The following is a 46,606-nucleotide window of genomic DNA, read 5'->3' as shown; positions in this document are numbered from 1 at the left end:
GGTCTACTGACCGCGGCCGCCGCGCCCCGCCATGATCGAGCGGACGAGGCTCGGATCGACGTTTCCGCCGCTGAGCAGCACACCGACGTCCGAGACGGGGCCCGACGCGTACTCCAGGGCGGCGGCGAGCGCGGTGGCGGCGGCGGGCTCGATGAGCAGCCGGGCGTCGAGAAGAGCGGTCCGCAGTGCGTGGCCGATGGCTGACTCCGACACCGTGATGACCGTGTCGACGGCCCGATGAGCCAGCGCGAAGGGAAGGCCGCCGATGCGATCGGGGCGGAGGCCGTCGGCGATCGTGTGGTGCGCGGGCACCGTCACCGGCTCCCGGGCACGAAGCGCGGCCGTGAACGCGGGCACGGCCTCCGGCTCGGCTCCGACCACGGCCAGTCCGTGACCGTCCGCGGCCAGGCTGGCGCCCGCGATCGCGCTGCCGCCGCCGATGGGTACGACCACGGCGTCCAGCCGGCCTCCGTCGGCGGCCACTTGGCTGATCAGCTCGGCCGTGGCAGTTCCCTGTCCGGCGACCACGTGGGGGTTCTGGTACGGATCGACCACGTCGTAACCGTACAGTTGGCGCAGTTCCTCCACCTTGGCCACCCGATCGGCGAGAAGCGTGCCGGCGAGCACCACTTCGGCGCCGGCGTCCCGGACGCGCCGGATCTTGCCCGGGGCGGCGTCGGACGGCAGCACCGCCACGGAAGGCAGCTTGTACTCACGGGCGGCCAGGGCGACGGCGATGGCGTGGTTGCCGGTGCTCTGCGCGATCACTCCATGACTGCCCGAGGCGGTCAGCTGCTCGACGGCCAGCAGCGCGCCGCGGACCTTGAAGGACCCGCTCCGCTGCAGGTTCTCCGCCTTCAGCCACAGTCTCGCGCCCACCAGCGCGTCCAGTTGGTCGCTGCGGATCACGGGCGTTCGCCAGAGCCGCCCGGTCAGCCGCCGCTCGGCGCGGTGCACGTCGGCGCTGGTGAGCCGGGGCGTCCCGGTGGCGTCGGCGGCGGATTGGTCCACGGCGGGAGGCGGTGTCGATGCGTTCTCCATGGGGGCTCCCCTTTGGGGCAAGGACGCGAGGGTCTGCTGGGCGTGCGCGGAAGACGAGGGCGCTGGAGGGGCCGGAGGTCCGGACGAGGCTCGACGGCGTTCTGGCCGCGTCATCCTCGCACGGTGACTTCTCCTGGTGGAACGTTTGTTGAGCCCCACCGTGCACACGCCGGAAACGCGGAAGCCGACAACGCGGACGTCGTCGGCTTCCAGGGGGCCGTGCTTCGGAGGGGCCGCGGAGCGCGGCCGTCGCCCGCCGGCGGTCACTCGCTGCGCAGCACCTCCGCGATCGTGAGCCGCCCCGCCGACCTCGCCGGGATCAGAGCGCCCAGCATGGCGATCACCACGCCGGTCAGGGCCAGCAGCACCAGTCCTGGTGCGTGCCAGACGTCGAGCAGGGCATCGGGGATGTCGACCCGTGCCGCATCGGTCACCATCGGAAGAATCTGGCTGTGCGCGATCACTCCCAGGGGGAGACCGATCAGCCCGCCGATCACGCCGAGAGCGGCCATGGACGTCAGCATCATGACGGTGACCTGACGTGGTGTCATGCCGATCGACTTCAGCATGCCCAGGTCGCGACGGCGCTCGCGGGTGTTGAGGACGACGGTGTTGAAGACTCCGAGTGCCGCGACCGTCGCGAGCATCAGGGCCAGCACGGTGGAGAAGCTGACCATGGTCACCTGGAACGAGCCGCCGTCGGTGGACGGATCCCTCGGGTAGAGCCCTGGATCGGCTGCCTTGACCGCGGAGCTGTAGGCGGCGGCATCGGTGCCGGGCGCGAGCTGGATCTGGTACTCGATCTCGTGCGGGTCGTATGTCGCCCCCAGCTGGTTCAGCGTCTGCCAGTTCGCGTAGAACACCGAGTCGTTGGCGGCCATGGTCGTGCCGACGATTTCGGCGCGGGCCTTGCCGCCGCTCGTCTCCAGGGTGATGCTGTCACCCACCTCCAGCTTCCGCTTGTTCAGGAACTCCGAGGTGGTGACGATCTCGCCGGCCTTCTCCAGCCAGCGTCCCTCCACGAGGGTGTTCTGATAACCGAGCGTCACGTGGTCGCCGCGGAAGAAATAGCCGTTGACGCCCTGTGTGTATCCGGTGAGGGAGACCGGCAGGACCAGCTGGGCGGTCACGTGTGCCGCGCCGGGAAGCGACCGCAGCTTCGCCTCCGTCTGGGCGGTGTTCAGCTTCGACTCCGTCATGCCGAACTTCGCGGTGCCCGGCTGCACCGTCACCTGGACGGCTCCGGCCCTGGAGGTGGCATCGGCGTACTTCGTCACCGTGGTCGACAGACCCGTCGCGAAGGTGGTGGTGGTCACTCCGAGGAGGACGGCCGCCACCGTCAGCCCTGTTCGCCCGGGGCGAGCGAAGGGCAGCCCCAGGCCCAGGCTGGCGGAGCGCGGCAACCGGCTGACGCTGAGCCGACGCTGGATGCGCAGGCCACGGCCGGTGTGCGGAGCGCTGCCCGCGAGGAGTGCCTCGGACGGGGAAAGACGGTGCGCGCGCAATGCGGGTACGAGCGCGGCGAGAGCGACGACGGCGGGCATGCCCAGCAGAGCGGTGATGACCACCCACGGGCTGATGCCGATGTCACCGAGACCCATTCCCCGGAACGCCGTGCTGAGCAGCGGCTGTGCGGCGAGGTAGCCGATGACGGTGCCCGACACGGTGGCGACGACCGCCGGGGTGAGGACCATCACGAGATAGACCGCGACCACTTGGTGCGGGGTGAAACCGAGGGATTTGAGTACCCCGATGTGCCGGACGCCGGAGATGACCGCTCCGCTCACCACATTGGCGACGATCAGCACCGCCACGAGCAGCCCGAGGCCGCCGAAGGCGACCAGGAACGGTGTGTACACGCCCGGACCCGCGGCGATGTCGTCCTTGATGACGAGGTACGACTGGGCGGCGACGAGTGAGTCCTTCGACAGGCCCTTCGTCACAGAGGCCATGGCGGCCCTCAGGTCGGCCTCCGTCGCGGAGTCGGCGAAGCGGTACATCATCTGCGTGGACGTCGGGTGGAGGGCGTCGATCTGTTCGGGGGTGACCCACGCGCCGGCCGTATTGCTCAGACTGTGCGCGAAACCCACCACCGTGAGCGTCGGCAGCCCGGGGATCTCGATCTTCCCGCCGAGAGGCGCGGACAGCTTTCCGCCGGAACCGAAGGGGAGCAGACTCTGGCTGGGCGCGGACAGGTTCAGCACGATCTCGCCGGGAGCGGTGGCCCAACGGCCCTTCCACAGGTCCACCCGGTCCAGGGGTCCGCCCGGCTCCGCCCGGCCCACCACGGACTGAGGGCCATCCGTGCCGGGAGCGATGCCCTCGGGGATGTCCAGGACCGCCTGGCCGAAGGGGCCGGCGACCTCTTCGACCCCCGGTTGGCGAGCCGCATCCGTGAGCTGTTCGTCGGAGACCTTGGCCGCGTTGTACGTGGCCACGGCGTGAGGGCCGCGCTGTTCGGCGAACGCCTTGTCGAAGGGGGCGGAGGCGGAGTCCAGCAGCGCCAGAGCTACGACGATCGACGTGGTGGACATGAGGACGACGACACCGACGACGACGGTCTGGAGCCGCCGCCGTGCCACGGCCGCGCGTGCGGCCCGCCATACGGCTGTCATACGTGCCGCTCCAGGGTGCGCTCACTGTCCATCCTGCCGTCCGCGAACTCGATCACCCGGCTGGCACAGCGCATCGCCAGGCGTTCGTCGTGCGTCACCATGAGCAAGGTCTGACCGATGGTGTTGAGATCGATCAGCAGATCCATCACCTGGTCGCCGGAGCGGCTGTCCAGGGCTCCCGTCGGCTCGTCGGCGAGCAGCAACGCGGGACGGTTCATCAGGGCTCGGGCGACGGCGACCCGCTGGCGCTCGCCGCCGCTGAGCGCCGCCGGATAGATGTCCTTGCGGTCGGCGATACCGAGCTCACCCAGGAGCTCCAGCGCACGCTTGCGTGCCGCCTTGGCCGGTGTGCCTGTCAGCTGCGCGGCGAGTGCGACGTTGTCCAGCGCGGGGAGGTCGTCGAGGAGGTTGAAGAACTGGAAGATCATGCCGATGCGGCGGCGCCGGAAGAGCGCCAGCTCCTTCTCTCCGAGGCCCTCGAGATCCTCGCCGTGGACCACCACCCTTCCGGACGTCGGGCGGTCCAGTCCGGCAACCATGTTGAGCAGTGTGGATTTGCCGCTGCCCGACGGTCCCATCACCGCGACCGCCTCACCCGCGCGGATCTCCAGCGACACCCCGTCGAGTGCGATCGATTCCCCGAATTCCTTGCGGACGCCGTCGAGCCGCACGACAACCTGATCGGCGTTGTCTGTAGTGGTCATGGACAGAATCTAAAGGCGCGGGGAGAGGGGCGGCATCAGACCGGGGAGGTAACCTGCGGGCCAGGTCATCCTGGCGATGTAGGGCCGTGACGATCAAGGATGACGCCGTTCGAGTGCGATGGTTCGAAAGTGGGTTCGGATGTCATCGCGCACCCTGATCACCTACCATCCGGCAAGCTGTTCGGGCAAAGGGCCCGAGGTTGTTAGGGGTTGGCATGATTTCTGGGCGTGTGGTTCGTTTCGACGGTACCCGGGGGTATGGCTTCATCGCTCCTGAATCGGGCGGCGAGGATGTGTTCTTGCATGTGAACGACCTGCTGATACCGGAGACCGAGGTGCGTCCCGGTCTCAGGGTGGAGTTCGAGGTCGAGGACGGCGGCCGGGGTCTGAAGGCGTCCTCCGTCCGGCACTCGACGCAAACGGGACACGAGGCGGCGGTCCCTGCCGCGCCGACGCCGGCGTCGGTGGTTCCGGCTCCCGTGGTACCGGCGGACGGGGCGCCGGTCTCGTCGGGTGCGGAACGGGTGGACCCCGGCAAGACTGCGGGCGGGGAGGAACCGATGTGTGACGTGCTCACCTCGGAGGAGTTCACCTCCGAGGTGACCGAGGTTCTGCTGAAGGCGGGCCCGTGGCTGACAGCGGCGCAGCTCCTCGAGATCCGCCACGAGTTGCTGAAGTTCGGTGAGAAGCACGGCTGGAGCGAGGCCTGACAGAACCCCTATTTCCCCCGGTGGCGATGAAATGGGGGAATGGCGTGTGGCGGCCTCGGCGCCGTTCAACTGCGGTGATGCGGCAGTTGAACGGCGCCGTTGTCGTACGGGGAAGATGCGGCACTCGCCGGGTTGTCAAGATCGCTCATGGCCGCTGTTCAAGGTCGGCAAGTCTTGTTCTACGAGGCCGCGGCGCGTCATAGTGCTGGTGAAGAGCGCAACCTGTACTGCGGCGCGTGTATGTCCATCGGCGCCTTGAGCATCATGTCTTGCATGTTTATCCGGGGAGGTAGGACGTCGATGTCCGAAGTGCCGATGTTTCTGCGGTCGAGGGCAATAGTCGAACCGTTGGTGGACCGGTTCTACGCCTGGTTCCACACCGTCGCACCGGTGCAGGCGGCGATGAATTTGACGTTCCTGCAGGTGCCCATGCTGGAGTCGTATCTGCAGTCGCCGCAGGTGCATATCGAAGCCAGTAACAATCCGGAGTTGCGTGGCGGATTCTTCGTCAACATACCCGCTGAGCAGAGCGACCGAGTGCGGGAACTGCTCGACCAGATCAAGCAGGAGCGGGCCGATATGCTGCGGTTCGCCGAAGCGATCGCACAGGGCCAGGAGATCCTGCGGAGCAACGCGACCGGCTTCGATCTCACCCCGCTGTATCCCAAGCTGCCCGCCGAGCTGGGCGGTGTGGTGGAGCTGGCCTACGACACCGACAACCAGGCAGCCGTACGGTTCATCGAGCCGCTCGTCTACCAGAGCCCTGCGTACACCGAGGACAGGCAGTCGGTGCAGCTGTCGTTGGAGCCCGGCACAGAGCGTCCGTTCATCCTGAGCACCCCGCGGCTGTCGTCGCCAGACGTACTGGAACTGCCCATACCCTTCCGCCACCCGGGCCTGGAGGCGCTCTTCAAGAGCCGGGTACGGCCGACGACCCTGAACCGGCTGCGGGAAGAGCTGGAGCTGAACGACGCCCAGGCCGTGCAGTTGAGCGGGTTGCTGAGCGAGACCCCCAGCCTGGCCGAGGACCGGCACATCGAGAACGGCGGGAGAATCCGCTACTTCGGGCACGCGTGCCTTGTGCTCCAGACGCCCCAAGGCGCCGTGGTCACGGATCCGTTCATCAGCGCGGACAACTCGATGGGGGACCGGTACACGCTCGACGACCTCCCCGACTTCATCGACCTGGTGCTGATCACTCATGGTCACCAGGACCACATCGTGCTGGAGACGTTGCTGCAGCTGCGCGGCCGCATCGGGACGATCGTGGTCCCCCGCTCGTCCCGGGGCAACCTGGAGGACCCATCGATCGGCCTCTATCTGAGGAAACTCGGATTCCCGGTCATCGAAGCCGACGACTACGACGAGATCCCCTTCCCCGGCGGCAAGGTGGTGGCCACTCCCTTCCTGGGCGAGCACTGCGACCTCGACATCCGCAGCAAGTCCACGTACTGGGTGGAACTGGCCGGCCGTTCGGCCTTCGTCGGGGCGGACTCCTCGGGTATCGATCCGATGCTCTACCGCTACATCCGCCAGCACCTGGGCACGGCCGACATCGCCTTCCTCGGCATGGAGTGTGATGGCGCACCGCTGACCTGGCTCTACCAGGCGCTTCTGACCAAGCCGGTCACGAAGAAGATGAGCAGGTCGCGAAAGCTCTCGGGCTCGAACGCCGAGCAGGCGGCCGCGATCATGACCGAACTCGGAGCCGGCGAGGCTTATGTGTACGCCATGGGCGAGGAGCCCTGGCTGGGCCACGTCATGGCCACCACGTACAACGAGGACACGTACCAGATCAAGCAGATCCAAGAGTTCATGACCTGGTGTGCGGATCGCGGCATCAAAGCGGGTCATCTGTACGGCCAGCAGGAATGGCGCTGGTAACCGAACCGTAGGGACTGTCCGCCGTACAGAAGGGGAATTCCATGGCTGTGCGAGACGTTGCGTATGTCGAGCTGTACACGAACGACAAGAGGACCGCAGCAGACTACTTCGTCTCCTCGATGGGCTTTACGCGCACTGCGGAATCCGTGGGGGTCGACAGAAGTTCCGTGATGCTCCAGCAGGGCGACGTACGCCTGCTCATCACCATGGGAACGGCGACCTGGAAATTCCTGGAATGCCACGGGGAAGGTATTGCGAACATCGCCATGACGTGTGAGGACGTCGGTGAAACGTTCGCCGCGGCCGTGGCGGCTGGTGCCCGGACGGTCAGTGTCCAGCAGGGAATCCCCACGGTTTCCGGATTCGGCGGCGTCTCGCACACCCTTCTCCCTCTGGCGGACGACTCGGCGAACGGCCTGCCCCCGGGGCACAACTGGGTCGAGGTCCCGGAGGAGACCGGCCGGCGGGCCGGCCCCGTCCGGCTGCTGGACCACGTGGCGATCTGCCTCGAAGGGGGCACCCTCCAGCAGTACGCCGACTTCTACCACGACGCCTTCGGCCTGGCCCGGTACTCCTCCGAGTACGTGGACGTCGGCGAGCACGCGATGGACTCGATCGTCGTGCGCAGTCCTTCCGGCGGAGTCACCTTCACTCTGGTCGCGCCGGACCTGTCGAAGGGGCCCGGCCAGCTCAACGGCTTCCTCGAGCGCAACGGCGCTCCAGGGGTTCAGCACCTCGCGTTCCTCGTCGACGCCATCCTCCCGGCGGTCCATGAATTCCGGGAGAGGGGAGTGCAGTTCCTCAGCACTCCTGACGCCTACTACGACAAGCTGCAACAGCGCATGTCGGGCCTGCGTGAGGAGATCGCGGAGCTCCGTTCCGCACAAGTGCTGGCCGACCGCGACGAATGGGGTTACCTCCTGCAGCTCTTCAGCCGCTCCCCGCACGAGCGCAACACGCTCTTCTACGAGCTGATACAGCGGCAGGGGTCCCGGGGATTCGGCAGCGCCAACATCCGGGCCCTCTACGACGCGGTGGAACGAGAGCGGCTGGCCATCGAATGAGACACGAAGGCCCCGCGGCCGACCCGCTCACGCTGGCCGACTACGCCCGCTTGGCGCAGACGGCCATGGATCCCGCGGTCTGGGACTTCCTGGAGGGAGGGGCCGGGGAGGAACGAGCCCTGGCCCGGAACCTGGAAGCGTTTGATCAGGCCCGGCTGCGCCCGCGGGTCCTCGCGGGTGTCGCCCAGCCGGACACCCGGACCCGTGTCCTCGGCCGCGGCTGGGCGGCGCCGGTCGCGGTCGCGCCCATGGGCTACCACACCCTGGCCCACCCGGAGGGCGAGGTCGCCACGGCCTCGGCCGCCGGGGCGGCCGGGGTCCCGCTCGTGGTGAGCACCTTCGCGGGGCGGACCTTCGAAGACATCGCCGCCGTGACCACCGCGCCGCTCTGGCTCCAGGTCTACTGCTTCCGCGACCGTGCCACCACCCGGGAACTGATCGGCCGCGCACAGCGGGCCGGTTTCGAGGCGCTGGTCGTCACCGTGGACGCCCCCCGCCTCGGTCGTCGGCTGCGCGACGTGCGCAACGGCTTCCGACTGCCGACGGGGATCGCGCCGGCCAATCTCTCCGGTGCCGACTTCTCCTCGCCCAGCGGCCACGCTCGCGCGGAGTTCGATGCAGCACTTGACTGGTCCGTGGTCGAATGGCTGCGTTCCGTCAGCCCCCTGCCGATCCTCCTCAAGGGCATCCTCTCGGCGGCCGACGCACGCAGGGCGATCGAGGCGGGGGTGGACGGCGTCATCGTCTCCAATCACGGAGGGCGGCAACTGGATCAGGCCCCAGCCACCCTGGAGGCCCTGCCCGAAGTCGCCTCCGAAGTGGCCGGAGCCTGCCCCGTCATCCTCGACGGAGGCATTCGCCGCGGCAGCGACGTCCTGACCTCGCTCGCTCTGGGGGCCGACGCGGTGTTCCTGGGGCGTCCCGTCCTCCATGGTCTGGCCGTGGCGCAGCGGGACGGAGTGGCCGGGGTCCTGGACATCGTCATCGACGAACTGGCCGACGTGATGGCGCTCACGGGAACGCGGTTCGTCGCCGACGCCGGACCCGAGCTGGCCTACGGAAGCGAACGGCGTACCCCGCTCGCGGCACCCCGGGCGGTGAACTCCTCCGGACTGCTGAAGGAGGAGTTGCACGCCAGCGTCTCGGATCCGGTCCTGGACACCATGAACTTCCTCAACGAAATCACCCAGCGCTATCCGGACGCCATCTCCTTCGCGCCGGGCCGCCCCTACGCCGGATTCTTCGACATCGAGCAGATGTTCGAGCACATCCGTCGCTACTTGAAGCACTTGGAGGAGAACGGGAAGTCGCCCGCCCAGGTCCGCGAAACGCTGTTCCAGTACGGACCGACCAGTGGGCAGATCCGCGAGCTGATCGCCGACTCCCTGCGTCAGGACGAGCACATCGACGTGCCACCCGAGTCCATCGTGGTCACGGTGGGCTGTCAGGAGGCGATGCTCCTGGTGGTGCGTGCCCTCATGTCCGGCCCCGATGACGTGCTGATGGCCGCCAGTCCGTGCTACGTGGGCATCACCGGCGTAGCCCGGCTGCTCGACGTCGAGATGACCGCGGTCGCAGAGGCGGAGGACGGCTTCCGCTGTGCCGATCTCGAAGCGGCGATCCGGGACGAGCGGGCGCAGGGACGCCGGCCCCGTGCCTTCTACGTCGTTCCCGACCACTCGAACCCTTCAGGCACGACCATGCCCCTGGAAGAACGTCGTGCACTCCTCGAACTCGCGGCCCGCGAGGACATCCTCCTCCTGGAGGACAGCCCTTACCGGATGGTCAGCCCCGGACGACAGTTGCCGAGCCTCAAGTCCCTCGACCGAGGACGGCACGTCGTCCAGTTGGGCTCCTTCTCCAAGTCCCTCTTCCCCGGGGCACGCGTCGGTTACGCCGTCGCGGACCAGGCCGTCGTCGACCGTGCGGGAAACACCGGTCTGCTGGCCGACGAGCTCACCCGCATCAAAAGCATGGTCACCGTGAACACCTCTCCACTGAGCCAGGCCGCGGTGGGAGGGATGCTGCTCGCTGCCGGCGGCAGGACCTCAGAACTCAACGTTGAGACGGCCGCCTACTACGGGGAGGCGATGCAGGCCACGCTCCGGCAGCTCGACGCGTGTTTCCCGAGCGATGACCGGGCCGCGCTGGGCATCAGCTGGAACAGACCCGACGGAGGCTTCTTCCTGGCCGTCGACGTCCCGTTCCGCGCGGACGATGCCGCGCTGACCCGCTCGGCTGAGGAATTCGGCGTCATCTGGACACCGATGTCCTACTTCTATCCCGGAGGCGGCGGGGAACACACGCTCCGGCTGTCCGTCAGCTACCTCTCACAGGCCGACATCCACGAGGGAATCGCCCGGTTGGCACGCTACGTCAAGGCCGAGGCCCGGCGCTGACGGCGAGCCGGGGAAGCCGTCGGCGCCCGGTAGTACTGTTGGGCACGGCATGTCAGACACCGTTCCTCCCGCCTCGGCCTCCCAGGTCGCGGATGACCCTTCAGACCACGAGGGTCGTCCGCTGTACTGGCTGAAGACCGACGATCCGGAAGCATCCGTGGCCGACGTCGCCGCGGGCACCGATGTACGCGTCCTGCTGCCGGACGACAGGCGTTTCACGTCGCTGCGTGAGCGACTGACGCAGGAGGGCGCGGAGGTTCGCGCGGTCAAGTACTGGATGGAACAGGAACTGGTCCGCAGTGCCGCGGCTGACGCGGGTGCGGGCGGGCTGACCGTGCGGACCGGGGTGGCCTACTCGGGGCGGACCGGTCCGACGCACCGGGAGGGGCCTGATGCCGCGGTGGCTCAGGACGCCTTCGATGTGATGTGGCGGGCACACGCCCCGCAGACCGAGGCGGCAGCGCAGGTGACGAAGACCCAGGAGGCGGTGCCTGCCTCCTGGGTCCCCTTTCTGCCGCACGACACGCTCAATCCGGCTCAAGCCCAGGCCGCACCCGAAGTGTTGGAAAGCAAGGAGCATCTCCTGGTCGTGGCGCCGACCGGCGCGGGCAAGACCACCATCGGGATGTTCGGAGCGCTGCGGGCCGTCGTCGACGAAGGACGCAAGGCCGTGTGGCTGGTGCCGCAGAGGTCGCTCACGGACGAGTTGGAGCGAGAGCTGGCGGCCTGGCGCAGGCGGGGGCTCCGGATCGAACGCCTCTCGGGTGAGTTCAGCATCGACGTGGACCAGGTACGCCGGGCGGACCTGTGGGTCACCACGACCGAGAAGTTCGAAGTCCTGTGCCGTACCTCCTCGCTGCGTGACGCGCTGGCCGAGGTGGGGTGCCTCATCGTGGACGAGGTGCACCTGCTCGGCGACCCCGAGCGTGGCCCCGTGCTGGAGGCCGTACTGGCCAGGGTCCGCGACGAGGACTCACAGGTACGCGTGATCGGCCTGTCCGCCACGGTGTCCAATGCCGAGCAGGTCGCCGGCTGGCTCAACGCCCGTCTGATCCACATCGCTTGGCGCCCGAACCGCCTGACCTGGCAGCTGCCGGCCATACCGGCGTCCTCGGACTGGAGCTTCGGGCAGGCGGCACGCACCCGCATGACCAACAGCATCGTGGCCACGGTCACTTCGGACGGTGGGAGCGTGCTGGTGTTCTGCGGAAGCAAGTACAGCGTCCGCAGTACGGCGCTGGCGATCGCGGCGAGCAGGGGAGTGTCCACCGCAGGTGTCCGTCCCGACGATCTGGAGGGCGTGCGCAGAGTCTGCGAAGCGGCGCGTGTAGGACTGCACTACAAGGACTGGGAGTACAAGAGGGAAGCCGAGTCGTCCTTCCGGGAGCGTCGCACGGATGTGCTCGTCGCCACCTCGACGGTGGCTGCCGGGGTGAATCTTCCTGCCCGGGCCGTGGTCGTGCGGGACACGAGAATCGGCATGCGGGACGTCGACATCGCGACCGTCCAGCAGATGTTCGGCAGGGCGGGCCGTCTCGGGGAGGGGGAGAACGCGGGGTGGGCGTTCATGATCGTCGACGAGGCGGAGAAGCGCCACTGGCAGAAGCAGTTGGCCGGCGGATACACGGTGGACTCGCAGATCGACTCGAGCCTCGCGGACCATGTACTGGCCGAGATGGTCCGGGGACGCGTCCGTACGGTGGGCGACGCCACGGACTGGTGGTCGGGTACCTTCGCCCAGCATCAGGGAAACCACACCACCGAGCCGTTGGCGCGGGCACTGAAATTCCTGGTCGGAGCGGACTACTGCCGTCACACCGACGAGGACGGCGCTCGTGACGGCATTGCTCCGACAGAACTCGGCGTGCTGACCACCCGCGTGATGGTGCCCACCGCCATCGGACACCAGCTGCGGTCCACGCTCGCCCGGACCGCGGTTCCCCGTGATGCGGACACCGCCGAGGAAACCCTGATCGCCATGCTGTCGACGCTCGTGCCGAAGCTGGCCAGGGCGCCGATCGGGGAGAATCTCAAGCCCGCGGTGGCTCTCCTGCTCCACAACAGGGGGAAGTCGTCCGGCGGGGCTCGAACCTCGGCTGTCGCAGCCGAGGAGTTCCAGCTGCCCTACGCTCCTGGGGACCTCGCACGCGCCGCGTTGCTGACGGCGGCGAACAGTCCGCATGCGTTCGTCACCCCCGGGTCTGATGTGTCCGGTGTTCCGCATTCCGTCCTGCGCCCGGTTCTTGAGGACGCTCCTCGCTATCTGCACTGGTTGGGTTCCCAGGGATATCCGGGAACAGTTCACCCCTGGGTGGCCATAGTGGCTGCTGATCTGAGTCGCCGGGTTCGTTGGCGACGTTGTGGCCCCCCTCGCGGCAGCGGACGGCTGTTGTGGATGTGCGAGAACATGGCTACCCCCGTGCACGCGAACGCAGAGGTGCCCTCGATGTGGGCTGCCGCCCGTGACCGGGGCCTGAGGCACCCGGATTGGGACACCAGGACACCGCCGAGCGGAAATCGGTTGGACCCGTCGTCGTACGCGGCGCTGTTGCGCGAGCGTGTCGGTAGGAACGAATGGGAGGTGCGCGCAGGCCGGGCGGTCGTGCGTGCCCCGATCCGCCGAACCTTCACGACGTGGGTCGGCCACGAGTACCAGGTGCATGTGGTGCGACGCGGTGAGACGACGTACTCGACCACGGACAGTGGGGAAGGCCGGGTCGGGAGGCATCCGGCGGACGGGGCGGCGCTGTTCTCGTGGCGCGGCGACTACCGGGCGACCGGATGGCTGGCCGACTACACCAGCGCATGACGTTGCGCCCGCCGTTCCTGACGAATCCGGCTCAGGGTGCCGATCCCTTCCTCGCGCCCTCGCTTCCGCTCGCCCACAGGCCCGCGGGCACGCCCGTCTACGCGAAGACCGTCAGGCCCGCACCGCCTTGGAAGAGGCACAGGCACTGGGCGCCCCGAGTCGGGCCTGCGTCCGGGTGTGCAGGAACCGGGACGGGGTGACATCAGGGCGGCATAGTACTGGGGCGGCTCGGCGCAGGCCGACGAAGGCGTCGCTGGCCTGGCCCAGGGAGGGATCGGGGGTCTGCGCCCGTGCCCCCTGAGAGGCCTGGATTCGATCGATGAGGCCGTCGGCAGTGCTTGACGGGCCGAGCCGCGGATGCATCGGGCCGGCCGGCTTCCCCCGGCTGTGTGAGTTTTTGTGAGACGTGAGAGGGTGCGGGGCGTGAGTGAGACACCGCCGAACACCCTGCAATACCGCTTTGACGGGCCGGAAGACGCTCCGGTCCTGATCCTGGGTCCCTCACTGGGTACCACCTGGCACATGTGGGACCGCCAGGTGCCCGAGCTGTCGCAGCACTGGCGGGTCTTCCGGTTCGACCTGCCGGGGCACGGGGGCGCCCCCGCCCGCCCGGCGGGGTCCGTCACCGAGCTGACCCAGCGGCTGCTCGCCACCCTCGACGGACTCGGCGTGCAGCGCTTCGGCTACGCCGGCTGCGCGTTCGGCGGTGCGGTCGGCATGGAGCTGGCCCTGCGCCATCCCGAGCGCCTCGCCTCCCTCGCGCTGATCGCCGCCTCGCCCCGTTTCGGCACCGCCGACGAGTTCCGTCAGCGCGGCGTGATCGTCCGTACCAACGGGCTCGACCCCATCGCCCGCAGCTCGCCGGAGCGCTGGTTCACCGGCGGGTACGCCGCCGCCCAGCCCGCGATCACCGAGTGGGCCGTTCAGATGGTGCGGACCACCGACCCCGGCTGCTACATCGCCGCGTGCGAGGCGCTCGCCGCCTTCGACGTGCGCGGCGAGCTGGGCCGGGTCGGCGTCCCCACCCTGGTCCTCGTCGGCTCCGACGACCAGGTCACCGGCCCCGCCGAGGCCCGCACCCTGGTCGCCGGCATCCCCGACGCCCGCCTCGCCGTCGTGCCCGGCGCCTCCCACCTGGTCCCGGTCGAGCAGCCCGCGGCCGTCACGGACCTGCTGGTACGGCACTTCACCACCGCCTGGCAGACCCCGCACGACACCGCCTCCACCGGCCAGATCCCCGTCCCGGCCCCCGTCGCCCCGGTGGCCTCACCGGCACCCGCGCAGCCGGCCCTGGCGCCGCCGGCGCAGACCGCGCCCGTCGCCGAGATCGCCCCGGCCGCCGTACCGCGCCAGGGGCAGGGGCGGCCCGACCCGTACGACGCGGGGCTCAAGGTCCGCCGCGAAGTGCTCGGCGACGCGCACGTCGACCAGGCCCTCGCGCAGGCCGACGCGTTCTCGGGGGACTTCCAGGAATTCCTCACCCGGTACGCGTGGGGCGAGATCTGGGACCGGCCGGGCCTGGACCGGCGCTCCCGCAGCTGCGTCACGCTCACCGCCCTCGTCGCCGGCGGGCACACGGACGAACTCGCCCCCCACCTCAGGGCCGCCCTGCGCAACGGCCTCACCCCGGCCGAGATCAAGGAAGTACTGCTCCAGGCGGCCGTCTACTGCGGTGTACCGGCCGCGAGCAGCGCCTTCCGGGTCGCGCAGCAGGTCATCCGCGAGGAGACGACACCCCCGGAGTGAGGGCGCAGGATGGAGTCATGAAGCTCACCAAGAAGTCGCACGCCTGCGTCCGCCTCGAAAAGGACGGGCGGACGCTCGTCCTGGACCCCGGCGGATTCAGCGAGGAGGACGCCGCCCTCGGCGCGGACGCCGTTCTCGTCACCCACGAGCACCCCGACCACTTCGACGAGCGGCGGCTGCGGGCCGCGATGGAGGACAACCCGGCCGCCGAGATCTGGACGCTGAAGTCCGTCGCGGAGAAGATCTCGGCGGCGTTCCCGGGCCGCGTGCACACCGTCGGCCACGGCGACACGTTCACCGCCGCCGGATTCGACGTCCAGGTCCACGGCGAGCTGCACGCCGTGATCCACCCGGACATCCCGCGCATCACCAACGTCGGCTTCCTCCTGGACGGCGGCAGGGTCTTCCACCCCGGCGACGCGCTCACCGTCCCCGACCAGGCGGTCGAGACGCTGATGCTCCCCGTCATGGCCCCCTGGAACAAGATCGCCGAGGTCATCGACTACGTCCGTGAGGTGAAGCCGCAGCGCGCCTACGACATCCACGACGCGCTCCTCACCGACCTCGCCCGCCCGATCTACGACCGGCAGATCGGCGAGCTGGGCGGCGCCGAGCACCTGCGGCTGGCCCCGGGCGGCTCCGCGCGGCTCTGACGGCCCCCACGGCCCCGCCCCCACGGCCCGGGGCCGGGTTGTCAGTGCCGCCCGGTAGGTTGTGGGACATGCGCATCGCGACCTGGAACGTGAACTCGATCACCGCCCGCCTGCCGAGGCTCCTCGCCTGGCTGGAGAGCAGCGGCACCGACGTGCTGTGCCTCCAGGAGGCCAAGGTCGCCGAGGCGCAGTTCCCCTTCGACGAGCTGCGTGAGGCGGGCTACGAGGCCGCCGTACACGCCACCGGCCGGTGGAACGGGGTGGCGGTGCTCTCCCGCGTCGGCCTCACCGACGTGGTCAAGGGCCTGCCCGGCGACCCGGGCTACGAGGGCGTCCAGGAGCCCCGCGCGATCTCCGCCACCTGCGGCCCGGTCCGCGTCTGGTCGGTCTACGTGCCCAACGGCCGCGAGGTGGACCACCCGCACTACGCCTACAAGCTCCAGTGGTTCGAGGCGCTGCGCGCGGCCGTCGAGGGCGACGCCGCCGGCGACCGGCCGTTCGCGGTGATGGGCGACTACAACGTCGCGCCGTCCGACGACGACGTCTACGACCGCGCCGCCTTCGAGGGCGCCACCCACGTCACCCCCGCCGAGCGCGCCGCCCTCGCCTCCCTGCGCGGGGCCGGCCTGTCCGACGTGGTCCCGCGCCCGCTGAAGTACGACGTCCCGTTCACGTACTGGGACTACCGCCAGCTCTGCTTCCCCAAGAACCGCGGCATGCGCATCGACCTGGTCTACGGGAACGAGCCCTTCGCCAAGGCCGTCACCGACTCCTACGTCGACCGCGAGGAGCGCAAGGGCAAGGGCGCCTCGGACCACGCGCCGGTCGTGGTCGACCTCGGCGTGTGAGCGCGCCGGGCTGCGCGCCCTGTGGTGCGCGGGGCGGTACGAATGACAGTGTGGAGGTATGAACTTCCCCTTCCTGGGCAAGCGGCGCGAAGATCCCCGGGCGCATGACGCCGAGGGAATCGGCGAGCTGCTCGCCGACTGTGATCTGCTGCGCTCGCAGGCCTTGCGGGAGGGGGTCCGACTCGACGACTCCGCAGTCTCGTTGGAGCAGTTGGACCAGATCCTGCCCCGCTGGCGCAGCGACGAGGAGATCCAGACCTGGCTGGGCAACGACGCCGGTCTGTACCTCGGCACGGTGATCGTGCGGACCGTCCCGGGAGCCCTCTGGGCCATCCGGTCCGACGGCCAGCCCGTCGTCCGGCTCGCCTCGGGCCGGGAGTTCGACGTGGTGGCGTCCGGGCACGCGTGGGCGGCGGACGGGGTGCCCGAACTCTCGCAGCTGTACGGCGAGGTCGCCGAGGCGTGAACCCTCAGCCCGATAATCGCCTTAAAAGGGGCTAATGCCCGAATAGTGCGTGTCGTTGGCATGCATGCCGTTTGTCTCGGTACGTTGCTGTGGTCAGGGCACACGAACGGCCAGGGGGAATCGCAGAGTGCAGCCGGAGATCACTGCTCGCGCTCCACGGCGGACACCACGCAAGGGTGTCCGCGGGCGAGGAGAAGGTCAGCTGCACCCACCCCTTACGCCCGGTGGGAGTTGCGGGACGTCGGTGCCGGTGTCGGCAGGGGGCTGGTCGCCGCCCGGGTGACGTCCCCCACGAGTTCGACGACGTCCGGTCCGTACGCCTGGGAGTTGACCACCTTCAGCAGCAGCACGAAGGAGCTGGTGCCGTGTTTGCGGGCCAGCTTCTCGTGGTGCCGGGCGAGGTAGCGGGTGGCGGCCTGGTTGGTGATCGCCCGCTGTCCGCAGAACAGGAAGGCGGGCCGGGCCTCGCGCCTGTCCCCGGCGGTGAGGCGGGCCAGCAGGACGTACTCCGTGATGCCCGCGTCCAGTCGGTAGCGCTCGCTGCCGATCTGGAAGGCGCCGCGGTCCGGACCGGGCTCGGGGTCGACGTTGACCCGCACCCCGGGCAGCATGGCCGCCATGTGGGCGACCATGCGCCGGTTCGAGCCGGGGCCGCCCACGCAGAACTCCGTGCGCTCGCCGAAGCCCTGCCCGACCATGTCCTGCGTGACCACCTGCATGTGCGCGCCGCAGTCCTTGATCAGTGCCGCCAGCTCCAGCAGCGCGAAGACGTCGAAGCGGTGGACCGCCGGTTCGGTGGCGGCCGGGTCCCGGTTGACGACCAGCAGCGACTCGGAGCTGTCCGGCAGCCCGAAGAACGCCTGCTTGCGGCGGAGTCTGCGCTTGGACAGGTACGTGCGGGTGAACCAGCCCAGCGCGGCGCTGATGCCGGCCGCGACCACGCCCAGGACGATGTTGCGTACGTCGTCAGTCATGGGCGCGCATGCTAGCGGGCGTCGGCGTACCCATGTTCGACGGGCCACCGGGCCACCCGCTCGGGTGGCGGCGCCGCCGACGACGGCCTCTGTGCTCCTGACGCGACCATGACGATCAACTAAGCTGCCCGAACGGCCTTTCCCTGGAGGTGCGGATGCGTCGCCCTGTCGCACGGAATCTGACGGTCCTGGCGGTCTCGGCCGCCGTGGTGTCGGTGGGGGCCGCGGCGCCGCCCACGCCCCAGGCCGGCCCCGGCTCCCCGAAGACCCCGGTCGCCGTCGGGTACGGGGGCGCGGTCGCCAGTGTCGACCCGGACGCCTCCGCCGCCGGCATCGAGGTGCTGCGCAAGGGCGGCAACGCCGTCGACGCCGCCGTGGCCACCGCGGCCGCGCTCGGAGTCACCGAGCCTTACTCCGCCGGGGTCGGCGGCGGCGGGTACTTCGTCTACTACGACGCCAAGTCCCGCACGGTGCGCACCATCGACGGCCGCGAGACCGCGCCGCTGACCGCCGACGAGAAGCTCTTCACGGAGAACGGCAAGCCGATCGCCTTCGCCGACGCCGTCAGCAGCGGCCTCGCCGTCGGCACCCCCGGCACGCCCGCCACCTGGCAGGCGGCGCTCGACCGGTGGGGCAGCCGGGGGCTCGGCTCCGTGCTCAGGCCCGCCGAGCGCCTGGCCCGGCAGGGCTTCACCGTCGACGACACCTTCCGCTCCCAGACCGCCGCCAACGAGCAGCGGTTCCGCTACTTCCCGGACACCGCGGAGCTGTTCCTGCCCGGCGGACAACTCCCCGTCGTCGGCTCCACGTTCAAGAACCCGGACCTGGCCCGCACCTACCGGGAGCTGGGCCGTGAGGGCGTCGACGCGCTCTACCGCGGCGACCTGGCCGACGACATCGTCGACACCGTCAACGAGCCGCCCGTCGACCCGGACTCCGGCTGGAACGCCCGCCCCGGCGACCTGTCCGCCAAGGACCTCGCCGCCTACGAGGCCAAGTTCCAGGCGCCCACCAGGACCTCGTACCGCGGTCTGAACGTGTACTCCATCGCGCCCTCCTCCTCCGGCGGCACCACGGTCGGCGAGGCGCTGAACATCCTGGAGCGCACCGACCTCTCCGAGGCGAGCAAGGCGCAGTACCTGCACCGCTTCATCGAGGCCAGCCGCATCTCCTTCGCCGACCGGGGCCGCTGGGTCGGCGACCCCGCCTTCGAGGACGTACCGACGAGGGAACTGCTCTCGCAGCGGTACGCCGACTCGCGCGCATGCCTGATCAAGGACGACGCGGCGCTCACCAGCCCCCTCGCGCCCGGCGACCCCCGGCACCCCGCCGCCTGCGCGGCCGGCGGCAGGGCGGCGCCGACGACGTACGAGGGCGAGAACACCACGCACCTGACCGTGGCCGACAAGTGGGGGAACGTCGTCGCCTACACGCTCACCATCGAGCAGACCGGCGGCAGCGGCATCACCGTGCCCGGCCGCGGCTTCCTGCTCAACAACGAGCTGACGGACTTCTCCTTCGCCCCGGCGAACCCGGCCGTCCACGACCCGAACCTGCCCGGGCCCGGCAAGCGCCCGCGGTCCTCGATCGCCCCGACCATCGTCCTGGACCGGCACCACGAGCCGGTCGTGGCGGTCGGGTCACCCGGCGGGGCCACCATCATCACCACCGTGCTCCAGACGCTCACCGGCGTCATCGACCGTGGGCTGCCCCTGGTGGACGCGATCGCCGCCCCGCGCGCCAGCCAGCGCAACGCGGCCCAGACCGAACTCGAACCCCGCCTCTACGACAGCGGGTTGCGGGGGCGTCTCGAGGCGCTCGGGCACTCCTTCAAGGAGAACCCGGAGATCGGCGCCGCGACCGGCGTGCAGCGGCTGCCGGGCGGCAAGTGGCTGGCCGCCGCCGAGAAGGAGCGGCGCGGCGGCGGCTCGGCGATGGTGGTGTGGCCCACGCGGCAGCGGTAGCGCGGATCACAGGTCGGGGACGGGCCGCTGCGGCGTCCGGAACGCCAGCCGCCCGTCCTCGACGTCGACCGTCACCCGGCCGCCCTCCGCGACCCGGCCGTCGAGCAGCAGCCGGGACAGCTCGTTGTCGACCTCGCGCTGGATGGTGCGGCGCAGCGGACGGGCGCCGTACTCCGGCTGGTAGCCGCGCTCGGCGAGCCAGTCCACCGCCGCGTCGGTGAAGTCGACGGTGATGCCCTGCGCGCGGACCATGCGGCGGGTCTGTTCCAGGAGCAGGCTGGTGATCTGCCGCAGCTGCTCGCCGTTGAGCTGCCGGAACACCACGATCTCGTCGACGCGGTTCAGGAACTCGGGCCGGAAGTGCTCACGCAGCGGGCGCATGACCTGCTCGCGCCGCGCCTCCTCGTCCGCCTCCGCGCCGGCGGCGCCGAAGCCGATACCGGCGCCGCGCCGGGTGATCACGTCGGAGCCCAGGTTGCTGGTCATCACGACGACCGCGTTGGTGAAGTCCACGGTCCTGCCCTGCGAGTCGGTCAGCCGGCCGTCGTCCAGGACCTGGAGCAGGATGTTGAAGACGTCGGGGTGCGCCTTCTCCACCTCGTCCAGCAGGAGCAGCGAGTACGGGTGCCGGCGCACCACCTCGGTGAGCTGACCGGCCTCCTCGTGCCCCACGTAGCCGGGCGGGGCGCCCACCAGGCGGCTGACCGTGTGGCGCTCCTGGTACTCGCTCATGTCGAGGCGGACCATCCGGTCCTCGCTGCCGAACAGCGCCTCGGCCAGCGCCCGGGCCAGCTCCGTCTTGCCGACACCGGTCGGGCCGAGGAAGAGGAAGCTGCCGATCGGCCGGTCGGGGCTGGAGAGCCCGGCGCGCGAGCGCAGCACGGCGTCGGAGACCACCCGCACCGCCTCCTCCTGGCCGACCACGCGCTCGTGCAGGTGGGACTCCAGGCCCAGCAGGCGGTCCTTCTCCTCCTGGGTGAGACTGCTGACCGGGATGCCGGTCTGCCGGGACACCACCTCGGCGATGGACTCGGTGCCGACGACCAGGTTCAGCCCCTCGTCGGCCTCACCGGCGCCGTCGGCCTCGGTGATCCGCTGCTTCAGCTCGCCGATCCGGTCGCGCAGCTGGGTGGCCTGCTCGTACTGCTCGTCCGCGACCGCCTGGTCCTTGTCCCGGAGCAGCTGGTCGACCTCGCGCTCCATGGCCCGCACGTCCGTGCCCTTGGTGCGCGCCCGGAGCCGGACGCGGGCGCCCGCCTGGTCGATCAGGTCGATCGCCTTGTCCGGCAGCCGCCGGTCGGTGAGGTAGCGGTCGGACATCTGCACGGCCGCCACCAGCGCCTCGTCGGTGTAGCGGACCTGGTGGTGGGCCTCGTAGCGGTCCCGCAGACCGCGCAGGATCTCGATGGCGTCCGCGGGGGTGGGCTCGGGCACCAGGATCGGCTGGAAGCGGCGGGCCAGCGCCGCGTCCTTCTCGATCCTGCGGTACTCCTCCAGCGTGGTGGCGCCCACGACGTGCAGCTCGCCCCGGGCCAGCGCCGGCTTGAGGATGTTCCCGGCGTCCATCGAACCGCCCTCGCCGCCCCCGCCGGCGCCGACCACGGTGTGCAGCTCGTCGATGAAGACGATCAGCTCGTCGGAGTGGGCGCGGATCTCGCCGACGATGTTGTTCATCCGCTCCTCGAAGTCGCCCCGGTAGCGGGTGCCCGCGACCACGCCGGTCAGGTCCAGGGCGACCACGCGGCGGCCGAGCAGTACGTCGGGGACGTCGGCGTCGGTGATGCGCTGCGCCAGCCCCTCCACGACGGCGGTCTTGCCGACGCCCGCGTCACCGATCAGCACCGGGTTGTTCTTGCCGCGGCGGGAGAGCACCTCGACGGTCTGCTCGATCTCGTCCTCGCGCCCGATCACCGGGTCGATCCGGCCCTGCTGGGCAAGGTCGGTGAGGTCGCGGCCGTACTTGTCCAGCGTCGGCGTGTTCGTGGCCCGTGCGCCCTCGGGGCGGGCCTTGCCGGCGTCCGGCGACTCCGTGGGCAGGCCGGAGGGCGCGAACCGGGCCGCGTTCAGGATGTGCCCGGCGGCCGAGTCCGGGTTGGCGGCCAGGGCGCTGAGCACGTGCTCCGGGCCGATGTACCCGGTGCCGGTCGTCCGCGCCAGTTCGTGCGCGTCCAGCAGCGCCCGCTTGACGGCCGGGGTCAGCGAGAGCGACGTCGGCGGCGGGGCCTCGCCCGGCGCGTGCTGCGCCGGGCCGGTCCGCTCGTCGATCTGCGACGCCAGCGAGTCGGGGTCGGCGCCGGCGCGGCTCAGCAGGCCCCGGGTCGGTTCGGTGGCGAGCGCGGCCCGCAGCAGGTGCTCCGTGTCCAGGTCCCGGCTGCCGTGCTCGGCCGCGTACTGGGCGGCGCCGCGCACCAGCTCCCGGGCCGGCTGGCTGAGCAGCCTGCCGATGTCGATCTGCCTGGGCTTCGGCCCGCCGAAGAAGCGTGCCAGGAATTCCGCGAACGGGTCGCCCTCCGGGCCCATGAAGCCGCTGGTCATCGTTTCCGGTCCTCCGCTGCTTCGCTGATCGGCGTACCGGGGCCGGGTAACCCGGTCGGCGTGCGCTCATGCCCCAACATGACACGTTCTGTGCCGGTGGGCATGTCCGCGGAGGCGGGCGGACCCGGGGCCGGGGCTACCGGACCTGAAGGGCGTCCCGTGCGGTCAGGACGCGCGGGCCGCTGTCCGTGATCGCCACGGTGTGCTCCACGTGCGCCGCGCGTGAGCCGTCGTTGGTGCGCAGGGTCCAGCCGTCGGGGGCCGCGTGGTAGTCGTCCCGGCCGCCGGCGATCAGCATCGGCTCGATGGCGAGGACCATGCCGTGGCGCAGCGGGAGTCCGCGTCCCGGCCGGCCCTCGTTGGGTACCCCCGGGTCCTCGTGCATCTGCCGGCCGATGCCGTGGCCGCCGAAGTCGTCCATGATGCCGTAGCCGCCCGCCCGGCAGACCGTGCCGATCGCGTGCGAGATGTCGCCGATGCGATGGCCCACGACGGCCGCCGCGATGCCCGCAGCGAGGGCCCGTTCCGCGGTCTCGACCAGGGCCACGTCCGCCGGGCGCGGGGTGCCGACGACGAAGCTGATGGCCGAGTCGCCGGCCCAGCCGCCGAGCGTGGCCCCGCAGTCGAGTGAGACGAGGTCGCCGTCGCGCAGCCGGTAGCCGTCCGGGATGCCGTGCACGATCGCGTCGTTGACCGACGCGCAGAGGACGGCCGGGAAGGGGGTCGGCGCGAAGGAGGGCCGGTAGCCGAGGAACGGCGAGCCCGCCCCCGCCTCCTTCAGTACGCCGTGCGCCACCGCGTCCAGTTCCAGCAGGGAGACGCCCACGGCGGCCGCGTTCCGGGCGGCGGTCAGGGCGCGGGCGACGACCTGGCCGGCCGTGTGCATCGCGTCGATCGATGTGTCTGTCTTGAGCTCCACCATGCCAATTACTATACCGGTATTTGAATTGGGTCCGGTACGGGAAGCCGGTATTACAATGACGGTATGGTGCGCACCCCTCTGACCCCCGAAGAGCACGAGCGCGGCGAGCGGCTCGGCCGGCTGCTGCGTGAGGCCCGCGGCGAGCGGAGCATGACGGAGGTCGCCGCCGAGGCCGGCATCTCCGCCGAGACGCTGCGCAAGATCGAGACCGGCCGCGCGCCGACCCCGGCGTTCTTCACGGTGGCCGCGCTGGCCCGCGCGCTCGGGCTGTCCATGGACGAGCTGGCCGGGCTGTGCGTCCTCGCCGGGGTGTGAGGGTGCGGTGACGCCCCTTCCCGAAAACTCCCTGTAGCGGCGCCGTAACACGGCTGGTGTTCCCTACGTGACCGGACGGACCGGAGTCCTCCGGTCGGGCGGGAGTCGAACCATGGCCGTGGAACAACTGCCGGGTCGGGTCGGGAACTTCACCCGGTACCTGACCGGACTGCTGACACGTCTGGACCAGGGCGCCGGCTGGTGCGGGGTGTTCTGGCAGCGCGACCCCGAGGGCATGCGGGCCTGTCTCGACGGACGTGAGATCCCACCCTGGGACGTGGTGGAGGCCCTGCTCCAGGACCTCGCCGGCCGGTACGGTGCCGCCACCGCGGAAGCTGAGACGGAACCGGCCCGCGCCCTGCACGCCGCCGCGCTCACTGCGTACGACTCCCTGCCGGGCGCCCGCGACGCCCTGCGGGACCGGCTCGACGTCATGCTCCGCGAGCAGCGGTACGCCGCGGAACGCGAGACCCGGCTGACCCGGACGCTGTCCCACCCCGACACGACCCCGGAGACGGCCGCCTCCCTCCGGCTCGACCTCGCCTGGGCCCACGACGACCACACCCGGGCAACGGCCCGCTGCACCGAACTCCGATCCCGGCTGACGGCACTGGACGCCGTCCGGCGGGGGAGCGGGGGCATCCGGGTGGACGGCGACACGCCCACCCCGGCGACCGGCCCCACGCGGCCCGGCCCACCGGGAGCCGACGTCTCCGCCCCCACAGCAGGGCCCGAGGCCCCGGCCCCCGCCGTGGACGCGTCCGGGAGGGCGGCGGGCGTCGGCCCCGCGCACCGCGTCGCGCCCGCCGCGGAGCCCGAGGACTCCGCCTCCGCCTTCGGCACGTCCGTGCCCGGGGGTGTGTCCGGGAGGCCGGGGGAAGGCGCTCCCGGGCACCGCCCTGCGGCGATCGACGACTCGGCTCACGGCGCGCCCGCGCCCGGGGGTGTGCCCAGAAGGCCGGGGGGCGTCGGCCCCGCTCCCGCCGCGCCGCCGTCGGTCCCGGCCTCCCTCTTCGGCGGGCCCGCGCCCGGGGGAGTGTCCCGGATGCCGGTGGACGGTGATCCCCTGTACCGCTCCCCGGGGGCCGAGGACTCCGCCTCCGCCTTCGGCGCCCCCGCGCAGCGCTCCGCGCCCACCGAGCCGCGCGAGGGTCCCGCCCTCGCCTCCGACGCGTCCGCGCCCGATCGCGTGCCCCGGGTGCCCGGGGGCGCGGCTCGGACGGCGACGGACGGCGCTCCCGCGTATGGCTCCGCCCTACCGGAGGACTTCGGACGCCATCCCGCCGAGCCCGCGCCCACCACGCCGCCACCGGAGGACTTCGGACGCCGTCCCGCCGCGCCCGCGCCCACCACGCCGCCACCGGAGGACTTCGGACGCCGTCCCGCCGCGCCCGCACCCAGCACCCCGCCCCCGAACCCGGCCCCCACCCCCGCCGCATCCCCGCCCCCCACCCCCAAACAGCGCAAACGCCGCCGCGGAGGTGCCCGTTTCGCCGGGGGCGTCGAAGCGGACGTGAGCCCCGTGGTCCCCGTCGTGCCCGAGCAGGTGCCGGTTCCGGCCGCGCCGGGCGGGCGTACGCCACGCGGAGCGCGGTTCGCGGGGGCCGATGAAACGGTGGAGCAGCCGGTGCCGAGGGCCCCCGAGGTGCCGGGGGAGGGAGACCGGGTCGCCGTCGACGCGGTCGTCGAGGGGGTGGCGCGGCTGCGGGCCGCAGGGATGAGCGGGGAGGCGCACGCGCTGCTGGCCGAGGCGGCCCTCGGGCCCGCCACCCGTTTCCCTCTGCTTGCCGCCCGGCTCGAACGGGCCGGGCTCGGCGCCGACTGGACCACCCTGCTGTGGGAGACCGCCTCGCTGCCCGCCGGCCCCCTGGTCGCCGCGGCCGACGCGCTGGCCCTCGCCGGGCGCGCGGCCGACGCCGAGCAGGTGCTGCGGCAGGGCGTCGTACGGCCCGCCCCCGAGATCGGCGCGGCGGTCGTCGGCCTGGTCGCCGAAGGCCGGCACCGGGAGGCCCGCGCGCTCCTCGACGCCTGCGTCCGCTCCCGCACCCCCGAGGACGCCGCCCGCAGCGCCGCACCGGACCCGGAGAGACTCGTGCCGCTGCTGCTGGAGGCGGCGCACGACGTATCCCAGGAACGCCACTGGGACCTCGTGCACGCCCTGCGCGTCGCCGGGTTCACCGCGTGAAATCCGCCCCCGTGACCCCACCGTCCCCACCACTCACCCACAGGAGTGCGAAAAGCGATCGACACCGCGCCGTGGCGACGATGGTCTTGGCAAGCCCGTCCGGCCAGGCTTACGTTCGTCCCTCTACGGCCCGCTCTACGGGCGTAGAGGCTCTGACGTCGCGTCGAAGGAGCAGCTCATGGCCAACGTCGTACGTGCCGCTCTCGTCCAGGCCACCTGGACCGGCGACACCGAGTCCATGGTGGCGAAACACGAGGAGCACGCCCGCGAGGCGGCCCGGCAGGGAGCCAAGGTCATCGGCTTCCAGGAAGTCTTCAACGCCCCCTACTTCTGCCAGGTCCAGGACCCCGAGCACTACCGCTGGGCCGAGCCGGTGCCCGACGGCCCGACCACCCGCCGCATGCAGGAGCTCGCCCGCGAGACCGGCATGGTGATCGTCGTCCCCGTCTTCGAGGTCGAGCAGTCCGGCTTCTACTACAACACCGCCGCCGTGATCGACGCCGACGGCACCGTCCTCGGGACGTACCGCAAGCACCACATCCCGCAGGTCAAGGGATTCTGGGAGAAGTTCTACTTCCGCCCCGGCAACCTCGGCTGGCCGGTCTTCGACACCGCCGTCGGCAGGATCGGCGTCTACATCTGCTACGACCGGCACTTCCCGGAGGGCTGGCGCCAACTCGGCCTCGGCGGCGCCCAGCTCGTCTACAACCCCTCCGCCACCCACCGCGGACTCTCCGCCCACCTGTGGCAGCTCGAACAGCCCGCGGCGGCCGTCGCCAACGAGTACTTCGTCGCCGCGATCAACCGGGTCGGACAGGAGGAGTACGGCGACAACGACTTCTACGGGACGTCGTACTTCGTCGACCCGCGCGGGCAGTTCGTCGGCGAGCGGGCCAGCGACACCAAGGAGGAACTCGTCGTCCGCGACCTGGACTTCGGCCTCATCGACGAGGTGCGGCAGCAGTGGGCCTTCTACCGCGACCGCCGCCCCGACGCCTACGAAGGGCTGGTGCGGCCGTGACCAAGGACCTGTTCGGCCGCCACCGCGCCGTCCTGCCCGACTGGCTCGCCCTGTACTACGGGGACCCGCTGGAGATCACGCACGGCGAGGGCCGGCACGTCTGGGACGCCGCCGGCAACAAGTACCTCGACTTCTTCGGCGGCATCCTCACCACGATGACCGCGCACGCCCTGCCCGAGGTGACCAAGGCGGTGAGCGAGCAGGCCGGACGGATCATCCATTCCTCGACCCTCTACCTCAACCGGCCCATGGTCGAACTCGCCGAGCGGATCGCCCACGTGTCCGGCATCCCCGACGCCCGCGTCTTCTTCACCACCTCCGGCACCGAGGCCAACGACACCGCCCTGCTGCTCGCCACCACCTACCGGCGCAGCAACACCATCCTGGCCATGCGCAACAGCTACCACGGCCGCTCCTTCAGCTCCGTCGGCATCACCGGCAACCGCAGCTGGTCCCCGACCTCGCTCTCCCCGCTCCAGACGCTCTACGTCCACGGCGGCGTCCGCACCCGCGGCCCCTACGCGCACCTGGACGACCGCGACTTCATCGCCGCCTGCGTCGACGACCTCACGGACCTTCTCGGACACACCCGCGCCCCCGCCGCGCTGATCGCCGAGCCGATCCAGGGCGTCGGCGGCTTCACCTCCCCGCCGGACGGCCTGTACGCGGCCTTCCGCGAGGTGCTGCACGAGCGGGACGTCCTCTGGATCGCCGACGAGGTGCAGACCGGCTGGGGCCGCACCGGCGACCACTTCTGGGGCTGGCAGGCGCATGCGCGGAGCGGCCCGCCGGACATCGTCACCTTCGCCAAGGGCATCGGCAACGGCATGTCCGTCGGCGGTGTCGTCGCCCGCGCCGAGATCATGAACTGCCTGGACGCCAACAGCATCTCCACCTTCGGCGGCACCCAGGTCACCATGGCGGCCGGCCTCGCCAACCTCACGTACCTGCTGGAGCACGACCTCCAGGGCAACGCCCGGCGCGTCGGCGGACTCCTCCTCGAACGGCTGCGGGCGGTCGCCGCCCAGGTGCCGCACGTCCGGGAGGTCCGCGGGCGCGGGCTGATGCTGGGCATCGAGCTGACCCGGCCCGGCACCGACGAGGCGGCGCCCGAGGCAGCGGCCACCGTGCTGGAGGAGGCCCGCGCGGGCGGGCTGCTCATCGGCAAGGGCGGCGGCCACAGCACCAGCGCCCTGCGGGTCGCGCCGCCGATGACCCTCACCGTCGCGGAGGCCGAGGAGGGCGCGGCGATCCTCGAACGCGCCCTGCGGAGCATCTGACAGCAGCGTCCCGAGCAGAGGAACCGCCGCCATGACCTCCACCCCGGACACCCCCGTCACCCTGCGGCAGCAGCCCTGGGAACCCGCCCTGTCGGTCCGTCAGGTCCTCGGCCTGGAGCGGGTGCTGGCCGGACAGCCCGAGGTGGTGGCCGGTGCGCACCGGCTCGACCGGCCGGTGCGCTGGGTGCACGTGGCCGAGGCCGCCGACGTCGGCGTGATGCTCAGCGGGGGCGAGATGGTCCTCACCACCGGTGTGCTGCTCGCCGGTGACGAGGGCAAGCAGGGCGAGTACATCCGCTCCCTGGACCGGGCGGAGGCGGCGGCCGTCGTGCTCGGCCTCGGCCGCGCCTTCCCCGCCCCGCCGGACGTGATGCGCCGGGCGGCCGAGCGGTGCGGGCTGCCCATGGTCGTTCTGCACCGGCCGTTCCCCTTCGCCGAGCTGACCGAGGAGGTGCAGTCCCGGCTGCTGCGGCGCAAGTTCGCCGCCGTCAGCCTCTCCGAAGCCGTACGCACCGAACTGACCGGCCTGATCACCGCGGGCGCCCCGGTGCAGCGCCTGCTCGACGAGGTCGCCCGGCACGGGGGCTGTCCGGTCGTCGTCACCAACCTCGCCCACCGCGTCCTCGCCACGGCGGGGGAGCGGCCCGCGGTCGACGACGTGCTCCGGGACTGGGAGCGCATCGCCCGCCAGGCCGGGGCCGGCACCGCCGACGGCTGGATCCGCGCCGAACTGACCTGCCGGGGGGAGCGGTGGGGCCGGCTGGTGCTGTGCGGCTACCACGGCGACCGGGCCGCGGGGCGGCTGCTGGCCGAGCGCGCCGCCGAGGCGCTCGTACTGCACCGCATGCTCGGCGGCGACGGCACGCACACCGGCGGCCCCGGCGGCTCCTGGGACTCCTGGGAGGAGCAGTCCGCCCGGAGTCTGCTCACCGACCTGGTCAGCGGCGCCGTCCCGGCGCGGCACATGCTTCCCCGGGCGCGCGCCGCCGGGCTGCCGGTCAACCGCCGGGTCTTCGTCCCGCTCGTCGTCCGCGGGCGCGACACCGCACGTCTCGACCGGGTGCTGCGGCTGCTGGGCCTGTCCGGGATCGCCGCCGGGCTCGCCGACGACCGGGTCGCCGTCCTGCTCAGCCTCGCCCCCGACCAGGACGCCACAGCGCTGACCGCCCACTTCGCCGCCCGGCTGCGGTCGGAACCGGGCGCCGCGCGCACCGTCGTCGCGGCGGCCGACGCCCGCACCGACTGGGCCGGTGTACCGGCCGGCCTGCGCGAGGCCCAGCACGTCGCCGACGCCGTGGCCGACTCCCCGGCCGCCCTCGACCTGCCGCCCGTGGTGCGCCTGCGCGACGTCCACCTGCGCGGACTGGTCCGGCTGCTGCGCGACGACCCGCACGTCCAGTCCTTCGCCGAGCGGGAGCTGAACGGCCTGCTGCAAGGCCCCGACGAGGACCTGCTGGGCGTGCTGCGCACCTACCTCGCCACCGGCCGCAACAAGTCCCGCACCGCCCAGCTCCACCACGTCTCCCGGCCCGCCCTCTACCGCAGGCTGGAGGCGATACAGGGCCGCCTCGGCGTCGACCTCGACGACTTCGAACAGGCCGCCTCCGTCCACATCGCGCTCCTCGCCCACGACGCACAGCAGGGGTGACACCGTGCAATGCCCGACCCCGGCAGACGTGACACCGTGCCAGTCGAACCCGCCGTCCGCGCTCCCTAGGCTCGCCCCACACGCAGCGCCACACCGAGCGAGTGGAGGCCGAAGATGAGCCGAGTGATCCGTGCCGCGCTCTTCCAGACCGCCTGGACGGGCGACAAGGAATCGATGATCCAGGTCCACGAGCAGGCGGTCCGCGACGCCGCCGCGCAAGGGGCCCAAGTGCTGTGCTTCCAGGAGCTGTTCTACGGCCCGTACTTCTGCCAGGTCCAGGACCCCGAGTTCTACGCCTACGCCGAGCGCATCCCCGACGGCCCGGTCGTCGAGCGCTTCCAGCGGCTCGCCCGCGAACACGGCATCGTCCTGGTGCTGCCGATGTACGAGGAGGAGCAGCCCGGCGTCCTCTACAACACCGCCGCCGTGCTCGACGCCGACGGCTCCTACCTCGGCAAGTACCGCAAGACCCACATCCCGCAGGTGCGGGGCTTCTGGGAGAAGTTCTACTTCCGCCCCGGCAACTCCGGCTGGCCGGTCTTCGACACCGCCGTCGGCAGGGTCGGCGTGTACATCTGCTACGACCGGCACTTCCCGGAGGGCTGGCGGGCGCTGGGCCTGGCGGGCGCCGAGGTCGTTTTCAACCCGTCGGCCACCTCCCGCGGCCTCTCCGGCTACCTGTGGCAGCTGGAGCAGCCGGCGGCGGCCGTCGCCAACGAGTACTTCGTGGGCGCCATCAACCGCGTCGGCGTAGAGGAGTACGGCGACAACGACTTCTACGGCACCTCCTACTTCGTCGACCCCGAGGCCCAGTTCGTCGGCGAGGTCGCGAGCGACAAGGAGACCGAACTCGTCGTGCGCGACCTCGACCTGGCCAAGCTGCGCGAGGTCCGCGACCGCTGGCAGTTCTACCGGGACCGCGCGCCGGGCGCGTACTCCCCGCTGACCGCGCCCTGACCGACCGGGCCCGGACCGCCCCTGACAGGAGGGAACAGCATGAGCAGCCGTACCGTCATCCGCGGCGGCCTCGTCATCACCGCGTCCGACGAGATCCACGCCGACGTCCTGATCGAGGACGGCCGGGTCGCCGCCCTCGCCGCGACCGGCACACCGGCCGCCGCGTCCTTCACGGCCGAGCGCACCATCGACGCCACCGGCAAGTACGTCATCCCGGGCGGCGTCGACGGGCACACCCACATGGAGATGCCCTTCGGCGGCACCTACGCGGCCGACACCTTCGAGACCGGCACCAGGGCCGCCGCCTGGGGCGGTACGACCACCATCGTCGACTTCGCCATCCAGGGCGTCGGCCACACCCTGCGCGAGGGCCTCGACGCCTGGCACGCGAAGGCCGAGGGCAACTGCGCGATCGACTACGGCTTCCACATGATCGTCTCCGACGTGAACCAGGAGACGCTCAAGGAGATGGACCTGCTGGTCGAGGAGGGGGTCACCTCTTTCAAGCAGTTCATGGCCTACCCCGGCGTCTTCTACTCCGACGACGGCCAGATCCTGCGGGCCATGCAGCGCGCCGCCGAGAACGGCGGGCTGATCATGATGCACGCCGAGAACGGCATCGCGATCGACGTCCTGGTCGAGCAGGCCCTCGCCCGCGGCGAGACCGACCCGCGCTTCCACGGCGAGGTCCGCAAGGCCCTCCTGGAGGCCGAGGCCACCCACCGCGCGATCAGACTCGCCCAGGTCGCCGGCGCGCCCCTCTACGTCGTGCACGTCTCCGCGACCGAGGCGGTCGCCGAGCTGACCCGTGCCCGCGACGAGGGCCTCAACGTCTTCGGCGAAACCTGCCCGCAGTACCTGTTCCTGTCCACCGACAACCTCGCCGAGCCCGGCTTCGAGGGCGCCAAGTACGTGTGCAGCACCCCGCTGCGCCCGCGCGAGCACCAGGCGGCGCTGTGGCGGGGCCTGCGGACCAACGACCTCCAGGTGGTGTCGACCGACCACTGCCCCTTCTGCTTCAGCGGCCAGAAGGAGCTGGGCCGCGGCGACTTCTCCAAGATCCCCAACGGGATGCCGGGCGTCGAGAACCGCATGGACCTGCTCCACCAGGCCGTCGTCGACGGGCACATCGGCCGCCGCCGCTGGATCGAGATCGCCTGCGCCACCCCGGCCCGCATGTTCGGCCTGTACCCGAAGAAGGGCACCATCGCGCCCGGCGCCGACGCCGACATCGTCGTCTACGACCCGCACGCCGAACAGGTCATCTCCGCCGAGACCCACCACATGAACGTCGACTACTCGGCCTACGAGGGCAGGCGCGTCACCGGCCGCGTGGAGACGGTGCTCTCGCGCGGCGAACTCGTCGTCACCGAGCGGGAGTACACCGGACACAAGGGCCACGGCGCGTACGTCCCGCGCTCCACCTGTCAGTACCTCAGCTAGGAGCCCCGCCCATGGACTTCGGACTCGTCCTGCAGACCGACCCGCCGGCCTCCCGCGTCGTCAGCCTGATGCAGCGGGCCGAGCGCAACGGCTTCAGCCACGGCTGGACCTTCGACTCCGCCGTGCTCTGGCAGGAGCCGTTCGTCATCTACAGCCAGATCCTGGCCAACACCACGCGCCTCAAGGTCGGCCCGATGGTCACCAACCCCGGCACCCGCACCTGGGAGGTGACCGCCTCCACCTTCGCCACCCTCAACGACATGTTCGGCAACCGCACCGTCTGCGGCATCGGCCGCGGCGACTCCGCGATGCGCGTGGCCGGCCGCAAGCCCAACACCCTCGCCCGGATCAGCGAGGCCATGAAGGTCATCCGGGCCCTGGGCCGCGGCGAGGAGGCCGACCTCGGCGGCACCGCGGTCAGGTTCCCGTGGATCAGGCCGGGCGCCGAGGTGCCGGTGTGGATGGCGGCGTACGGGCCGAAGGCCCTGAAGATGACGGGGGAGGAGGCCGACGGCTTCATCCTCCAGCTCGCCGACCTCTACCTCACCGAGTACATGGTCAAGGCCGTCAAGGACGCCGCCGCGGCCGCCGGCCGGGACCCGGACGAGGTGACGATCTGCGTCGCCGCCCCCGCCTACGTCACCGCCGACGACTCGCCCGAGGCGCTCGCCCACGCACGCGAGCAGTGCCGCTGGTTCGGCGGCATGGTCGGCAACCACGTCGCCGACCTCGTCAGCAAGTACGGCGAACACTCCGCCGCCGTCCCTGACGAACTCACCGACTACATCAAGTCCCGCGAGGGCTACGACTACGCCCACCACGGACGCAGCGGCAACCCGGACACGCAGTTCGTGCCGGACGAGATCGTCGACCGGTTCTGCCTGATCGGGCCGGTCGCGCAGCACATCGACAAGCTCCAGGCCCTGCGCGCCCTCGGCGTCGACCAGTTCGCCGTGTACGACATGCACGACGCGCAGGAAGCGACGATCGACGCGTACGGCGCGGAGATCATCCCGGCACTTCACCGCTGACCGGTACCCGTTCCGGAACCCGCCGCCGAAGGGTCACGCCCATGACCGCGACCGTCCCGCCCACGCCGTCCGACGGCCCGATACCCGAGCAGGCGGGACGCGTCGAACTCCCGCCCGGCACCGTCCTCACCGACAACCGCTTCGTCAACGACGACCTGCTGCCCGTGCCGCTGGCCCGCCGCCGCTGGACGACGTACAACTTCGCGGCCCTGTGGGTGGGGATGGCGCACAACATCCCCTCCTGGCTGCTCGCCTCCGGCCTCGTCGCGCTCGGCATGGACTGGAAGCAGGCCGTGTTCACCATCGCGCTCGCCAACGTCATCGTGCTCGCGCCGATGCTGCTGACCGGGCACGCCGGGCCCAAGTACGGCATCCCGTTCCCGGTGCTGGCCCGTGCCTCGTTCGGGCTGCGCGGCGCCAACCTGCCGGCGCTGATCCGGGCCGGGGTGGCGTGCGCCTGGTTCGGCATCCAGACCTGGATCGGCGGCCAGGGAATCTTCGTCCTGCTCGGCAAGGTGTTCGGCGGCTGGGCCGAGGCGTCGGAGGTCGGGGGCCAGCCCTGGACGCTCTGGGTCTGCTTCGTCCTGTTCTGGGCCCTCGAACTGGCCATCATCTACCGGGGGATGGAGGCACTGCGCCGGTTCGAGAACTGGGCCGCGCCGTTCGTCATCGTCGGCGCGCTGGTGCTGCTGGTCTGGATCGCGAACAAGGCCGGGGGCCTCGGGCCGCTCCTCGACCAGCCGTCGCGCCTGGGCTGGGGCACGGACTTCTGGCCGGTGTTCTTCCCGTCCCTCATGGGCATGATCGCCTTCTGGTCCACCCTGAGTCTGAACATTCCCGACTTCACCCGCTTCGGCGCGGGGCAGCGCGCCCAGGTCTGGGGCCAGACGCTCGGACTGCCCACGACCATGACGCTGTTCGCGCTGCTGTCCGTGTTCGTCACCTCCGGGTCGGAGGCGGTGTACGGGGTCGCGGTGTGGGACCCGGTCGCGCTCGCCGCCCGGACCGACAACGTCTTCGGACTGCTCTTCGCCCTGGTGACGGTGCTCGTCGCCACCATCTCGGTGAACATCGCGGCGAACGTCGTCTCACCGGCGTACGACCTGGCGAACCTGGCGCCACGGCTGATCAGCTTCCGCACCGGTGCCCTGATCACGGGCGTCGTCGGCGTGCTGATCATGCCGTGGAAGCTCACCGAGACACCCGAGCTGTACATCTTCACCTGGCTCGGCCTGGTCGGCGGGCTGCTCGGCACCGTCGCCGGCATCCTCATCGCCGACTACTGGCTGATCCGTCGTACCGCTCTGGACCTGCCCGCCCTGTACACGCCCGGTGGGCGCTACTGGTACACCTCCGGATGGAACCTGCGCGCCGTCGCCGCCTTCGTGGCCGGCGGGGTGCTCGCGGTGGGCGGCTCCCATTCGGCCCCGGGCAAGGGGCCCTTCCCCGAGGACGGGCTGATCCCCTTCCTGAAGCCCCTCGCGGACTACGGCTGGGCGGTGGGGCTGGGCGCGTCGCTCGTCGTGTACGTCGGGCTGACGGCGGGCCGCAGGCGTACGTGAGCGCCTGCGGCCGCGTTCGCCCGTCCCCGCCCGCCTAGCGAGCCGTGCCGAAGTCCTGGGTCCAGTAGGAACCGGGCTGCGCGAGGCCGACGCCGATCTCCTTGAAGCCGCAGTTGAGGATGTTCTCCTTGTGGCCGGGGCTGGACATCCAGCCCGCCATCACCTTTTCGGGCGTTTCGTAGCCGTACGCGACGTTCTCGCCGTAGCTGCTCCAGTTGTACCCGGCGTTGGTGATGCGGTCCTCCGGGGACGACCCGTTCGAGCCGGAGTGCGACATGGTGCCGGTGGCCGCCATGTCCTCGCTGTGTGCCTGCGCGGCCTTGGTCAGGGCGGAGTTCACCGTCACCGGGGAGCAGCCGGCCTTGCCGCGCTCGGCGTTGACGAGTTCCACGACCTTGGCGACGTCACCGGAGGCCGGGGTGGTGGTGGCCGGCGGGGTGCTCGGGGTCGCGGGGGCCGAGGGGGTGGGCTTCGTGGTGGCGGGCTCGGAGGCGTCGGCCGTGGGCCTGGAGGAGCCGGTGGACGGCTTGGAGCCGGCCTCGGACGGCTTGGCGGCGGGGGCCTTGGGGGTTGCTGTCGCCTGCGGTTTGTGCGGTTTGTGCGGCTTGCGTGACGGTTCGGCGTCCCGGTGCTCGGGCGTGGCCGGCTTGGAGGCGCGCTCGGTGGCGGTCGGCTTCGTCGACGGTGCCGCCGAGGGCTCACCGCTCTGCTGGCTGCTCCACTCCCGGTACCAGTTCGCGTCGCCCCACCCGTCCTCGGCCGTGGTCGAGGCGGCGGTGCTCCGCAGCTCCCGCTCCTCGTTGCCGGGCCAGTCGGAACAGGCCAGGGCGACGGAGGGTATGCCTATGGCTCCCGCGGCCAGTGCCGCGACGACCGGCCGCCGGTAGCGCTGCTGGTGGCGATGCTTTCCCATGTGTGACCTCACTCGGTGGCGACAACCTGAGGTTGGTCATTCTTGGGACGGGCCGACACGGGGGCAAAGGGTCTTTCTACTACTGCGCCTAGTAGGCAGGCCAGGTGCTTGCGGCGGACGGGCGGGCGTGCAGACCCTGTTCCCGCCCGCGACTGGTGGCATCTGCCGCCTCGTCAGAAGGCCCTCGCGCGCGATGAACCGGGGACTCTCCCCCATGGTCTGGACCACCACTCCCACTGGCCTGCAGCGCACCCGTGGCAAGCCGGACAAAGTCCTATTTGTCGCGGAGGCGGTGTCTACTAAGGTGCCCGCGGAGATCGGTGAGCGGCGTGACGGATGTCACGGAACCTTGCATTCCGTTTCAGTCCTGTCCGTTGGACAGAGCCGCCACGGCCTCCTTGGCCGCCTTGATGGCGCCCTTGTTGATCGTGTCCGAGGACGGCGCCTTCCTGGACTCGAAGTCACTGCCGTTGTACGTGATCATCACCAGGGCGTTGGACGCGCGGACCAGCACGGTGCCCTCACGCGTCTGCTGCTTGTCCTCGGTGGTCAGGTTCACCACCGAGTAGGCGCCGTCACCGAGTCCGGGCACGTCGCCGCCCCCGCTGCGGTCGGCGACCCGTTCCTTGTACGACTTCTGTGCCGCCTCGTCGGACGCCATCACCTCGAAGGAGACGTCGAGCCAGCGGTAGTCGTATCCCTTCAGCGCGTGCCACGAACAGGTGCGGCGCACGTCCGTGTCGGTCGAGGGGATCTCCTTGCCGGCCGCCTTGGCACCCGGCACCAGCGAGGCGATCGTCTTCGAGGCCAGGCTCCCGCACGGCGCGGGGGCGGCGGCGTACGTCTTGGTCGCGGCCTCCGTGGCCGGCGCGGAGGCGGACCGCTCGGCGGTGTCGGGCGGTGTCTTGTCCGTCGCGGCCGGTGAGGTGTCCGGCCCGGACGACAGCGCCCAGCCCGCCGTGGCGAGCACGGCGACGGGCGCCAGACGCGCGGTCAGAGCGAGCGGCAGGGGAAGAGAACGCACGGCGCACTTCTCGTGGGGGATGGTGCGGAGGGGGGTCCGCACTGCGGACGGGACGTCAGTCTCACACGACTCCCTGTGGGGCGGAAGCCCGAACTCGCTGCGTGGCCGGGCGGTGACGCAGATGGAGCGTGTCCGGGGTGCAGGGGCGGAGATCGGTGCGGGGGTCGCGGGGCGGGCACGTGCGGAGGGGGCGGGCGACGCATCCGCGCGGGTGGGCTTCGGGGCACGGATGCCCCCGGCGGTGAACGGTCGCCGGGGGTGCTCGCGTCAGGGGCGGACCGCGGTCACCAACCACACCGCGGCCCGCATGCGGACGCCGCTGTCGGTGGCGTACGGGCGCAGGGCCGCCTCCAGTTCGGGCAGGCGGCTCGCGGGGAGCGCGCCGCCCGGGTAGGGCGACAGCAGGAACTCGACGGCGTCCGGGACGTCGCGGCCCCAGACGGCCTCGACGGTGACCGGCTCCACCGTCACCTCCTCGTACCCTGCGAGGACCTCCCGGACGCGGTCCGGGTCGGACAGTGAGGCCATCGCGGCACGCGCGGCGACCGCCTCGGCGCCGGGCTCCGCGTCGACGAGCCGGGCGAACAGCGCGAGCGTCCTGGCCTCCGGCGAGTGCGGTCCCGGCGGTTGCGGGCAGACGAACGCGAGCCGGCCGCCGGGACGCAGCGCCCGCGCGAGATTGCGGAAGGCGGCGGCGTGGTCCTCGAAGAACATCACCCCGCCCCTGCTGACGACCACGTCGTAGGTGTCCGCCGGGAAGGGGTGCACCTGCGCGTCGGCGCACTCGTACGCCGCGTTCGCGACCCCCTCGGCCGCCGTGCTCGCGCGGGCCCGCTCCAGCAGGGGCGCCGAGATGTCGACGCCGACGGCGTGCCCGGGGGCGGCGAGCCGCGCCGCGATCCGGGTCGTCGCCCCCGCCCCGCAGCCGACGTCGAGGACGCGGTCGCCGGGCGCGACGGCCGCCGCGGCGAACAGGACGTCGTTCACCCCGGCCAGCATGGCGTCGTAGCGGGCCTGGTGGGTGGCCCAGTGGGCGCCGACGGGGCCGTTCCAGGCCTCGGCCTGGCGGGAGTTGGCGACGAGGGTCATGAGGTCTCCTTGGCGGCGGAACGAGTGATGGAAGGGGCGGTCGGGCGGTGGGCCGGACGGGCGGCGGGCGCGGACAGCCCGCGTTCCACGCGGTCCACTGCGGCGAACGCGCCGTACGCGACGAGGTGCACCAGGCAGTGGTCGGTGTGCTCGGGCCCGCGCCACGCCGCCACGTCCGCGTCCGTGATCCGGTACGGCGCGCACGCGGCCAGCAGCGCCAGCCGCGCCCCGGGCCGGGTCCGCCGGTCCGGGAACGGGTCGGGCACGAGGGGCGGATGGGCCCCGCCCCAGGCGTCCACGGTCCGGCGTACGAGGGCCTGGTCGTCGGTGTCCAGAAGCCCCGCGCCGGACAGCGCGGCGGTGCGCAGCGCCGCGTACGCCGGGCCGACCGGTGTGCCCGCCGCCCACTGTGGCCCCGGCCCGGGGTCGTCCAGCAGGTTCAGGGCGGCTCCGGGCGCGGCGTCCCGGCGCACGGTGCGCGACAGCGACCGTCCGGCCAGGCTCCGCACCGGACGCAGCCGTTGCACGTCGGCCGGGAGCAGGTTCTCGGTCACCAGGGAGGACACCACGCGATTGATGAATTGGAAGGCGAGTACCGTGCCCAGGTATCCGGGTGCCTCCTCGCGCGGGAACGGGTACGGCTCCCGCACGGCCTCCGGCTCGCGGCTGCGACGCGCCCAGTCCAGTACGCGCGCGTGCCGTTCGTCCTCCGGCTCGGCGCCCCGGGCCAGCCGCTCGGCCAGCGCGTGGTCGCCGGTGGCGTGCAGCAGGACGGTGTGCGCGTCCACGCAGTACGGGCACTTGTTGGCCGCCGACACCCCGAGGGCGGCGATCTCCTTGCCGGTCCGGTCGCCGGGACCGGCGATCAGGGACTCGCGCATCAGCGCCCACGCGGCGGCCAGCAGGGCGGGGGCGGAGGAGAGGGCCACGAAGGTGGGGGGTTCGGCGATGCCGAAGTCCCGTGCCAACTGGGCGTAGACCTCGGCGACGCGGCCGGTGGCCGCTTTCGGCGGCGGCGGTGCGGTGTGACGGAAGCGTGTGGTCATGCACAGCAGCGTGCGTCGCGGGACGGCCCGCGGTCGTCGTACGGCCGGATACGGTCCGCACTGCGCCGACGGTCGCGGCCGCCGGGCGCACTACTTCCCCGGGAGTAGTCCGGGGGCCGTCCACAGGGCTGACGCGGCTGTCGGCGGGCCGGTCTAGTCTGCGGGCATGAGTGGGCGTCGGATCGACCGCAGGGTGCTCGCCGACGTGGTCCTCGCGGCCGTGGTCGGCGCCCTCGGCATGGGCGTCGCCGTGTTCGACGACGGCACGGACGGGCTCGACCTCACGCTCATCGCCCTCGCCTCGGCATCCCTGGCCCTCCACCGCGCCGCCCCGCGCGCGGTGCTGGCCGCGGCGACACTCTTCGGCACGGTGTACGTCGTCCACGCGCACCCCGGGCCGCTCTCCGCGCTGCCCGTCCTCGGCGCCGTGCACACCGCCGCCCGGGTCGGCCACCGGGGCCTCGCGGCGGCCGCCAGTACGGTGTTCCTCGCCGGGTACGTGGCGACCGGACCCGGCACGCAGGAGGTGGCCGAGCGGGCCGGACTGCTCGCCGGCTGGTTCCTGTGCGCGGTGGTGACGGGCCTGGCCGACCGCAACTGGCAGGCGTATCTGCGCCAGACCGAACAGCGCGCCCAGGAGGCCGAGCGCACCCGCGAGGAGGCGGCCCTGCGCCGGGCCGGTGAGGAACGCCTCCGTATCGCCCGGGAGTTGCACGACTCGCTGACCCACAGCATCTCCATCGTGAAGCTCCAGGCGGGCGTCGCCGTCCATCTGGCCCGCAAGCGCGGCGAGGAGGTGCCGCCCGCGCTGCTCGCCATCCAGGAGGCAAGCGGCGAGGCGATGCGCGAACTGCGCTCGGCCCTCCAGGTGCTGCGCGCCGACGAGCCTTCCGGTACCCCGGCGCTGCTCGTGGAGCGGGCCCGCGCGGCCGGACTGGCCGTCGACCTGACGGTCACCGGCGACGAGCGCCCGCTGCCGCGGGCGGTGGACCGGGCCGCCTACCGCATCGTCCAGGAGGCCCTCACCAACGCCGCCCGGCACGCGGGCCCGGCGAAGATCACGGTACGCATCGACTACGGCGGGGGCGGGGACAGGGACGGGGACGGGGAGTTGACGATAGACGTGGACGACGACGGAGCCGCCGACCCGGCCCGCCCGCCGGTGCCGGGCACCGGGCTGACCGGCATGCGCGAGCGGGTCACGGCGCTGGGCGGCACCCTGTGCGCCGCCCCGCGCGCGGAGGGCGGCTTCGCGGTGCGCGCCAGGCTGCCGATGGGGGAGACGGTATGAGTGACGTCCTGCGCGTGGCGCTCGTCGACGACCAGGCGCTGATGCGGGCCGGGTTCCGCGCGCTCCTCGACGCGGAGGACGGCGTCGAGGTGGTCGGTGAGGCCGCCGACGGCGAACAGGGGGTGGCGCTGGTGCGCGAGCAGGTGCCCGACGTCGCCCTGGTCGACGTGCAGATGCCGGTGATGACGGGCATCGAGGCGACCCGCCGCATCGCCGCCGACCCGGCCCTCACCACCGTCCGCGTGGTCATCCTCACCAACTACGGCCTGGACGAGTACGTCTTCGAGGCCCTGCGCGCGGGCGCGAGCGGCTTCCTGCTGAAGGACACCGAGCCGGCCGACCTGCTCCAGGCCATCCAGGTGGTCGCGCGCGGCGAGGCACTGCTCTCCCCGTCGGTCACCCGCACCCTCATCGGCGAGTTCGTCGCGCGTCCCCCGGACCGCTCCACCGCCCCCGGCCTGGACTGCCTCACCCGTCGCGAACGCGAGGTCACCGCGCTCGCCGCCCGCGGCCTGAGCAACGAGGAGATCGCCGCGCACATGGTGATCAGCCCGCTCACCGCCAAGACCCACATCAGCCGGGCGATGACGAAGCTGGGGGCCCGGGACCGGGCCCAACTCGTCGTCTTCGCATACGAGTCGGGCATGGTCACGGCCCGGGGCGGCACCCGTTAGCCCTGGGACCCCGCCCGTCAGGGGCGCCCGCGCGCTCCACTGGGGGAGGAGAACTTCGTCTCCGCCCAGCTCCCGGGCGGCCGCGGCTAAAACAAGCCGTTCGACCGACTTTGCTTGACATACCATTCGACCGGTTTTTAGAGTGGCCCAATGTCGGATGGGGCGAGAGGGTGGACGGCAGTCATTCGCCAGGTGGTCGCTGGAGGGGGAGACGGTCATGGAGCTCGAACACGGTCCTGGTGCGCGAACGGTCGTCGTCGGCGCGATCGGTGAGTTGGTGTCCCCGGCCGACAGCTTCCTGGTGTCCATGCGTCTGAGCTGCCGCGGCGTCCGCGCGGCGAATCTCGGCACCGGCGTCACCCTGGACCAGGCGGCAGCGGAGCTGTCGTGCCATCAGGAGGCGGAAGCCCTGCTGCTGATCTGTGACGACAGTGCCGGAGTCGTCGTACGACAGCTGGCGGGCCTGCGGGAGCTGGTGGCCGCGGGCGCGGTCACCAGGCCGGTCTTCGTGGGCGGAGTGAGGGGAGGGGCGTGGCGAGAGCTTCAAGGGGTCGCCGCGAGTCTGCGGCGAGGCGGCGTCACGCAGGTGCTCGCGGACCTGGCCGACGCCGCCTATCTGCTTCCCGTGCGGCGTCTGGCGGTCCGCGGCTTGTCGCTTGCCGATCGTTCGGCCGGGACCGTCTCCAGTGTCGCCTGAGGCTCACCCGGAACGCCCAAAAACCAACCGACCGTATTTCTATAGCGAGGCTGACGACGATGGCGAGACAGGAGCGGTCCGAGCGCACGATGGAGCGACTCGTGATGGCGGCCGCCGACCAGTTCGCATCTCAGGGGTTCGTCAAGGCGTCACTGGCGGACGTGAGTCGATCGGCCGGCGTGACCAAGGGCGCCCTCTTCTTCCACTTCTCGACGAAGGACGAACTCGCGGACGCCGTCCTGGCCCGGGCTCAGGACGTACTCGAGACGATGGTGGAGGAGCTGTGCGAGGCGGAGTCGATCTTCCTTCAGGTCGTGGTGGACATGACGCACGCCCTCAACCGGCTCCTTCGTGACGACGCGTTCGTCATGGCGAGCGTGCGCATCACCCGGGAGCGGGTGAACGGCCGCCCCGCACCGCTCGACTTCTACCCCCTCTGGCTCAGCCGGCTGTGGAAGCTGCTGGACGAGTCGCGCCGCAACGGAGAGCTCGGCCGGTCCGTGGCCGACTCGTCGGCGCGCACCATGGTGACGGCGGCCGTGTCCGGGGTGGAGACGCTGACCTGGACGCGGGTGTCGCGCACGGAGACCGAGAAGTGGTTGAGCAATCTGTGGGAACTGGTGCTCCCTGTACTTAGGGTTGAGGGCACGGGGTGGACGGTGAGAACCGCGGCTCCGCTCGCACAGGTTCAACGGCCGTAGCCGATCGCTGTAAGGGGGAGTTCGGACATGGGCACACTCGCAGGCAGGACCGCTCTGGTCACGGGGGCCAGCCGGGGTATCGGACGGCAGGTCGCACGGAAGCTTGCCGGGGAGGGCGCGTTGGTGGCCGTCCACTACGGCAGCAACGAGGAGGCCGCCAGAGAGACGCTCGACCTGGTGCGCCGTGACGGGGGGCGAGCCTTCCCGGTGCGGGCGGAGCTGGGGGTCCCCGGGGACGTCGAGACTCTCTATGCCGGGTTCGAAGCGGGACTGGCACGAGAGGGACATGGACCGGATTTCGACATCCTGGTCAACAACGCGGGGGTCAGCGGGTCCGCGAGGATCGAGGAAGTGACGCCGGAACTCTTCGACCGGCTCGTCGCCGTCAACTCCAGAGCGCTGGTGTTCCTCGTCCAGAAGGGACTCAAGTACCTCCGTGACGGCGGTCGCATCATCAACATCTCGTCCGCCGCCACGCGGATCGCCTATCCCGAGTCCATCGTGTACTCGATGACCAAGGGAGCCGTGGACACCTTCACCCTCGCCCTGGCCAAAGGGCTCGGCGACCGGGACATCACGGTGAACGCGGTGAACCCGGGCTTCGTCGAGACGGACATGAACGCGGGCAAGCGATCGTCCGCGGAGGCGTGTGCCGAGCTGGCCAGTTGGTCCGCGTTCGGGCGCATCGGTCGGCCCTCCGACGTTGCCGACATCGTCGCCTTTCTGGCGTCCGACGCTTCTCGGTGGGTCACTGGGCAGTGCATCGACGCCAGCGGCGGCTCGCGCCTGTGACGCGGCACACGGGCGGGGTCGAGCACCGTGATGTGATCGACCCGCCCATGCCGCCGGTGCTCAGCCCACCGCGACAGCGGCCTGCGCCATGGGGGGCAGGCCGAGTGAGGCGCGCAGGTCCAGCGAACCCGCGGGCTCGAACCTCGCGATCCTGCGGGGCGGGACGATCCCCGGCAGGAGCAGCGACCACATGTCGGCGACGCGCTCGTGCAGGTCCTCACGTCCACTGCGGACCTGGGACATGATCTGTACTCCGGCGAAGGCGCCGACGACGAAGACGGACACGTCGGTGATGTTGGCCTCCGGCCTGACGTCTCCCCGGCCCTGCGCCGGCGCCAGGCAGTCCCGGAGCGTTTCGATCCAGTTGTTGTAGACCGTCGGGTTCGGATCAGTGAACGAGCCCAGCTCTATCACCAGCCGTATCCCCGCGCGCACGCGCACGCTGGACCGCAGTTCGTAGGCCATCCGGTGCGTGATGTCGATGGCGGTCTGCACGCCCGGCCGCTCGGCGTTCTCCAGTACGGTCGCGACGTGGAACTGATCGGTCATCAGCTCGTGGGCCAGTGCTTCCTTGGACTGGAAGTGGAAGTAGAGGGCGCCCTTGGTCACGCCGGCTTCCCGGGAGATGTCCGTCAGGCTTGTGTTGCCGAAGCCCGTCGCGTCGAAGGCCTTCGCCGCCCCGTCGAGGATCGCCTCCCGCGTGACTTCCGCCCGCTCTTGCCGTGCTCTCGCCACAACCGCCTCCTGACTGCCGCGGTGCGGATGGTGGTCTTCCATCCTTCCGGTGATCACCGCGGCTTCCACTGCGGTCAATCTTCTACCCTCTTGCCAAAAAATACCAGTCGCCTAGTATTCTTGTCGTCATCGATCAGGTCTCAAGCGCCTGCGTCTCTGCCGTTTTTCCTGCTCAACCCCTTGTTGCTGCGCCAAAAGCACATCTCAGGAGGTCAGGATGACCGCGCTTCTTCAAGCCGACCGAACGGATTTTACTCAGACTGTCGTGACGGCCGGGCCCGAGCTCTTCGAGCGGACCGTGCCCCGCGCGCTCGTCCACCGGGCCGCGATCTCGGAAGTGCTGCTGACCGGAGTCAGTCGTTGCCGGGAGGACGTCTACCGCATCGGTGCCCAGTGGTCACGCGGCCACAGCTACTACGGAGCGGTGGCCGGCTGCTGGCACGACCCCATGCTCTTCGCCGAGACGATTCGACAGGCGGGACTGCTCCTTGCCCACGAAGCCCTGACGATTCCCCTGGGCTTCAGCTTCCTCACCGAGACGATGTCGTTCGAGATAACCGAGGAGGGTGCCCGACTGGGCCGACAGCCCGCCGACGTGGTCCTCGAGGTGACCCTCCGTGACGTGATCCGCCGCAGGAACGTCGTCTCGTCGTACGCGTACGACGTCGTTGCCCACCGGGGCGGCAGACGGATCGGATCCGGGCGGCTGACCGCGAACTGCGTCAGCCCGGCCGTGTACCGCAAGCTGCGGGGCGATCGTGCGGAGGCGACCGCGCCGCGTGAGGTGCCGGGCGGAGTCAGCCCCGACCTGGTCGGCCGTACCTGTGAGTTCGACGTCGTGCTGGGAGCCGAGTGCGTGGACGGCGCGCGTCCGCTGCGCGCGGAGGCCGACCACCCTGTGCTCTTCGACCACGCCGTCGACCACCAGCCCGGCATGGTGATCATGGAGGCGGCGCGGCAGGCGGCGCTCGCCGCGCTGCGGCTTCCCGACGGGCTGCTCATCGGCTGCGATGCCGTGTTCCACAAGTACGTGGAGTTCGATTCGCCGTGCATCGTGTCGCCCTCGGGCGATGCCGTGCGCTCGTCCCATGGCGCCCGGGAACTCGTCGTCGACTTCCACCAGGGCGGCTCCGTCGCGGCGACCTGCCGGGTGGCTGTCCATGACGGCACAGGGCTGTGACGGGGGCGTCCGCTGGATCGGTCCTCGTCGTGGGCGGCACCGGTTTCATCGGCAGGGCTGTGCTCGGTGCCCTGACCCGGCAGGACGACGGCCGTAACCGCGCACCACGGCTGCACGTCCTGTCCCGCCGCGTGCCCACGGCAGCAGGGAGCACCGCGATACGTCAGGTGAGGGGGGATCTGGCCGACCCGCGATCGTTGCGCGGCGTGTGCTCCGGAATCGGCACCGTCGTCCATGCGGCCAGCTATGTGGGCCGCGACCCCCGGCAGTGCCATGACGTCAACCACCTGGGAACCCGGGCGTTGCTCGAAGAAGCCCGCCGTGCGGGAGTGCGGCGCTTCATCTACCTCAGCACGGCCTCCGTCTACGGGGAGGGCCCCCACCGGGGTCCGGCCGAAGGAGAGGTGGAGCCGGCCCCGGCCTCACCCGCAAGTTCCTCGCGGCTGCGCGCCGAGCAGGAGGTACGGGCCGCGGGGGGTACGGTTCTGCGGCCGCACCTGATCTACGGAGAAGGCGACCGCTGGTTCGTTCCCGCGGTGTCGCGGCTGCTCCGCCTGGTGCCGGCCTGGCCGGCCGGAGCGACCTCGTTGAGCTCGGTCATCGAGGTGGGAGACCTCGCACGGGTCGTCGCCGCACTGGTCGACGGAGCCGGGGTGCCCGCCGAAGGCGCGACGTACCACGTCGCCCACCCTCAGCCGCTGTCCATGGCGCGGCTGCTCGCCGAGCTACGGTCCGCCCTCCGGATGCCGGCGCCGCGCCGAGTGCCCGCAGCCGACCACCGCGCTCTCGTGCGGCAGTCGCTACCGGAACTTACCGATCACCAGTACGCCCTGCTCACTCAGGACCACTGGTACGACACATCCCTGATATGGAGACAGATCGGACTCCACCCAGGACCTGGCTTCGAGGCACGCTTCGCTGCCTGCTCGGCTTGGTACCGGGAGCAGTCGGCCCACGTCCTCGGCGACTGAGCGCATGGGGCGGCACGGCGCGGCGTTGCCCCGCCGCGGTCAGTCGATGCCCCTGACGATGTGAGACTCCGCGGGATCGTCGTCCACGCCGGCGAGCAGGAGGACGGGTGCCTGCGGAGGGCCGCCGTAATGCCGCTCGTACTCCTTGTCCTCTTCGTGGTGCACACGTCCTCCCGGTTGGTTCAGTAGCGGTAGTGGTCCGGCTTGTACGGGCCCTCGACCTCGACGCCGATGTACTCGGCCTGCTCCGGGCGGAGCGTGGTCAGCTTGACGCCCAGGGAGTCGAGGTGGAGGCGGGCGACCTTCTCGTCCAGGTGCTTGGGCAGCACGTACACGTCGGTCGGGTACGCGTCGGGCTTGGTGAACAGCTCGATCTGGGCCAGCGTCTGGTCCGCGAACGAGTTGGACATCACGAACGACGGGTGGCCGGTCGCGTTGCCAAGGTTCAGCAGGCGGCCCTCGGACAGGACGATGAGGACCTTGCCGTCGGGGTGGGTCCAGGTGTGGACCTGCGGCTTGACCTCGTCCTTGACGATGCCCGGGGTCCGGGCGAGGCCGGCCATGTCGATCTCGTTGTCGAAGTGGCCGATGTTGCCGATGATCGCCTGGTGCTTCATCTTGCCCATGTCCGCGGCCATGATGATGTCCTTGTTGCCGGTCGTGGTGACGAAGATGTCGGCCTGCTCCACCACGTCGTCGAGCGTCGAGACCTGGTAG

39 protein-coding genes are annotated in these 46,606 nt (G+C 71.2%); 26 read left to right on the top strand and 13 right to left on the bottom strand.

Features of this window, described 5'->3' with window-relative positions:
• Positions 1 to 3: 3 nt before the first annotated feature.
• From ACFW01_RS34350 to ACFW01_RS34340, 3 genes are all read right to left on the bottom strand, one after another.
• A complete protein-coding gene (locus ACFW01_RS34350) occupies positions 4 to 1,041 on the bottom strand; it encodes a threonine/serine dehydratase (protein ID WP_384510217.1) in 1,038 nt (345 codons plus the stop codon).
• A gap of 263 nt (positions 1,042 to 1,304) precedes the next feature.
• The gene (locus tag ACFW01_RS34345; RefSeq protein WP_384510214.1) at positions 1,305 to 3,656 is read right to left on the bottom strand and encodes an FtsX-like permease family protein; all 2,352 of its coding nucleotides are present in this window, start codon (positions 3,654 to 3,656) and stop codon (positions 1,305 to 1,307) included.
• Positions 3,653 to 4,360 (bottom strand): ABC transporter ATP-binding protein, encoded by a 708-nt coding sequence (locus ACFW01_RS34340; RefSeq protein WP_384510211.1) that lies wholly within the window; start codon positions 4,358 to 4,360, stop codon positions 3,653 to 3,655. The genes ACFW01_RS34345 and ACFW01_RS34340 overlap by 4 nt, the downstream gene beginning before the upstream one ends.
• 215 nt (positions 4,361 to 4,575) lie before the next feature.
• Between ACFW01_RS34340 and ACFW01_RS34335 the strand changes: the two genes are divergently transcribed.
• The 9 genes from ACFW01_RS34335 (at position 4,576) to ACFW01_RS34295 (ending at position 16,939) form a co-directional block, all read left to right on the top strand.
• A complete protein-coding gene (locus ACFW01_RS34335) occupies positions 4,576 to 5,070 on the top strand; it encodes a cold-shock protein (protein ID WP_384510208.1) in 495 nt (164 codons plus the stop codon).
• Between the two features lie 264 nt (positions 5,071 to 5,334).
• A complete protein-coding gene (locus ACFW01_RS34330; RefSeq protein ID WP_384510220.1) occupies positions 5,335 to 6,954 on the top strand; it encodes an MBL fold metallo-hydrolase in 1,620 nt (539 codons plus the stop codon).
• Between the two features lie 41 nt (positions 6,955 to 6,995).
• Complete coding sequence (gene hppD / locus ACFW01_RS34325; RefSeq protein WP_384510205.1) at positions 6,996 to 8,018, top strand: 4-hydroxyphenylpyruvate dioxygenase; 1,023 nt, start codon at positions 6,996 to 6,998, stop codon at positions 8,016 to 8,018.
• The gene (locus ACFW01_RS34320) at positions 8,015 to 10,417 is read left to right on the top strand and encodes an aminotransferase class I/II-fold pyridoxal phosphate-dependent enzyme (protein WP_384510201.1); all 2,403 of its coding nucleotides are present in this window, start codon (positions 8,015 to 8,017) and stop codon (positions 10,415 to 10,417) included. Before hppD ends, ACFW01_RS34320 begins: the two co-directional genes overlap by 4 nt.
• Positions 10,418 to 10,466: 49 nt before the next feature.
• Positions 10,467 to 13,226, top strand: coding sequence for a DEAD/DEAH box helicase (locus ACFW01_RS34315; RefSeq protein ID WP_384510198.1), 2,760 nt, complete (start codon positions 10,467 to 10,469; stop codon positions 13,224 to 13,226).
• Between the two features lie 423 nt (positions 13,227 to 13,649).
• Entirely contained in the window at positions 13,650 to 14,972 is a 1,323-nt protein-coding gene (gene pcaC, locus ACFW01_RS34310; protein WP_384510195.1) for a 4-carboxymuconolactone decarboxylase, read from the top strand.
• A gap of 17 nt (positions 14,973 to 14,989) precedes the next feature.
• Positions 14,990 to 15,625, top strand: coding sequence for an MBL fold metallo-hydrolase (locus ACFW01_RS34305; protein WP_234961382.1), 636 nt, complete (start codon positions 14,990 to 14,992; stop codon positions 15,623 to 15,625).
• Positions 15,626 to 15,693: 68 nt separating this feature from the next.
• Positions 15,694 to 16,473: an exodeoxyribonuclease III gene (locus ACFW01_RS34300; protein ID WP_234961381.1), complete on the top strand. Its 780-nt coding sequence runs from the start codon at positions 15,694 to 15,696 to the stop codon at positions 16,471 to 16,473.
• A 58-nt stretch (positions 16,474 to 16,531) separates the two neighbouring features.
• Positions 16,532 to 16,939, top strand: coding sequence for a DUF6278 family protein (locus ACFW01_RS34295; RefSeq protein WP_234961380.1), 408 nt, complete (start codon positions 16,532 to 16,534; stop codon positions 16,937 to 16,939).
• Between the two features lie 215 nt (positions 16,940 to 17,154).
• On the opposite strand, the gene ACFW01_RS34290 is transcribed toward ACFW01_RS34295, so the two are convergent.
• On the bottom strand, positions 17,155 to 17,913 hold the full coding sequence (locus tag ACFW01_RS34290) for a hypothetical protein (RefSeq protein WP_384510191.1): 759 nt from the start codon (positions 17,911 to 17,913) through the stop codon (positions 17,155 to 17,157).
• Between the two features lie 155 nt (positions 17,914 to 18,068).
• Between ACFW01_RS34290 and ggt the strand changes: the two genes are divergently transcribed.
• On the top strand, positions 18,069 to 19,877 hold the full coding sequence (gene ggt / locus ACFW01_RS34285; RefSeq protein WP_384510188.1) for a gamma-glutamyltransferase: 1,809 nt from the start codon (positions 18,069 to 18,071) through the stop codon (positions 19,875 to 19,877).
• Between the two features lie 6 nt (positions 19,878 to 19,883).
• Here ggt and ACFW01_RS34280 read toward each other — a convergent pair whose 3' ends face one another.
• Positions 19,884 to 22,412 (bottom strand): ATP-dependent Clp protease ATP-binding subunit, encoded by a 2,529-nt coding sequence (locus tag ACFW01_RS34280; protein ID WP_384510185.1) that lies wholly within the window; start codon positions 22,410 to 22,412, stop codon positions 19,884 to 19,886.
• Between the two features lie 136 nt (positions 22,413 to 22,548).
• Positions 22,549 to 23,334 carry a type I methionyl aminopeptidase gene (gene map, locus ACFW01_RS34275; protein WP_384510182.1) on the bottom strand — a complete coding sequence of 262 codons (786 nt, stop codon included), beginning with the start codon at positions 23,332 to 23,334 and terminating at the stop codon, positions 22,549 to 22,551.
• Between the two features lie 63 nt (positions 23,335 to 23,397).
• On the opposite strand from map, the gene ACFW01_RS34270 reads away from it, so the two are divergent.
• The 9 genes from ACFW01_RS34270 to ACFW01_RS34230 all read left to right on the top strand — a co-directional run bounded on the left by ACFW01_RS34270 (position 23,398) and on the right by ACFW01_RS34230 (position 34,776).
• Positions 23,398 to 23,649 (top strand): helix-turn-helix domain-containing protein, encoded by a 252-nt coding sequence (locus tag ACFW01_RS34270; RefSeq protein ID WP_064730573.1) that lies wholly within the window; start codon positions 23,398 to 23,400, stop codon positions 23,647 to 23,649.
• Between the two features lie 112 nt (positions 23,650 to 23,761).
• On the top strand, positions 23,762 to 25,834 hold the full coding sequence (locus ACFW01_RS34265) for a hypothetical protein (RefSeq protein WP_384510179.1): 2,073 nt from the start codon (positions 23,762 to 23,764) through the stop codon (positions 25,832 to 25,834).
• Positions 25,835 to 26,012: 178 nt separating this feature from the next.
• Positions 26,013 to 26,855: a nitrilase-related carbon-nitrogen hydrolase gene (locus ACFW01_RS34260; RefSeq protein ID WP_122618870.1), complete on the top strand. Its 843-nt coding sequence runs from the start codon at positions 26,013 to 26,015 to the stop codon at positions 26,853 to 26,855.
• Positions 26,852 to 28,135 carry an aspartate aminotransferase family protein gene (locus ACFW01_RS34255; protein WP_234961374.1) on the top strand — a complete coding sequence of 428 codons (1,284 nt, stop codon included), beginning with the start codon at positions 26,852 to 26,854 and terminating at the stop codon, positions 28,133 to 28,135. Before ACFW01_RS34260 ends, ACFW01_RS34255 begins: the two co-directional genes overlap by 4 nt.
• Positions 28,136 to 28,166: 31 nt before the next feature.
• Positions 28,167 to 29,783 carry a PucR family transcriptional regulator gene (locus ACFW01_RS34250; protein ID WP_384510175.1) on the top strand — a complete coding sequence of 539 codons (1,617 nt, stop codon included), beginning with the start codon at positions 28,167 to 28,169 and terminating at the stop codon, positions 29,781 to 29,783.
• 114 nt (positions 29,784 to 29,897) lie between these two features.
• Positions 29,898 to 30,740 carry a nitrilase-related carbon-nitrogen hydrolase gene (locus tag ACFW01_RS34245; RefSeq protein WP_234961372.1) on the top strand — a complete coding sequence of 281 codons (843 nt, stop codon included), beginning with the start codon at positions 29,898 to 29,900 and terminating at the stop codon, positions 30,738 to 30,740.
• Between the two features lie 39 nt (positions 30,741 to 30,779).
• Positions 30,780 to 32,183, top strand: coding sequence for a dihydropyrimidinase (gene hydA, locus ACFW01_RS34240; protein WP_234961371.1), 1,404 nt, complete (start codon positions 30,780 to 30,782; stop codon positions 32,181 to 32,183).
• A gap of 11 nt (positions 32,184 to 32,194) precedes the next feature.
• Complete coding sequence (locus ACFW01_RS34235; protein WP_384510170.1) at positions 32,195 to 33,214, top strand: TIGR03842 family LLM class F420-dependent oxidoreductase; 1,020 nt, start codon at positions 32,195 to 32,197, stop codon at positions 33,212 to 33,214.
• Positions 33,215 to 33,255: 41 nt separating this feature from the next.
• Entirely contained in the window at positions 33,256 to 34,776 is a 1,521-nt protein-coding gene (locus ACFW01_RS34230) for an NCS1 family nucleobase:cation symporter-1 (RefSeq protein WP_384510167.1), read from the top strand.
• A gap of 34 nt (positions 34,777 to 34,810) precedes the next feature.
• Here the strand turns inward: ACFW01_RS34230 and ACFW01_RS34225 are convergent, their stop codons facing one another.
• The 4 genes from ACFW01_RS34225 to ACFW01_RS34210 all read right to left on the bottom strand — a co-directional run bounded on the left by ACFW01_RS34225 (position 34,811) and on the right by ACFW01_RS34210 (position 38,848).
• Complete coding sequence (locus tag ACFW01_RS34225) at positions 34,811 to 35,689, bottom strand: CAP domain-containing protein (RefSeq protein WP_384510164.1); 879 nt, start codon at positions 35,687 to 35,689, stop codon at positions 34,811 to 34,813.
• A gap of 361 nt (positions 35,690 to 36,050) precedes the next feature.
• Complete coding sequence (locus ACFW01_RS34220) at positions 36,051 to 36,713, bottom strand: hypothetical protein (RefSeq protein WP_384510161.1); 663 nt, start codon at positions 36,711 to 36,713, stop codon at positions 36,051 to 36,053.
• 267 nt (positions 36,714 to 36,980) lie between these two features.
• On the bottom strand, positions 36,981 to 37,802 hold the full coding sequence (locus ACFW01_RS34215) for a class I SAM-dependent methyltransferase (RefSeq protein WP_384510158.1): 822 nt from the start codon (positions 37,800 to 37,802) through the stop codon (positions 36,981 to 36,983).
• Positions 37,799 to 38,848, bottom strand: a complete 1,050-nt coding sequence (locus ACFW01_RS34210) for a carboxymuconolactone decarboxylase family protein (protein ID WP_384510155.1) — start codon at positions 38,846 to 38,848, stop codon at positions 37,799 to 37,801. The genes ACFW01_RS34215 and ACFW01_RS34210 overlap by 4 nt, the downstream gene beginning before the upstream one ends.
• Before the next feature lie 166 nt (positions 38,849 to 39,014).
• Here ACFW01_RS34210 and ACFW01_RS34205 point away from each other — a divergent pair, with 166 nt between their 5' ends.
• The 5 genes from ACFW01_RS34205 (at position 39,015) to ACFW01_RS34185 (ending at position 43,003) form a co-directional block, all read left to right on the top strand.
• Positions 39,015 to 40,139 carry a histidine kinase gene (locus tag ACFW01_RS34205; protein WP_234961364.1) on the top strand — a complete coding sequence of 375 codons (1,125 nt, stop codon included), beginning with the start codon at positions 39,015 to 39,017 and terminating at the stop codon, positions 40,137 to 40,139.
• Positions 40,136 to 40,813 carry a response regulator gene (locus ACFW01_RS34200; RefSeq protein ID WP_384510151.1) on the top strand — a complete coding sequence of 226 codons (678 nt, stop codon included), beginning with the start codon at positions 40,136 to 40,138 and terminating at the stop codon, positions 40,811 to 40,813. Before ACFW01_RS34205 ends, ACFW01_RS34200 begins: the two co-directional genes overlap by 4 nt.
• 217 nt (positions 40,814 to 41,030) lie before the next feature.
• Positions 41,031 to 41,510: a hypothetical protein gene (locus ACFW01_RS34195; RefSeq protein ID WP_234961362.1), complete on the top strand. Its 480-nt coding sequence runs from the start codon at positions 41,031 to 41,033 to the stop codon at positions 41,508 to 41,510.
• 59 nt (positions 41,511 to 41,569) lie between these two features.
• Positions 41,570 to 42,211, top strand: coding sequence for a ScbR family autoregulator-binding transcription factor (locus ACFW01_RS34190; RefSeq protein WP_384510147.1), 642 nt, complete (start codon positions 41,570 to 41,572; stop codon positions 42,209 to 42,211).
• Between the two features lie 27 nt (positions 42,212 to 42,238).
• Positions 42,239 to 43,003 (top strand): SDR family oxidoreductase, encoded by a 765-nt coding sequence (locus ACFW01_RS34185; protein ID WP_234961360.1) that lies wholly within the window; start codon positions 42,239 to 42,241, stop codon positions 43,001 to 43,003.
• Positions 43,004 to 43,063: 60 nt separating this feature from the next.
• Here the strand turns inward: ACFW01_RS34185 and ACFW01_RS34180 are convergent, their stop codons facing one another.
• Positions 43,064 to 43,738 carry a ScbR family autoregulator-binding transcription factor gene (locus tag ACFW01_RS34180; RefSeq protein WP_384510145.1) on the bottom strand — a complete coding sequence of 225 codons (675 nt, stop codon included), beginning with the start codon at positions 43,736 to 43,738 and terminating at the stop codon, positions 43,064 to 43,066.
• Positions 43,739 to 44,003: 265 nt separating this feature from the next.
• On the opposite strand from ACFW01_RS34180, the gene ACFW01_RS34175 reads away from it, so the two are divergent.
• A complete protein-coding gene (locus ACFW01_RS34175; RefSeq protein WP_384510142.1) occupies positions 44,004 to 44,918 on the top strand; it encodes a ScbA/BarX family gamma-butyrolactone biosynthesis protein in 915 nt (304 codons plus the stop codon).
• 29 nt (positions 44,919 to 44,947) lie between these two features.
• Positions 44,948 to 45,889 carry an NAD-dependent epimerase/dehydratase family protein gene (locus tag ACFW01_RS34170; protein WP_384510139.1) on the top strand — a complete coding sequence of 314 codons (942 nt, stop codon included), beginning with the start codon at positions 44,948 to 44,950 and terminating at the stop codon, positions 45,887 to 45,889.
• A 39-nt stretch (positions 45,890 to 45,928) separates the two neighbouring features.
• Here ACFW01_RS34170 and ACFW01_RS34165 read toward each other — a convergent pair whose 3' ends face one another.
• Together ACFW01_RS34165 and ACFW01_RS34160 are read right to left on the bottom strand one after the other, a co-directional pair.
• Positions 45,929 to 46,054, bottom strand: a complete 126-nt coding sequence (locus ACFW01_RS34165; protein WP_384510136.1) for a hypothetical protein — start codon at positions 46,052 to 46,054, stop codon at positions 45,929 to 45,931.
• Between the two features lie 17 nt (positions 46,055 to 46,071).
• Positions 46,072 to 46,606 (bottom strand): adenosylhomocysteinase (locus ACFW01_RS34160; RefSeq protein WP_384510133.1); only part of this gene is annotated, 535 nt, incomplete at its 5' end.

This window comes from Streptomyces sp. NPDC058985 (genome assembly GCF_042740985.1).
Taxonomy (GTDB): domain Bacteria; phylum Actinomycetota; class Actinomycetes; order Streptomycetales; family Streptomycetaceae; genus Streptomyces.
The sequence above is the reverse complement of the archived record's forward strand: the minus strand, read 5'-3'. Positions and strand labels throughout refer to the sequence as shown.

Coding starts and splice junctions, on each gene's coding strand:
- ACFW01_RS34350 (WP_384510217.1), bottom strand. CDS start 1,041: ATGGAGAACGCATCGACACCGCCTCCCGCCGTGGACCAATCCGCCGCC.
- ACFW01_RS34345 (WP_384510214.1), bottom strand. CDS start 3,656: ATGACAGCCGTATGGCGGGCCGCACGCGCGGCCGTGGCACGGCGGCGG.
- ACFW01_RS34340 (WP_384510211.1), bottom strand. CDS start 4,360: ATGACCACTACAGACAACGCCGATCAGGTTGTCGTGCGGCTCGACGGC.
- ACFW01_RS34335 (WP_384510208.1), top strand. CDS start 4,576: ATGATTTCTGGGCGTGTGGTTCGTTTCGACGGTACCCGGGGGTATGGC.
- ACFW01_RS34330 (WP_384510220.1), top strand. CDS start 5,335: ATGTCTTGCATGTTTATCCGGGGAGGTAGGACGTCGATGTCCGAAGTG.
- hppD (WP_384510205.1), top strand. CDS start 6,996: ATGGCTGTGCGAGACGTTGCGTATGTCGAGCTGTACACGAACGACAAG.
- ACFW01_RS34320 (WP_384510201.1), top strand. CDS start 8,015: ATGAGACACGAAGGCCCCGCGGCCGACCCGCTCACGCTGGCCGACTAC.
- ACFW01_RS34315 (WP_384510198.1), top strand. CDS start 10,467: ATGTCAGACACCGTTCCTCCCGCCTCGGCCTCCCAGGTCGCGGATGAC.
- ACFW01_RS34305 (WP_234961382.1), top strand. CDS start 14,990: ATGAAGCTCACCAAGAAGTCGCACGCCTGCGTCCGCCTCGAAAAGGAC.
- ACFW01_RS34300 (WP_234961381.1), top strand. CDS start 15,694: ATGCGCATCGCGACCTGGAACGTGAACTCGATCACCGCCCGCCTGCCG.
- ACFW01_RS34295 (WP_234961380.1), top strand. CDS start 16,532: ATGAACTTCCCCTTCCTGGGCAAGCGGCGCGAAGATCCCCGGGCGCAT.
- ACFW01_RS34290 (WP_384510191.1), bottom strand. CDS start 17,913: ATGACTGACGACGTACGCAACATCGTCCTGGGCGTGGTCGCGGCCGGC.
- ggt (WP_384510188.1), top strand. CDS start 18,069: ATGCGTCGCCCTGTCGCACGGAATCTGACGGTCCTGGCGGTCTCGGCC.
- ACFW01_RS34280 (WP_384510185.1), bottom strand. CDS start 22,412: ATGACCAGCGGCTTCATGGGCCCGGAGGGCGACCCGTTCGCGGAATTC.
- map (WP_384510182.1), bottom strand. CDS start 23,334: ATGGTGGAGCTCAAGACAGACACATCGATCGACGCGATGCACACGGCC.
- ACFW01_RS34270 (WP_064730573.1), top strand. CDS start 23,398: ATGGTGCGCACCCCTCTGACCCCCGAAGAGCACGAGCGCGGCGAGCGG.
- ACFW01_RS34265 (WP_384510179.1), top strand. CDS start 23,762: ATGGCCGTGGAACAACTGCCGGGTCGGGTCGGGAACTTCACCCGGTAC.
- ACFW01_RS34260 (WP_122618870.1), top strand. CDS start 26,013: ATGGCCAACGTCGTACGTGCCGCTCTCGTCCAGGCCACCTGGACCGGC.
- ACFW01_RS34250 (WP_384510175.1), top strand. CDS start 28,167: ATGACCTCCACCCCGGACACCCCCGTCACCCTGCGGCAGCAGCCCTGG.
- ACFW01_RS34245 (WP_234961372.1), top strand. CDS start 29,898: ATGAGCCGAGTGATCCGTGCCGCGCTCTTCCAGACCGCCTGGACGGGC.
- hydA (WP_234961371.1), top strand. CDS start 30,780: ATGAGCAGCCGTACCGTCATCCGCGGCGGCCTCGTCATCACCGCGTCC.
- ACFW01_RS34235 (WP_384510170.1), top strand. CDS start 32,195: ATGGACTTCGGACTCGTCCTGCAGACCGACCCGCCGGCCTCCCGCGTC.
- ACFW01_RS34230 (WP_384510167.1), top strand. CDS start 33,256: ATGACCGCGACCGTCCCGCCCACGCCGTCCGACGGCCCGATACCCGAG.
- ACFW01_RS34225 (WP_384510164.1), bottom strand. CDS start 35,689: ATGGGAAAGCATCGCCACCAGCAGCGCTACCGGCGGCCGGTCGTCGCG.
- ACFW01_RS34215 (WP_384510158.1), bottom strand. CDS start 37,802: ATGACCCTCGTCGCCAACTCCCGCCAGGCCGAGGCCTGGAACGGCCCC.
- ACFW01_RS34210 (WP_384510155.1), bottom strand. CDS start 38,848: ATGACCACACGCTTCCGTCACACCGCACCGCCGCCGCCGAAAGCGGCC.
- ACFW01_RS34205 (WP_234961364.1), top strand. CDS start 39,015: ATGAGTGGGCGTCGGATCGACCGCAGGGTGCTCGCCGACGTGGTCCTC.
- ACFW01_RS34200 (WP_384510151.1), top strand. CDS start 40,136: ATGAGTGACGTCCTGCGCGTGGCGCTCGTCGACGACCAGGCGCTGATG.
- ACFW01_RS34195 (WP_234961362.1), top strand. CDS start 41,031: ATGGAGCTCGAACACGGTCCTGGTGCGCGAACGGTCGTCGTCGGCGCG.
- ACFW01_RS34190 (WP_384510147.1), top strand. CDS start 41,570: ATGGCGAGACAGGAGCGGTCCGAGCGCACGATGGAGCGACTCGTGATG.
- ACFW01_RS34185 (WP_234961360.1), top strand. CDS start 42,239: ATGGGCACACTCGCAGGCAGGACCGCTCTGGTCACGGGGGCCAGCCGG.